Genomic DNA, 55,963 nt, shown 5'->3' with positions numbered 1-55,963 from the left:
GTCCGCCGATCAGCACGCGAGGCGCCCAGCGCCGCAAGGTATCCGGATCGTCGAACAGTTGCCGTTTGCCCGCCGCCATACCGATCAGGAACATGCCGAGACTGGTCGCGCCCTGGGTGAACCAGATCAGGCCGATGAAGATCGGCGCGATCCACATCTGGTTGGCGAAGGTGTCGCCGAACGATCCGGTGTATCCGTCGTGCATCCGCTGCAGGTCGAAGAAGATGTCGAGCGCGGACAGGTCGTCACCCTCGCTGCCCGGGATGAACATCCACCCGCACCACACGATGTAGAGCACCGCGCCGGTGATCACCGCCGTGCGTGGCTTCAGCTTCTTCAACGTGATGAGGATCAGGCACAGGAACGCGTACAGGGTGAGGATGTCGCCGATCCACAGCAAGAACACGTGCGCTAGCCCGACGATCAGCAGTGCCGCACAGCGCCGCAGCAGTCGCGCGTTGGCCGACACCCCGGCGCGCTGTGCCGCCGCGATCTGCAAGGTGAACGAGTAGCCGAACAGGAACGCGAACAGCAGATAGAACCGGCCGGTGAAGAAGGCGTCGACCAGACCGCTCACGACGTGGTCGATCGGCCCGTCCCAGCCCGCTCGCGGGTCGTCGGCGGGCCCGGTGAACGACCACAGCGTGGTCGCGACGATCACATTGGTGATGAGGATGCCGAACAGCGCGAAGCCGCGCAGGATATCGACCTCGGCGATCCGTCGATTCGAGGTCCCGGCGGGGGCAACCGATTCGGACATACTGTGAAAGTAGACGTCCGTACCGGTCCGCGCGTCCACCGCCGGATCGACCGGGGTGCTGAACCGGACATAACGCATCCGCGACTTCTGGCGTATTGACATCCGCCATTGGTCGGTCACACCAGGTCGCCGACCTCCAGATAGATCTGGCGACGGACCGCGATCTCGGCCAGGAAGCCTTGTGCGCCACCGGGAAACGCCGCGACGGCCAGTTCGCCCGCCCGCAGCCGCGCGCCGGTGAATTCGCGCCGGCCGAGCAGGATCGGCTGAGCGTGTTCGAAGCCGCGGCGCGCGACGTCGTCGGCGAGCGGGACGCCGAGCATGTCCGTCACGGTGCCGGGCACCAGTTCGGCCGCGACGATCTGATCGAAGCTGGGACGCCGGATGATCCGGTGCGCCAGATACATCCGGTCCGGCCGACCGAAGCACAGGTGCGTCAAGGTACCGCAGTCGCCGCCCCGTTCGAGCGCCGCGAAATGCAGGACCCGGCCGACGGCGACCCGCACGTCGTCGGCGATCGCGATGCCGCCGCGTTCACCGCGTCCCCGGATCAGCGTGCCGCGGAAGGACCTGCGCGGGTCGCCGCGGTCCGGATCGAGCTCGGCGATCGGAAAGTCCTGCGGGTCGAAGGTGTGGATGTCGGTGTACCCGACCCGTCGGTCCGCGCCGAGCGCGCGGCGGCCGCGCTCGTCGAATTCGATCGCGAGCAGCACCTGGAAGTTGTAGGGGGCATCGAACGTGGGCCGGTAGGAGAGGTAGCAGTCGAGTCCGGTACCGAAAACCACCATGCCGTGCATGCCTGCGCCGCCTGCCAATTCGGGCCGATGGTGTGGTCCCGGCGCACGCAGGTGTGCGATCTTCACGACGCCACCTCGCGCGTGCGCGGTCCGGTCTCGGCCGTGTCGTAGGTTCGCTCGAACATCTCGGGCTCCTTTCTCGCCACTGCCTACAGTGACCAGAACAGAGCTCGATGCCACGAGTGCCCGGCTACTCGAATCCCGCCGGACCGGCTACTCGATCTTTCTCGGTGCGGCTCAGGGGTCGAGGCGTACCGCGCGCGGCCGCGCCAGCCCGGACAGATCGAGCACGCCCTGCCGGACGGCGGCGACGCTGAGCACCTCCATCGTCGCGATCACGATCAACAGCAGGCCGACGACCAGCCCCAGCACGTCCAGCGAGTCGAACGGCAGCACGCCGACCACGAGGCCGAGCAGCAGGGTGACCAGGCCGAACACCTCCTGCCTGCCGCTGCCGCGCAACGCGGGTGTCCACACCGCGACGGTCGCGTGACAGATGCCGCGCACCGACCAGGCCAGGCCGACCCAGAACGACAGCAGCAGTGCCGAATTGCCGCCGCTGAAACACAGCACTGCGAGCAATGTCGAGATCAGACCGCTGACGAAGACGAGCACCCGCAGGGCGGGCGCCATCCGCGCGCTGAGCGCGATGATCACCTGCAACCCGGCATTGACCAGCAAATACGCGCCGAGCAGCAGTTCCGCGGTCGGCAGCGTCTTGTGTGGCCATACCGCTATGACCACACCCAAGATCATCGAGCAGGCACCGGACACCAGGATCGCCTGCCGGGCTGTCCCGGCCAGTGGGTCCGCACGCCCTTCGAGCTCGTCTTCGGGCATAGCTCCATGATATGAGCGCACACCGCAGTTAGCCGCGTGTTTGCTTTCACTCGGTGCGGCGAGCAGGCATGGCCGAACGGCAGTTGCCGTCTACACCGCCGACAGCACCACGCTACGAACCGACGTCCCGTCCGCGGCTTGCCACGGCGCGCTGACCTGTCCGGCGCTCGGCGTGCCCGCCGGCGCCAGCACGCGATGCACCCGCAGCACTCCCCCGATCTCGGTGTGCGCGCTCGCGTCCACCGCCGTCGCCGCCGCGGGCAGTGCGAGTTCGGCGGGCGTGACCTGGATCGACGGATCGGGTGTACCGCTTTCGTGCTGCGCCTGGGGCTCGGCGGTACCGGCGAGCAACGCCACGAGTTGCGCCACGACCACCGGGTCGCGGGTGCCGTCGTAGAGCCAGCGCTCACCGAGGACGCCGTGCATCGATGTACCGACGAGCGCCTCTTCGGCGCCGTCGAGCGGTGCCCCGCGGTAGGCGAACGGCACCAGATACGCGACGGGCTCGGCGGAACTGTCCACGAGCATCATGAACTCGATCCCGACCGCACCGGCGGGGTCGTCCAGGCGGAACCCGCCCGCGCGCCGCAGCACCGGCCGCCCCGTGCCCTGATACCACGCGCGGGTGGGCAACCAGGCGGTCAGCAACTCCAGTTTCGTCGGCACCATCGTCGTCTCGTGGATGACAGCCATCCGTGCGCCCTCCTTCGCCGCCCCGCTCGAACCGCCGGACGCTCCGCTCGAGCATAAGCGAGCACACTCGATGAACTATCGTGCGCCCATTGCCTTTCCACTTCTCCCGTAAGGTCGTGACGTGCTGGGTTCGGGGAGTGGAGTGTTGTCACGGCCGGTGGTCGCCGGGATGACCGCGCAGCGAGGTGTCGACGACGGACCGCGCGACACCGCGCGCGGCTGGTGGGTGACGATCTTTCTCACGCTGGTGGCCGCGGTGCTGCGGTTCGCGGGTCTCGGCACGGTGACCGAGGGCGGCACACCGGTCTTCGACGAGAAGTACTACGCCGTGCAGGCGTGGGAACTGTTGAACAACGGGATGGGCATCGAGGACAATCCCGGCTTCCCCGTCATCGTGCATCCCCCGTTCGGCAAGATGCTGATCGCGATGGGCGAGGCGCTGTTCGGCTTCACTCCGCTGGGGTGGCGCTTCGCCGCGGCGCTGGCGGGCACGGTACTGGTGCTGCTGGTCGTGCGGATCGTGCGCAGGCTGGCCCGCTCGACGCTGATCGGCGCGATCGCCGGGGTCCTGCTGATCGCCGACGGCGTCAGCTTCGTCTCGTCCCGGATCGGCATGCTCGACATCTTCCTGACCGTGCTGGTCACCGGCGCGTTCGGCTGTTTGATCGTCGACCGTGACGAGGTACGGGCGCGGCTGGCGCGGGCCGCGGCGACCGGTACACCGTGGGGCCCGCGACTGGGCGTGCGGTGGTGGCGGTTCGGGGCGGGCGTCCTGCTCGGACTGGCCTGCGCGACGAAGTGGTCCGGGTTGTATTTCGTGGTGGCTTTCGCGATTCTGTCGCTCGGTTTCGATGTCACCGCGCGCCGCGCGTACGGCGTGCCCCGACCATTCGTCGGCACGCTGGTCCGGGACGCGGTACCGGCCGCGTTCGCGCTGCCGTTCGTGGCGCTCGGGGTCTATCTGGCGTCGTACGCGGGCTGGTTCGCCAGCGAGTCCGGGGTGAACCGGCACGCGGTCGGCATCCAGGTGGGACCGGGCGGCTACTTCTCGTTCGTGCCGGACGCGTTGCGGGCGTTGTGGTTCAACCATTCCCGAGTCCTGGACTTCCACACCCACCTCACCAACTCGGCGGGCAACCACCACGCCTGGGAATCCAAGCCGTGGACATGGCCGATGGGCCTGCGCCCGATGCTGTACTACTACCCCGAAAACGCCCACGGCTGCGGGCAATCCGAGTGCGTGCGGGCGATCATGCTGATCGGCACCCCGGCCCTCTGGTGGTTGGCGTTCCCGGTGCTGGGCTGGGCGCTGTGGCAGACGGCGACGCGGCGCGACTGGCGCTACCTCGCCGTGCTCACCGCGTACGGCGCCGCGTGGCTGCCGTGGTTCGGGGCGCTGGACCGCCAGATGTACTTCTTCTACGCGACCGTCATGGCGCCGTTCCTGGTCATGCTGCTGGCGCTGGCCCTCGGCCAGATCCTCGGGCGCGCAGCGGAATCCAGGGAACGCCGCGGCACCGGACTGCTCGCGGTATGCCTGTATCTGGGCTTGGTGGTGGCCAACTTCATCTGGCTCTATCCGATTCTGACCGGCCTGCCGATCACACCGGCGAGCTGGCAGCACCATCTCTGGTTGCCGAGTTGGCGGTGAGCGAGTAGTTCAGTCAGCGAGTAGTTCAGTCGAGGCAGAATTCGTTGCCCTCGATGTCCTGCATCACCAGGCAGGATTCGTTCTCGTCGTCGGCGGGCAGCAGTTCCAGCCGGGTCGCGCCGAGCGGGAGCAGCCGGGCGCATTCGGCTTCCAGCGCGGCCACCCGTTCCTCGCCCGCCAGTCCCGTGCCGACCCGCACATCGAGGTGCACGCGGTTCTTCACGACCTTGCCCTCGGGTACGCGCTGGAAGTACAGGCGCGGACCCACCCCCGCGGGATCCATGGCAGCGGCTCCCGCGTTCCGGCGTTCCGGCGGCAACGTGCTGTTGTATTCGTCCCAGTCGGCGAAGCCCTCCGGCGCCGGTGGCAAGACGTACCCCAGCACCTCGCACCAGAACCGGGCGACGCGCTCGGGATCCGCGCAGTCGAAGGTGACTTGAACCGTTCTCACCGATGCCATCGGCTCACCATAGAGGCGCGGCCGGTCGTCGCGCACATAGTTTTCGGTGCGAGCCGGACGTATGTCGATGGCTGCGTGGGCATTCGAGGCCTGCTCGCAGGATCGGTATACCCGCGACGTCGGTAGGGTCGCGGGCATGGAGCGGAGCTTTCATTCGGCGGAACAACTTCTGGCCGCCCTGCGTGCGGGTGCGGTGACCTCGGTCGAGCTGACCGAGGAGGCGATCGCCCGGATCGAGCGGGACGACAAAGCGATCAACGCCATCTGTGTGCCGGACTTCGACCGGGCGCGGGCGGCCGCGATCCGAGCCGACGAGGCGCGGGCACGCGGCGAGGACCGTCCGCTGCTCGGTGTCCCGGTGACGGTGAAGGAGTCCTACGACATCGCTGGCCTGCCCACGACCTGGGGTGTGCCGGCGTACCGCGACTACGTGCCCGCCGAGAACGCGGTGCAGGTATCGCGGATCGAAGCGGCCGGTGCGGTGATCCTCGGAAAGACCAACGTGCCGTTCATGTTGCAGGACATCCAGAGCTACAACGACATCTACGGCACCACCAGCAATCCGTGGGATCACGGTCGCACCCCGGGCGGGTCTTCCGGCGGGTCGGCCGCCGCCTTGGCCGCCGGGTTCGGTGCGCTCTCGCTCGGTTCCGATATCGCCGGATCGCTGCGCACGCCCGCGCATTTCTGCGGCGTCTACGCACACAAGCCGACTCTGGGGCTGGTGGCCAGTCGCGGCATGGTCGCGCCACCAGGGCCCGCGCTGCCCGCCGAGCGTGATCTCCCGGTGGTCGGCCCGATGGCCCGCACCGCCCGCGACCTGGCCCTGCTGCTGGATGTGATGGCGGGTCCCGATCCGCTCACGCACGGCATCGCCTATCGGCTGGCGCTGCCGCCCGCTCGGCACGAGCGGCTCGCCGACTTCCGAGTGCTGGTCCTCGACGAGCATCCGAATATCCCGACCGGCTCGGCGGTGCGCGCCGGACTGCACCGGGTCGCCGAAGCGTTGGTCGCTGCCGGTGCGCACGTGGCGCGGCAGAGTCCATTGCTGCCCGACCTCGCCGAGGCCGCGACGCTCTACACCCAGCTGCTGGTGTCCGATCTCGCCGCGCGTTTTCCCGCGGACAGGTACGAATTGCTGCGCGCCGCCGCGGCCGGACTGGATCCGCAGGACGACAGCTATCAAGCCGTGTGGCAGCGCAGTGCGGTGTTCAGCCACCGCGAGTGGATCGAAGCGAACAACCGCCGCGAACTACATCGTCACGGGTGGCGGCAACTGTTCGCCGAGTTCGACGCGGTCGTGTGCCCGATCACGCCGACACCCGCGTTCCCGCACGACCATACGAGTCTCGGTGCGCGGCGCATCGCCATCGACGGCGTCGACTACCCCTTCAACGACCAGTTCGTCTGGGCGGGTCTGGCCACTATGCCGGGTCTGCCCGCCACCGCTATCCCCGCGGACCGCACCGCCGACGGACTGCCGGTCGGCGTGCAGCTCATCGGCCCGATGTTCGAAGACCGCACCCCGCTGCGCATGGCCGAGCTGCTCGAGCAGGAGATCGGCGGCTTCCACGCACCGTAACGAGCGAGCGCGGGCTTCGCCGCCGGGCAGCCGTTCGGTCGCATCAAGATCATCCGTTGCGCCGGTGAATGGCATGATCGCGGGGTGAGTTTACGATTCGGTATTCAGTGGGCGCCGACGGCGACCGAACTGCCGCGGCTGCGCGCGCTGGCGCAGGTGGCAGATCGGGAAGGTCTTGATCTGCTCGGCATCCAGGACCACCCGTACGCCGGCGGGCTGGCCGACACCTTCGCGGTGATCGCCACCGTGTTGGCGGAAACCGAACGGCTGCGGGTGTTTCCGGACGTGGCGAGTCTGCCGCTGCGCGGGCCCGCCATGCTCGGCAAGCAGGCGGCGACCCTGGACCTGCTCAGCGGCGGACGCTTCGAACTCGCGTTGGGCGCCGGCGCATTCTGGCCCGCCATCCGCGCCATGGGCGGCCCGACGCGATCGAATCCCGAAGCGTTGCAAGCGCTCGAAGAAGCGACCGCCGTCATCCGTGCCATGTGGCAGCCCGGGACGAAAGCGAAAGTCGACGGCACGCACTACACCGTGCACGGTGTGCAGTCCGGCCCCGCGCCCGCCCATCCGGTCGGGATCTGGTTCGGCAGTGTCGGCCCGAAGGCGAACGCGCTCACCGGGCGCATTGCCGACGGCTGGGCCGCACCCATTCCGCACTACCTGCCCTACGAGAAATGGCAAGCGACGCAAGACATCATCTCGGCCGCAGCGGTCGACGCGGGCCGCGCGCCGACCGACATCACCCGGATGGCGCAACTGGTCGGCACCATCACCGACGCGCCCGGCCCGGTAACCCTGCGCGGTGAGGAAAAGATCCGCACCGACGCCGCCGGCTGGGCCCGCATTCTGGCCGACCTCGCCACCGAAACCGGCTTCGACACGTTCGTGTACTGGCCGGAGTCCGAGGACGAAACCCAACTCCGCCGCTGGATCGGCGACGTCGTCCCGGCTGTCCGGGCCTTGTGCGGCGAGTAGGTGGCGCGACGAGCGCTCTTTCGAAATCATGCTGACGCGGTGCCGGTGACCCCTGTGCGTAGTCACCGGCGCCCCGGCTAGGAAGCCCCGCACGGGTGGTCACCGACATCGCGGCTACTAAGTGCCCACAAAGGTGGTCACCGGCACCGCGGCTACGAGGCACCCGCTCGTGCTGGGCGGTCGGTAACCGGGCGACGGGCTTCGGCGAGTAGTTCGTCCAGTTGCGCCTCGGCGCGTTCGGCGCGAGCAAGTGTTTGCGCGCGAGCCTCGTCGAGCGCGTCGATTCGCTGGGCAGCTTCGGTGCGGACCTTCTCTACTGCGGCACTGGATTCTGCGCGGGCGGCCGCGATGTCGGCGGCAGCGGTGCGTCGGGTGTCGGCGAGTTCGGTGCGGGTGCTGTCGAGTTCGACGCGGACCCGGCGCCATTCTTCGCGCGCCTCGTTGGCGGCTTCGATCCGTTCCATCGCCGCCTGCTCCGCGCGTTCGGTCGCCCGTTCGGCGTCGGCGGCGCGCTGCACGGCGAGGTCGCGCTCGGAGTGCGCGGCGCCGACCTTGGCCGCCGCTTCGCGTTCCGCGTGCGCGATGTCGGTGGCGGCCCGCCGTTCGGCGCGCTCGACCTGTTCGGCCGCTTCCTGTCGGATCCGTGCGATCTCCTCCGCGGCTTCGCGGCGCGCGGTGCGGACCTCGGCCTCGGCCTCGCTACGCGCGGCGAACACATCGTCGGCGGCCTGACGGGTGGTGCGTTCGACCTCGCGTAGCGCGTCGTCGCGGGTGCTGTGCGCGTCGGCGATCGCGGCTTCCGCCCGTTCGGCCGCGCCGGCGGCGTCATCGGCCGCGGCTTCGGCCAGCGCTCGCGCTTCCTCGGCTTCGCGGCGCGCCTGTTCGGCCGCGACAGTAGCCATTTCGGCCTCCGCGATCCGGCGCGCCGCATCGGCTTGCACCGCCTGGACCTGCGCCTCGGCCACCGAGGGATCGCCGAGCGTGGACAGTTCGGCGACGGCGGCGTTCAGCGTATTGCCCAGTTGATCTGCGAGACCACGGAATTGAGTGAGCAGCTCATCCGCACGTAACCGGGCCACGGTCACCGGCCCCTGCTGCGTCACAGTGACGGAAGCGTCGACTACCTCCGACTCCTGTTGTAGCCGTTGCCGTTCCCGCCACGCGCGCCATCTCGTGTGATCCGGGTGATCACAGTATTCCGACGGACGGCCGGGGCCCCCGCCGCGCGTGATGGGTCGAGCACAGCCCGGGTAGTTGCAGACGTTGGACACTCGAAAATCGTAGCGTTGGTTTCGTCAATAGTGACGTATTCACACGAAACGAAATCTGTCGTGTCGCAGGAGGACTCATTGCTCAACCCTCAGTTCTGACCGCCGATAAGTGAACATTATCGGCGGTCAGGACTCGGAGCGGTCGCCCAACTCCCCTGTCGTTATTACGTTTACGTTTGGTTGGCGCATACGAAACGAAACTGCGACTGAACCTGTCGAAAACTGTGCACCCCTGTACGCCGGTACCAATTCGGTGTTCCCGTTCGAACCGTCCGAGTGACGAGCCCGGCCCCAGTGGGAAGCGGGCGGTAGCCCTCTCCCGGCTCATGATGGAATCGGTGTATGGACGAGATCATCTTTCGGTCCGCGACGATCGAGGACCTTCCGGCGCTGGTGCGGATGCTCGCCGATGACACGTTGGGTAGCGCCCGCGAGTCGGTGGACGATCTGGGCCCGTATCGCGCGGCCTTCGCCGTGATCGATGCCGACCCGCGCCAGGAACTGCTGGTAGCCGAACACCACGGTGCCGTGGTCGGCACCGCGCAACTCAGCTTCCTGCCGGGTCTTGCCCACAAGGGTGCGGTGCGGGCGCAGATCGAGGCGGTGCGCGTGGATCGACCGCTGCGTGGCAACGGTCTGGGCGGACAGCTCATCGAAGAGTGCGTGCGGCGGGCAAGGGCGCACGGGTGTGCGCTGGTGCAATTGACCTCGCACGGTAGCCGCACGGACGCACACCGCTTCTACGGCAAACTCGGTTTCGAAGCCAGCCACGTGGGTTTCAAACTGTCACTGGCCGAACATCATCCGCTGCCGACCGCGCTCCCGAAACCGGGGTATTGAGCGCCGCGATCGCCCGTGAAAGGTTCACGACATTCCGGCAGCGGCGGTATCCGTTTGTCGTCGGCCGCCCGTCACAGTGACACCATGAATCGAGTGATACCGTCAGCCGCTGCACATCGCCGACCCAGACCCGCAGCGTGACCCAGCAGCGAGTGGTGGATCGTCACCAGGATCTGTTGAGGGCCTTCGCCCGACCGTTCGCGGTGTGGGTTTCGAGCTTCATGTGCGGTAGAGCTCGGTGAGCAGCTCGAGCACGGTGCGGGTGGCGGGGTGGGGGTCGTCGCGCCACCAGACCAGTTGTACGGCTACGGGTTCGGCGTCGCGTACCGGCAGGTAGGCGACGCCGGGGCGAGGATATTGGTCGACGACGGATTCCGCGGTGACTCCCACGCAGCGGCCGGTGGCGATGACGGTGAGCCAGTCGTCGATGTCGCGGCTCTCCTGTTCTGCGGGGCGCGCGTGCGCGGGCCACAGATCCGTGGTGGTCGTTCCGGTGCGCCGGTCGACGAGCAGGACGCGGTTGCTGAGATCGGCCAGACGTACGGAGCGGCGTCGCGCCAGGGGGTCGGCGGCGGCGAGCGCGCACCAGCGTGCTTCCAGACCGACGATGGCGCTCTCGAAGCGGCGGTCCGTCAACGGCTTGCGAATGACTCCGAGGTCGGCGGTACCCTCGGCCAGCCCGGCGCTCGGGGAGTTGATGCGGAGCAGGTGCAGTTGCGTTTCCGGGTGTGCTGCCTGCCAGCGGTGCTGAAAGGCGAGTGTGCGTCGGCCGAGTGCCGACCAGGAGTGACCGATACGCAGTTCGACGTGGCCCGATGTAGCTTCCTGGACCAGGTTTTCGACTTCGCTCAGCACGCGCCGGGCGTGCGCCACAACGCGTAGTCCGATCGTGGTCGGCGCGGTTTCGCGCGACGTGCGCCGCAGTAGCCGGACGCCGAGGCGCTGCTCGAGCGCCGAGAGGGTGCGCGAGACGGCTGCCTGTGAGACGCCGAGAGCGATTGCGGCATCGGTGAACGTGCCTTCGTCGACGATCGCGACGAGGCAACGCAACTGACGCAGCTCGATATCCATAACCAGATCGTATAGTTGGTGTGCGCCATGCATTTTGCGAATGTGCGGCGGCGGCACAGGATCGGTGGGTGCAAGCAGACCCCACCCGCCCGGCAGAGCTTGCCGTCCTGCCCGCGAAACCCGGTGCCGTGCCGATTGCCGGAGTCTGCACGATGCTCGCCAGCGGCCTTTCGAACCAGCTCGGCGCCGCGATCGGGTCGTTGGCCTTCCCGGTGCTCGGCCCGGTCGGCGTCGTCGCGGTCCGTCAGTGCGTCGCGGCGGCGGTGCTGCTCGCGGTCGGCCGGCCGCGCTTTCGGTCCTTCACGCGACGCCAGTGGGGGCCGGTGCTGCTGCTCGCGATCGTCTTCGGTGTGGTGAACCTGTCGCTCTATACCGCGATCGACCGGATCGGTCTCGGCTTGGCGGTGACCCTGGAGTTCCTCGGTCCCCTCACGATCGCGCTGGCCGGCTCGCGCCGACGCGTGGACCTGGGCTGTGCCGTGCTCGCCGTCGCGGGGGTCGTCGTGCTGATGCGCCCGCGCCCCACCGCCGACTATCTCGGCATGGGGCTTGCGCTGCTCGCCGCTGCCTGCTGGGCAGGCTACATCCTGCTCAACCGTTCCCTCGGACAGCGCTTTTCCGGGGCGCAAGGCACAGCGGCCGCCGCAGGGCTGTCTGCCCTGATATACCTGCCGCTCGGTGTGGGTGTCGTGGTGCATCACCCACCTTCGATCGGTGCGGTCGGTGCGGCTGTCGCGTGCGGCATCCTCGCCTCCGCTGTGCCGTTCCTGGCGGATCTGTTCACGCTGCGTCGCGTTCCCGCTGCGGCGTTCGGGTTGTTCATGAGCGTCAACCCGGTGCTCGCCGCGGTCGTCGGTGCGCTCGTGCTGGGTCAGCGGCTCGACGTGGCCGCTTGGTCGAGCATCGCGGCGATCATCGCGGCCAATGCCATCAGCATCGGCACGAAGCCGAGTTCGACGCGGCGACAATGCTCGACGTAAGCCGAAACAACGCCCGTACCAAGATAACTCGTTGCCGCAAAGGAGCTTTCCATGCACGGTGTAACGCTGACCGACCACCACTTTTCCGTCCCCCTCGACCATGATCAGCCCGATGGCGAGCACCTCGACATCTACGCTCGCGAGGTCGTGGCCACCGGACGCGAACGCGAGCAGCTGCCCTGGCTGCTGTTTCTGCAAGGTGGCCCCGGCATGGTGCCGCCGCGTCCGATCGGCCGGGATTCCTGGCTGGACCGTGCACTCGACGACTACCGCGTCCTACTGCTCGACCAGCGCGGCACGGGCCGCTCCAGCCCGATCACCCGGCAAACGCTCCCCGCCCGTGGCGCGTCGGCCGCCCAAGCCGACTATCTCACCCATTTCCGTGCCGACGCGATTGTCCGCGACGCCGAACTGATCCGGCGAACACTGATCGGCGAACCATGGTCGGTGCTCGGCCAGAGCTTCGGCGGCATGTGCACCGTCACCTACCTCTCGTTCGCGCCCGAGGGTCTGCGCGAAGCAATAATCACCGGCGGTCTTCCCGGTTTGCGCGCCACCGCCGACGAGGTCTACCGCGCCACCTATCCGCGCGTGCACCACAAGAACACCGCGTACTACCGCCGGTACCCGCAGGACGCCGCCGCGGTCCGGCGCATCGCCGCGCACCTGATCGAGCGCCCGGCGCCGCTGCCCGACGGATCCTTGCTCACCGTCGAGGCATTCCAGTCGCTCGGACTGATGCTCGGCACCCGCGACGGCGCGGAAGTGCTGCACTACCTTCTCGAAACCCCTTGGGCTGGAACAGAATTGTCCGACAGCCTGCTCGCCCGCATCGCGGGTTTCCTCAGCTACGCCCAACTGCCGCTGAACCCGCTCATGCATGAACTCACCTACGCCCAGCGCGGCACCGGCGCCACCAACTGGGCGGCGCAGCGCATACGCGGCGAGTTCCCCCAGTTCGACGCGCGCACTGCGCTGGCCGGGGACGATCCGGTGTTGTTCACCGGTGAGATGACCTACCCGTGCCACTTCGACCAACCCTGTCTCGTGCCCCTGCGCGCGACCGCCGAGCTGCTGTTCGCCCGCGCGGACTGGCCCGACCTCTACGACCCGCAACGCCTGGCCGCGAACGAGGTCCCCGTGGCCGCCGCCGTCTACCTCGACGACATGTACGTCGATGCCACATACTCGCTGCAGACCGCCGAGACCATCAAAGGTCTACGGCTGTGGGCGACCAACGAACACGAGCACGACGGACTGCGGGTCAGTAGCGGACGCGTCCTCGACCACCTGCTGCGCATGCTGCGCGGCCAGATCTGAACCGGAGCGCCCTCGTGTCCCGCCTATGAATTCTGTTGCCTGCGTCGATATTCGGCTGCGCGGGCATGGTAGTTCGCCGACGCCGGGCTGCCCGAAGGCGATCCCGCCGCGCAGGCGCTGGCCCACTTCGCCCTCGAAGCCGTCAGTCTCGTCCACGGACGAGACGACCCGGACGCGGCGCTCGACCGGATCTTCGCCCTCCTCGACGCCGGATGGACAGCCACGGCGGAAGAGTCCACACGACGTGGCAGCGACTGACCGCACGGCCGAGTTGCGCTACAGATCGCGGCAATCACGAAAGTGACTGTGCGAAAACGGTGATGGCAGTGCAGAGCAAGGGGGCACACACAGTACCTGTATCGCCAGGGTCTCCCGGACATCCGAAATGCCTGTCAGCCTTGTCGAGTCGGTTACAGCTCCCTCGACAAGCCGCCGACGACATTCCATGGACACGCACTGCAGCTGCCCCCGAATGCGCGATCGTGTCCGCGCATTCTGCCCCGGCAGCAAGGACGGAGACCAATGACAGGCAACCAATTCGCCACGCACGCAGAACTTTTCGATCTGAGCGGGAAGTACGCTCTGGTCACCGGCGGCACCGGTGGCATCGGGCTGATGATAGCGCGCGGTCTGCTCCAGGCGGGCGCACGCGTCGTAGTCAGCTCGCGTAAGCCGGACACGTGCGAGCGGGCACAGCGTCTACTGTCCGAATTCGGCGACGTTCGAGCGATCCCCGCCGATCTGTCCAGGCACGACGAATGCCGTCGCCTCGCCGATCTGGTCGAGGCCGACTCGCCACGCCTGGACATCCTCGTCAACAACGCGGGCGCGATGTGGCGCGAGCCGCTGGCGACGTTCCCGGACGAGGCCTGGGACACAGTGCTCGACCTCAATCTCAAGACGCCGTTCTGGCTGGTGCAGGCGCTGCTTCCCGCACTCCGCAAGGCGGGCGTCGCCGACGATCCCGCCCGCGTCATCAACATCGGCAGCATCGCCGCCATCCACGTCGCCGAATCACCCAACTACTCCTACGCCAGCAGCAAAGCGGCACTGCATCAACTCACCAGGGTGCTCGCCAGAGAGCTGGGCCCCGAGCACGTCACGGTGAACGCGGTCGCGCCTGGCCCGTTTCCGTCGCAGATGATGGCGTCCACGCTCGATGCCGTCGGAGACACGATCGCGGCAAAGGCCCCGCTGCGCCGGCTCGGCCGCGACGACGATATGGCCGGTGTCGCCGTGTTCCTCGCCAGCCGGGCCGGGGCCTACCTCACGGGTGCCGTCATCCCGGTCGACGGCGGTATCGCGACGACTGCGACGGGTACGTAGGTACCTGCGCGAAGCCTTCCGTCCAACGAGCACCACCGGATGCTGCCGAGCGCCATATCCCTGGTGAGATGGTGCGTTCAGCGAGGAGGTCGATTGCGGCAGTCTCGCGGATGGCGCCCAGCACCGGAAAGGTCTGGGCGCGGCGCCGACGACGCGCCCCCGAATCCCGGTCGCAACGCGGTCGTCGGGGGTACCCGCAGTGCCTCCCTCGAACTGCGGGACGGGCCTACGGTGAAAGGATGGCCACGATGGATCTACGCACCGACATCCGGGAGTTCCTCAGCTCGCGTCGCGCCCGCATCACACCCGAGCAGGCGGGCCTGCCCGCTTACGGCGGCAATCGTCGGGTCAAGGGTCTGCGTCGCGAGGAGGTAGCGCTGCTGGCGGGGGTTTCGGTCGATTACTACGTGCGTATGGAACGCGGGAGTCTCGCCGGGGCCTCCGATGGCGTGCTCGGTGCGGTGGCCGCTGCTTTGCAACTCGACGAGGCCGAGCGCGACCACCTGTTCCACCTCGCGCGCCGATCCGGGACGCCCAGCGGTCCCCGCCGGCGCAAACCTGCTGTGCCGGTGCGCTCGACGCTGCAGCAGGTGCTCGACGCCGTCTCCGCGGCCCCGGCCTGGATCTGTAACGGCCGCTATGACGTGCTCGCCACGAATGAGCTTGCCCGCGCGCTGTTTTCACCGGTGCTGGCCGACCCGCGACGGCCCGCGAACACCGCACGGTTCGTCTATCTGGCTCCCGAGGCAGCCAGAGATTTCTTCGTCGACTACGACCGAATCGCCGGCGACGTCGCCGCGAAGCTACGCATGGAAGCCGGCCGCGACCCGCACGACGAGGACCTGATCGCCCTGGTCGGTGAATTGTCGACGTGCAGCGAACTGTTCCGGCAACGGTGGGCATCCCGAGACGTGCGCCTGCGCCGATCCGGGCGCAAGCGGCTACACCATCCGATCGTCGGCCGCCTCGACTTGGACGTCGAATCCCTCGAACTCCCCGCCGAACCCGGCCTCCACCTCACCATCTACACCGCACCCCCGGACACGCCCACCGCCGACAATCTAGCGCTCCTGGCGTCGTGGGCCGCCACCCAGCAGACCACCGAACTCGAAGAACACAACGGCTAGCCCACCCCTTATCCGGTCTCGCGCCCCGGCTATCCCAGCCCTATCGAAGGCGGCCCCGCATCAACGATTCCGAGAGAACTGCGGGGTCGGTGAAGGGCGGTAAGTACACGCCGGTGCGAACGTGGTTGTGGTTCAACGAATTCCCCTGACTGGTCGATCGTCGCGACAGCGATCTTAGGGCCCGTATAGGAACTACCTATGGCTTCTGCTGTTTATTCGTCTTTGCCGGTGGCTGTTTCGGCGACATACGGTGAAACAGCTCGACGCGGTGCGCTCCGAAAGCCTTCGTGAATGCGCTTCGATTCTTGTTCGCCGAGTGAATACCCCTGTGGCCGAAAGGGCAAGTGGCGGGATGACTCCTGCCCCGGAGCCGAAGTTTCGACGGCCGGTCCGATGACGATATGAAGGAGAACCGACGTGTACGAAGGTAAGACCGCGGTGATCACCGGTGGCAGCACCGGTATGGGGTTCGCGATGGCGAAGCTGCTGGTGGACGGCGGTGCGCGGGTGGTGATCACGGGACGTTCGCAAGCGACCCTCGATACCGCGCGGCAACAGCTCGGCGAGAATGCGATCGCCGTGCGCGGCGATGTCGCCGCACTGACAGATCTGGACGCGCTCGCCGATCGCGTGCGGAGTGAATTCGGCACGCTCGACGCGCTTTTCGTCAACGCGGGCATCGCGAAGGCCATGCCGTTCGAGTCGACGACCGAGGAGTTCTACGACGAGTTGTTCGCGATCAACGTCAAGGGTGTCTTCTTCACCGTGCAGAAGTTGTCCCCGCTGCTGAGCCCGACGGCGGGCGTCGTGCTCACCACCTCGAACGCGAACGTCATGGGCATGCCCACGGCCGGCGTCTACTCGGCGGGCAAAGCGGCAGTACGTTCCATGGCCCGCAGCCTGGCCGGTGAGCTGCTTCCCCGCGGCATTCGGGTGAACGCGGTGAGTCCTGGCCCGATCGATACCGGAATCCTGGGCAGCGCGATGACCGCGGAGGCCGCCGCGGAATTCAAGGCAGCGCGGATCGCCGAGAATCCGATGCGCCGTTTCGGCACTCCGGACGAGATCGCGAGGGCCGCAGTCTTTCTCGCCTTCGACGCCACCTACACCACGGGTGCCGAGCTGGTCGTGGACGGCGGCGCTACCCAGCTCTGAGTTCGTCCGTTCGCACCGGCGCGAACGACGCGGACTTGTGCCACGTTTCTCGACGCAGCAGCTCGAGCAGCGCCGTTTCGGCCGGGCCGGCGTTGTGCCGGACAGCGGCGAGAATAGGTTGCGACACGACAGGGAACACCGGCCGGGCCAGGTGCTCGTAACCCTGCGGTACCGCGGAGGCCGGGACCAGCGTCACCCCGAGTCCGTGTGAGGCCCAGCGCACCGCCGTCGCCGCCTGGGTTACCCGGGCGGCCGTGCTGGGCGTGAGTCCGTTGTCCCGCAACACCTCTCGCAGCACTGCATCCAGGGCGCTGTCCCGGTCGAATCGCACCCACGGCTCGTCCGCCAGGTCGGGCAACTCGACCCGGTCCGCCGCGAGCAGCCGGTGTCCGGCGGCCAGCACCACGACGAATTCCTCGTCGCCGAGGTGATGGGCGTCGGCCGAGGTCTCCTCGCACGGTGCGGTCACCAGGACGAGATCCAGCACGCCGCGCCGGCCCATCCGTTCCAGCTCGGCCGGATTCGGCTCCTCGAAGACGGTGACTTCGAGCCGCGGGTAGCGGCGGCGCAGTGCGGCCAGAGCACTCGGCAATTGCCTTGTGCCCAGACCCAGCTGCGCCGCCACCAGCAGTTCACCTTCGAGTTCGTCGGCACCGGCCCGGGCGGTCGCCCGTGCCCGGCGCGCCGCGTTCACCGCGACCTGGGCCTCGCGCAGGAACGCGCGACCGACGACGGTGGGCACCAGCCCGGTCGGTGTGCGGGCGAACAGCGTCACGCCGAGTTCGCGTTCCAGGGCGCGAATCTGCTGGGACATCGAGGGCTGTGCCACGTGCAGCAGTTCGGCCGCCGCCGTCACCGAGCCCACCTCGGCGACGGCCAGGGCGTACTCGTATTGCCGTAACGTCATCGACGCCCGTCCTTCCTGCCGTGGACCGCGGTCCACATCGCGGCACTCGTGTCGATCCTAGGCGTGTCCGCCGCGGGCCGGTTCGCGCGCCTGGTCGATCTGTTCACGCAGGATGTCGCCGTGACCTGCGTGCCTGGCGAATTCCTCGATCATCGCGAGCAGGGTCCAGCGCATGCTGACCTTGCCTTCGCGGGGATTGTCCTTGGTGTCGTCGAGGTCGAAACGGGCGGCGATCTCGCGGGAGCGCCCGCTGGCCCGCTCGAATTCGGCGATGACGTCGGCCAGCGACTCGTCCTCGGCGACGGCGAAGGTGCCTTCGTCGCGACGCGAGTAGCCGTCGCAGTCGGCTTCGTCGAGTCCCGCCCAGAACCGTTGGAACCAGATCCGTTCCGCGCCGGCGGCGTGCTTGATCAACGAGATCGGCGTCGTCAACGAGGAGACCAGCCTGCGGCGCGCGTCCGCCTCGGACAGACCGCGCACGGTCTCGATCAGTGCCGCGCGGTTGCGATCGAGCATGTTCTCGATGATCGCGCGCTCGCCACCATCGGTTATCCGGTTGATACTCATAGGTTTTCACTCCTTTGCTGGGCGTGCTCGAGGCACGTGGGCGCGGCACACGGCCGCGAGTCGAGGGGTACGCGAAACGTCCGGTGTCAGGAGACAAACCGGGGAAAGAGAGGCTCTCGCCGCGAAGAAGGCGGACCGAGCGTGGTGCGGGCCTACCGCACCGCAGAGCCATCGAAGACCTGCTGCCGATAACAGTACTCGATGCCGAGCGGTCCGTCTCGACGATGCGCGGTTCCGGCGAGGTCCTCGACGTCGCGGTGTATTTCGCCGCGCGCATCCCCGTCCGACCCGTTCGGCTGATCGCGCAGGGTTGCGGACTGCCACGACCCGAGGTCGAGCGGCTGCTCAGCGAAGGACGGCTGGTCTCGGCAATTCGGTTGAGCGACAAAGTCTCCGGCGATTTCACCTTCACCTTGCAACGCTGAACCCTGGCCGGTGGTGCGGTCCTGTCCGGCGGGCAGGACCACATACGACACCTGACTTCCGGTCGCAGCGGTTTCAATGTCGCTGCGGGCCAACATTTCTAGAGGTGCTGACCGAGGCGAGTGCACGTCTGGTACGTATGTACAGCGCGAACTAGCAGAGGATGGGCAGCCGTTCCCCTCGCGGTTCCGTACCAACACGGCCGTCGCTGGTGTCCTGACAGCTGTTCGATTCGTCGTCCGCCCCTGGTCTGACCACCTTGTCCTGCTCGGTGACGACGACGCCGTCTCGATCGACCAGCGCCACCCGGACCTGCACAGCCTGATCCGCCGACAATCGCGTCCCCGCCAGCTCGACCAGCGCGTGCCGGGCCTGTCCATCACAGATGAGTTCCTTCTGCGTGCCGCTGCCCGACGGGTTGTTCGCGTTGGGCTCGCCCACCGTCACCTTGATCCCGGCAACTTGGCCCTAGCCTTCGCAGCTGTACTGAACGCGCACATGATCCGAATCGACGTCCTCGACCGTGATCGCGGTCGACGCAAGGGCCGGGCCGGCGATCACCGTAGCGGCCACCACGCCTCCGACCACAGCCATCACACGGCCGACCCGTCGATAGTGCCAAGTCACCATAGCGGTCAGTCCTCCCTGAACACGCGCAAAGTATGGCTGCGGCCTCAACCGGCAATCATCGAACTTCTGTCGGCATCGCCCAACGGCCGCGACACCCAGCGGCACCGGTCGCCGCGGCAACCGAGTTCACCGCACATCTTGGCAACCCATCGGGCGAGCAACGCCGCGGCACACCGCCTGTTACCAAGATGATGCCGACTGCAGCGGACACGTCGACAGCACTACCTCTGTGGGGGTAGAAGGTTCAGCTGGTGCGCAGTTCTTCGAGCGTGGAAGGGACTGCGCCGGACCACCATTGCGGGTCGGCGGTGCTGTCGGTGGTGCGGCCGTCGCGGTGGACGTAATGGCGTACGTCGCGGCCGGTTTCGGCGAATTCGCCGGCGAGGGCGCGTTCGAGCCATTCGGCGCCGAAACGGAACACCTCGGCCGCGACGCCGCCGAGGGGGTGGAATTCGCCCTCGTAGACGCGAATCTCTTTGGGCGCCTGGACCAGTTCGTAGTTGGCCAGCGCCTGCTCCAGCGGGGTCAGCTCGTCGAATTCGCCGATGCCGAACAGCACGGGGCAGGTGATGTCGCCGACCAACCCGCCGAGCGGCATACGGGAGACCAGTTCACGGTCGAACGCCTCCTCGTCCTGGTAGCCGGCCATGTACATGAAGTTGTTCTTGAAGGTCGGCTGGGCGCGCTCGAAGATGGTGCGGAAATCGCCGGTGGGCGCCTCGAATGCGGCGAGTGCGGCCAGCCGCCGGTCCACGGCGGCCGCGCGCGAACCCCAGTAACCGCTCATGCTGATCCCGAACATGCCGATCCGCTGCGGATCCACTTGCGGCAGCTCGGTCAGGTAGTCGAGGTAACGGCCAACGGCGCGTTCGTAATTGGTGAGGTCGACGGTCAGCCCGTCGGCCCGGGACTCCCCTTGCCCCGGCCCCTCGATGGACAGCGCGACGATCCCGCGTGCGGTGTAGTAGCGCTCGGCCGCGTAGATGTAGTCCTCTTTGATCAAGTCCATACCGGGGCCGAGGATCACTGCGGGCGCCTGGCGCACGTCCCCTTCGGGCAAGTGCAGCAGCGCGTAGATCTGCTTGCCCTCGAAGTCGAGGACCACCCGCCGGACCAGCCCGCCGCGTAGGGACCCGAGCCGCTCGACGCAGTGATCGGCACGCGTGCGGAAGGCGCGTTTGCGCGGGTCGGCGGCCTCGAAGGTCGAGTACTGCGCCCGGCCCCACATCACCGCCGCTCGGTTGTAGAGGTCGGCGGCGGTGCGTGCGAAACCGTGCCGCTCGTGGTGGGCGGCGCGCTCCTCGGCCTGCGCGGCGACGGTCGCCCACGCTTTCGGCAACATCGCCGCGCTCTGCACCTGGTCGAAGACCTTGTCGAAGTCGGTGTGGTCGTGGCCGAGCTGTTCCATGGTGCCCTTGGCTGCCGGATGCAGCGCATCGAAGCCGCCCTGGGCCAGGGCGATGTCGAGGGCCCAGCTCTGCCCGATCGAACGTGCGGTCATGTCCTGCCGTCCCTGACAAGCTCGCTCGCGCCGCCTATCGCCTCAGCGCGGCGGACTCCCGGCTCCGCGGCCGCGCCACCCGCAGCCCGGACGCCCTCTCCCTCACCCATGCTCGCGCGCTGCGCGTACTCGCCGATCAAGGCCCGCTCACCATCGGCCAGCTGGCGGCCGGCGCCGAAACCACCGGCGCCGCAACGACCCAGCTCGTCGACGGCCTGGTCGCCGCGGGCTACGTCACCAAACAGCGCTCACCCCAGGACAAACGCTCGGTGCTGGTCACCCTTGCCGAAGCGGGCCGGACCCGCTGCGGCGAACGCATGGCCGCCATGCACGCGGCACTGCAGGAGGAACTGGCCGATCAAGACACCGCCGCACTACATTCCGCGACCGAGATACTGCACCGCCTGGTCGCGATCTACGACCGACTCTGACCCGACTTGCGGCACTTGATCATCGCCCCGAAGCGGCCGACAACACCGAAGCAACCCACGGGATTCCCAGTCGCACATGCCAGGATGGGCTGATGACTTCGGTTCCGCACGATCGCTCAACTCCCGCTCGCGCGAGCGCATACGACAGTTTCGCCGAGGGATACACGGCAGAGAGCGAAACCGGCCTGCTGACTGCGTATTACAATCGGCCCGCGCTGCTGGAGCTGGCCGGGGAGGTGCGTGGGCGCCGGATTCTCGATGCCGGGTGCGGCTCGGGCCCGCTCTTCGATGAACTGCGGGCGCGGGGTGCCACGGTAACCGGGATCGACGCGAGCGCAGGCGTGCTGGAGCTGGCCCGCGAGCGACTCGGTGCCGACGCCGACCTGCGAGTGGCTGACCTCGCGGATCCACTGCCCTTCCCCGACAACACTTTCGATGATGTCGTCGCGTCACTGGTGCTGCATTACCTCCGCGACTGGGGCCCGACACTGGCCGAATTGCACCGGGTGCTGGTCCCTGGCGGGCGGCTCATCGCTTCGGTCGAGCATCCGTTCGCGAATTTCCTGGCTCAGCGCATGGCCGGAGACGAGACGAACTACTTCCAGACCCGCAACCGGACCGAGGCATGGACCATGGGCGGCCAGACCGCCCACCTGAGCTTCTGGGACCGCCCGCTGCACGCGATGACCGAGGCCTTTACCACGGCAGGGTTCCGCCTCACCGTCATCAGCGAACCGCCTGCCGTGCCTGCCGCCCGCGACCTGGCCCCTGATGTCTTCGACGAGAGCACCGGCACCAGGTTCCTCTGCTTCCTGTTCTTCGTCCTGCACGCCGACGGAACCGCAGCGAATGACTGGGGGTGAGCGGGTAGAGGTTCGCACGGCTTCGGGGGTGGTGCGGGGCGAGTGGGTGCGCGGCGTTGCGGTGTTCCGGGGTATTCCCTATGCACGACCGCCGGTCGGTCCGCGACGTTTCGCCGCGCCGGTGCCGGTGCTGCCGTGGGACGGGGTGCGGGACGCGTCGGAGTTCGGTCCGTCGGTACCGCAAAAGGGTTGGGCGGGTGCGGATTCCGGTGACTGCCTGACGTTGAACGTGTGGTCACCGGAACTCGGTGCCGTGCGGCTGCCGGTGCTGGTGTGGATTCACGGGGGCGCGTATCTGGAGGGCGAATCCAGCAACCCGCACCACGACGGTGCACTGCTCGCCGCGGCGGGCGCGGTGGTGGTGAGCATGAACTACCGCACGGGAGTGGAGGGTTTCGCGCACATCACCGGCGCACCGGACAACCGCGGGCTGCTCGACCAGGCAGCCGCGTTGCGGTGGGTGCAGGACAGTGTGGCCGCGTTCGGCGGGGACCCGGGCAGGGTGACGGTGTCCGGGCAGTCCGCGGGCGCGGGTTCGGTTGCGGCGCTTCTGGTTATGCCGAGCGCGGCCGGGTTGTTTCAGCGGGCGATCGCCCAGAGTGTTCCCGGCACCTATTTCGCCCCGCGACTGGCCGCCGCGATCTCCGCGTCCATCGCGGCGGAAGTCGGAGCAGCAGCCACCACCGACGAACTGTCCGCAATCACCCCGCGCGCGTTGATCGATGCGACGGGCGCGGTGATCGCGAAAATGCCGGACGCAGTGGAATCGTGGGGCCCGGTGGCGCTCACCCCGACCCCGTTCTCTCCGGTCGTCGACGGTGACGTGCTGCCTTGTGCGCCGTGGCAGGCCCTCGCCGACGGCGCGGCCGGCGGTGTCGACGTGCTGGTCGGACATACCCGAGACGAGTTCCGGCTGTTCAATCCGCACCGTGGCACGGTGACCGATGCGGAACTGACGGCGACGCTGCACCGCCTGGCCCCCGGAATCGACTACCGCACCGCTTATCCCGACGCCACGAACGCCGAGCTGTACGAAACAGTCAACGCGGACTGGCTGTTCCGCATGCCGAGCCTGCATCTCGCCGCCGCCCAGCACGCCGGTCGCGGCCGCGCCTGGCTCTACGAACTGTGCTGGAGCTTCAACCGGGACGAGGGCGCCTCGCACAGTCTCGACGCCCTGCTCGTCTTCGGCACCCTCGGCGCCGACGAGGTCCGCGAGCATCCCACCGCGCACCCGAACGCCGCCGCAGAAGTGTCCGGCGTCGGTCACGCCATGCGCACCGACTGGCTGCGCTTCGCCACCACCGGCGACCCCGGTTGGCCCCCTTACGATCCGCGCGCCCGGCCGACCCGCGTCTACGCGGCGACGCCCGGCACGCAGTGCTATCCCGAGGAGACTTCCCGGCGCCTCTGGTCTACGCACCGATTCGTGCCGCTGGACCTGTTGGGCGAGTAGCTGATCCGCTAGCGAGGTGGGGGCGGTGGTTCCGGGGTGCGGCCCGGTGGCGCCGGGACCGGCTCCTTCTCCTCCGGCGGGGGCGGTGGCGAATAGGGTTCCACCACTACAACTTTCGGCGGGTTGTCGACCGGGCCGGCGACCGTCGGATAGTACGGTGGCAGATGTTTCGGGCTGCTGTCGGTCGGCTGGGCCGGATACGACGACATCGGGGTGGGTTCGACGGTTCCGACCTTGACGGTCGGCGCGGGCAGATCCGTGGCCGCCGCCCATTCGTCGGTGGACGCGCGCCGGTCGACCAGCTGGGTCGTCGACCCGTCGGACCGGTACTGATACGCCTCGGTGCTCGGGTACTGGGTGACCTGTCCCCCGGCGACGACATCGCCGCCGCGATGGGTGATCGTCACGTCACCGTTCACTGTCGCAACGGGTTTGGCGATTTCCGGGGCAAAGGGGTCCACCGCGGAATAGTGCACCTTCAGTGAGCCGTCGGAGCCCTGCGCCACCCGGACGTCGGGAACGCCCGCACCGGCTTGCCTGCCGTCGACCGAGACCGTCGGATTCTGCCGGGCGATCAGGATGCCGTTCTCCATGTCGACATAGAGCGAAACTCGTGACGATTCCGCCGAGGCGTCGGCGGAAGGACCGCGATTGTCTCCGCGCATCGGATAGACGAGCCGGCCCTCGAGCCAGTCGTTGATGTTGAGCGCGATATTGTTGACCTGGTCCACCGGAATGTACATGTTCTGCCGGTACAGTCCCGCTCCGGTGACCGGGTCGAACCGCACCGCCACGATATTGGCGTCGACGCCTTGATATTTCGGGTCGTAGGTGTGCGGGTCGAGCGCTTCGGCCATCCGCCAGTCGTTCTCGGACACCGGATCACGGTGATACACGGCGCGAAACGCGGCGATCTGGTTGGCGCGCTTCTGATCGGCGGTGCTCTGAATCGGCGCGACGCCGGCGAACTCGGTATTGAGCGCGGCACGAATGCGCGAGAGTTCTTGCTGGATACGGGTATCCGCGGCGGCGACGGCATCGGCGGCTTCGACGATCCGCCGCTCCCACACGCCGCGGGCGCCCTCGCGCTCGAGCGTGGGAACGGTGCCCGGCGGATGGGTCACGGACACGGGCTTGGCGACGAACATACCGGTGAAACCGCCCGGCACCACGAAACCGTCGCGTTCGGCGGAAGCGATGAGACTGCGCGCGGAGCTCAACGGCGCATGAATGTCCCAGTAGCCCTGCTCGAGTCGCCCCGCCGCTCCTTCCAAGGCATCCACCAGAGCGAAGGCCTTCTTACGGTCGCTCACGGCGCGATCGTGTGCCGCCTCGGCAGCCTTGCCCCGCCACTCGTCATCGGTGACGACGGTGACGTAGCGTTCGAACAGGCCCTCTATCTTCGTGCCGCAGTCCCGCAGCCCGCCCGCGATGGTGAGCAGGGGCTGCGGGTCGTAGTCGTCGAGCTGGCGTCTGGACGGTGTGCCGGTCACCTCGGCGCCCCCCATTCGCCGGAGTCCTTGGTATAGGTCGCCGCCAAGATCTCCGCCGCGTTGTCCGCCTCGGCTTCCCGGAACTTGATCGTGGCCTGATGCATGAGGCCGCCGATCTCGCGTAACCGGCCCGTCACCGCGGTGATCAAACGGTCTTCGACGTCGCCGGCCAGCCCCTTCGCCTCATCGACCGCGCGCAGTTTCTCGCCCCAGGAAAGCAGCGGAAGCATTCCGTCTGCTACTTCCAGTCGTGCCGCCTCGTCCCCCAACCCGTACATCTGATTGGATTTGACGCCCAGCTTTTCCAGATCGGCCTGCAATGTCATCGACAACCCCGCTTCGCCCTCGGGGACGTGACGCTCAGCTGCCCCCAGCTGAATAGTGAACAAGCCGAACAGTATTCATGACGGCGTTCAGCTTGGCCGCAATGCTAACCATCCGCGGGACACTCTGCCGAAATATTGTGCGGATATGTCAAATTCGGCGCTCAGGCCCCCGAATTCTACGGTCTTGTTTCCGCGCCCCCGCCGCTACGGCAAGTGAGCAGATCATGTCCTCGGCGGGATAGCTTGCGGCGCAGCCGGTCCCACGTACCGCGCGGACGGACGGATGATCTTCCCGGATTCGGCTTGTTCGAGCATGTTCGCCGTCCAGCCGACCACTCGGCTCGTCGCGAAAGTGGGCGTGAACATGGTGCGCGGAATACCGCACAGTTCCATCACGACTCCGGCATAGAACTCGACATTGGCGTACAGGTGGCGTCCCGGTTTGAGTTCGGCGAGCAGTTCGGTCACCCGCCGCTCCACGGCTGTCGCGAATTCGACCAGCTCCCCGCCCATTTCGGTGGCGATCGACCGAAGGAGCACCGAGCGTGGATCTTCGGTGCGATAGACGGCGTGCCCGAAGCCCATGATGCGATCACCCGCGCCGATCTTGCCGCGCACCCAGCTGTCGATGCGCTCGACACTGCCGATCTCGTCCAACCCGTCGAGCGCTCGATCGGGTGCCCCGCCGTGCAACGGTCCGCAGAACGCCCCGATGGCGGCGAGGACGGCCGAGACGAGGTCGGCCCCGGTCGCGGCGACGACCCGTCCCGCGAAGGTCGAGGCGTTGAATCCGTGGTCGATGGTGGCGATCAAGTACTGTTCGATCGCCCGCGCCGCTGGTGCCTGCGGCACCTCGCCGGTCAGCAGATACAGCCAGTTCGCGGCCGTGGACAGGTCCGCGCGCGGGGTGAGCGGCGCGAGCCCGCGATGCAGCCGGTGCAGTGCCGCCAGAATGGTCGGCGTGACCGCGCAGATCAGCAGCGCGTCCGTCTTGCGCCGGGCGGGCGTGCTGTCCCACATCGGCGGCAGATCGCGAAGTCCCGCCAGCAAGGACAACGCCGTACGCAACCCGGCCATGGGCCGCAACGGTGTTCCGGCCGCGGCGATCGGCGACAACAACGGCAACAGTTCCGCGGGCAGGGTGCGCAGTCGCGCGGTCTCGGCGGTGAACGCCGCCAGTTCCGTCGCATCGGGCAGCCGGCCCTGGAACAGCAGGAACCACACCTCTTCGAAGGTGCACGTGGTCGCCAGGTCGATCGCGGAGTACTGGCGGTAGTGGTAGAAGCCCTCGCGTCCGCGCACGTCGCCGAGCCGGGTCTCGGCCGCGACCACGTGCCGTAAACCGGCAGGTACCTCGATCAACTCGTCGGTGTCGTTCAGTTCAGCAGCGTTGCTCGTCATCTGCAGACCTCCTCTTGACTGAACTGTGCGAGCACGCTCAACTAGAGTCAATATTGATCAAGTCAACATGAGCACGGAGGGGCAGGTCGTGGCCGAGAAAAGTGACGCACGTTACCTGAGCACCGCCGAGGTGGCGGACCGTCTCGAGATCAAGCCCACGACGGTGTACGCCTATGTGAGCCGCGGGTTGCTGACCAAGGTCGCGGCGGCGGACCGGCGCGGCAGCCTGTTCCGCGAGGACGAGGTGTCGCGTCTGGCCCGCGGCCGCCGCCGCGGCACCGGTCACCGCAGCACCATCGACGACGTCACCACCGCGATCTCGACCATCGACGAGGACCGGCTCTACTATCGGGGCCGCGATGTCGCTGAGCTGGTGGCCACACATCCGGTCGAATCCGTCGCCGGGCTGCTGTGGACCGGGGAGGCGGTAGCGCAGGAGTTCCACGCGCCCGCAACGCTTCTCGCGACCACGCGCGCTGCGGTGGACGCGCTCGACCCCTCGGTGCGGCTGACCGATCGCCTGCGGGTCGCGGTGACGGTGGCCGGCGCGAGCGACCCGCTGCGCTTCGATCTGTCCACGCCCGGCGTACTGCGCACCGCGCGCATACTTCTCGCCGTCGAGGCGGCGGGGCTCGGTGCGGCTCAGCATGATTCGGCAACGCTCGTCGAACGGATCACGCCGAGCCTGACCGAGGCCGCCGTGCCGCCCGAGTTGCTCGACACGACGCTGACCTTGCTGGCCGATCACGGGCTCGCGGTCTCCACGGTGGCGGCGCGGGTCGCGGCGAGCGCGCGCGTGCATCCGTACGCCGTGGTCTCGGCGGGGCTCGGCGCTCTCGACAGCCAATATCATGGCACCGCAAGCACTCTCGCCTACCGGTTCCTGGCCGAAGCGATCGCCGACCCGCTGGGCGCGGCGTCCGAACGGCTCCGCCTGGGTGCCGGGCTGCCCGGTTTCGGGCACCTCGTCTACCGCGCCACCGATCCGCGCGCCGAAATCCTGCTGGACCGGCTCCGCGCGATACCGGCGGCGGCCCCGGCCCTGGCCGCCGTCGACACCATCACCGAGCAGCTCGGCGCACCGCACACCACCGTCGCGAACATCGACCTGGCGCTGGCCGTCCTGATGCACGCCTACCGGATGCGTCCCGACGCGGGCGAGGTCTTGTTCGCCCTCGCCCGCACCATCGGCTGGATCGCGCACACGCTGGAGGAATACACCGAACCCCCGCTGCGCTTCCGCCCCACCCGAACTCCCCCGCCGCAGCCGGCCCGGAACTACGACGAGACCGGCAGCATCGCCACCACGTAGGCGACGGGGCGACCGTCCTGGATGCAGGAATGTTCGGCACACTCGGCGAACCCCAACTGACGGACCAGCTGTCGACTGCGGGCATTCCACGCCTGGATGACCGCGCGGACGGGCGTCGACGGGTGGTCGCGGCGCAGTTCGGTCAGCACCGCGCTGCCGAACTGCTTGCCGTGCCCCTTGCCGACCCAGCGCGGGTCCATGCCGACACCGAGGTCGAGGATGCCCGGATCCGCGGCGATGCCGGGCACCCGTGCTTCGGGACCGGTGCAGAAGAAACCGACGAGACGACCGCTGCCCGCGTCGGCCACCGCCATGTATCCGTCGGCGGCGCTGGGTAGCTCCTCGTCTGCGGTCAGGTTGTAGATCTGCCACGGTCCGCCGTACTGCCAGCCGACCACCTGGCGGGCATCGTCGACGGTCAAGGGACGCACCACCAGGTGATCGGACCATCCATCACTCATTCGATGATCGTCTCGCAAACTTGCGGCGTGTTCGATGCGTTTTCCGTTTCCGGCAGACTCGACCCATGCCCGTTCCACCGCTCGTCGCGCAAACCATCGACTCGTACCTGGCCTCGGCGGACGCCGAAGCGCCGGGGCTGATCGAGGGCCTGTACTTGGAAGGCTCTGTCGCACTGGACGATTACCGTCCCGGCGCGAGCGATATCGATTTCGTCGCCGTCACCGCCGCGCCGCCCGACCGCGCCGCGGTGGCCGCGCTCGAACGGGTCCACGCCCGGCTCCGGCACCAGCGACCTCGTCCGTTCTTCGACGGCAGCTATCTCACCTGGGCGGACCTCGCCGCAGGTCCGGACGCCGCGGCCGGGCGACCGAGCACCCTCCAAGGAAAATTCCAGCCACGCGGCACACACCAGACCCCGGTCACCTGGCACACGCTCGCCGGGCACGGCGTCACCCTGCGCGGGCCGGACCGCACCGAACTCGACCTCTGGACCGACGCCGCGGCGCTGGCCGCCTGGCAGAACACCAACCTCGACGACTACTGGGCACGCGGATTGGCCGCGGGTGCCCGGCTGGCGAGCAAACCCGGCCTCGGCCTGCTGACCGACTACGGCACCGTCTGGACCGTCACCGGTATCGCACGCCTGCACTACACCATCGCCACCGGCGACATCACCTCCAAGGACGGCGCGGGCCGACACGCCCGCCAGTACTTCCCGGACCGCTGGCACCGCGTCATCGACGAAGCACTACGCCTGCGCCGCAACGACTCTGGACCGTCGCTCTACCGGAGCCCGTTCGCCCGCCGCCGCGACATCCTCGACTTCGGGCACACGATGATCGCCGAGGCACACGCCGTGTATGGAGAGCGGTGGAGCCTGGGTGAATGATCAAGGGGACCGGGCTGCTCTCACTCGTAGACGACGCATTGCACCTGCGCCGCAACAACTCTCATGTGTCGCCCCAATCGGAATTCGTTCACCCGCCGCCGTGGCGTCGTCGACTTCGGGCGCACGATGATCGTCGGCGCGCACGCCACGTATGGGCGCACGATGATCGCTGACGCGCACGCCACGTATGGGCGGCGGTGGGCCTGAGCGGATACTCACGAGCAAGGGCCACTCCTCCACCTAGACGGCCGCTGTACTTGCGCCGCAACGGCTCTCGCGCGTCGCTCTGCCGGAGTCCGCCCGGCCGCCGCTGCGACGCCCTCGCCCTCGGCGCACGCCGATCGCCGGCGCGCCCACCGCCGGTGACCCCCGCATCGCACGACGTGGGGTCCGCGGTGGGAACTGGCCATTTGATCACCAGGTAATGGTGGCGGCATCGCCCGAGAGCCCACCGCCACCATTACCTGGTGATCAATCGACCAGCAGCGCTCAGGCCGTCGGAGGCGGGCTGGTTGGTCGGGAACTGCTGGTGGAGGTGGCCCAGGGCGCACCCTGCGCAGGGTTTTCGGGGTGCAGGTCGCCTCTGCGGCTGGCGACTTGCGCGGGCGGACGCTCGTGCCAGGAACGAGCGGATCTCAGGGGGCGATCGGCGCGTCCTCCGGGTCCGGGCGGGCGGCCTGGGTGCCGAATTGTGTTGCCAGCCGAGCCTGTTCGGGCTCCAGAGCATGCCAGTTGTGCAGGTAGCCGGGGTGGTCGGTCACCTCGAGCAGGACCGCGTTACCGAAGGCCGGGTGGGTTTGCGCGGCGCGGACCGTGGTGTGGCCGCCGCGCAGGTTGGCCTGTCCGCGCAGGACGAACAGGTGGGAGTCGACGTGCAGTTCGGTGCCGGGAGCCGGTGCGGGCGCCGGAACCCAGCCCTCGGACAGCTGGCGGGCGGCCCGTCCGCCGTCGTCGCGCACGCGGAAGCGGACCTCCAGACCGCGCCCGCCCTCGGGCACCGACCAGCAAACGTTCAAGCCCGCACCGGACGGGTCCTCGTGCAGGTCCGCCACCCCGACGGCGATCAGCACGTGTCCTTGCCCGGTCAGTTCCGCGCACGCCTGCGCGACATCCTCGACGTAGGTGTCGCCGGGAAAGGTGAATTCGTAGTGGTGCATGTCGTTGATGGTGGACAGCACCGCCTCGACCGGAACACCTTTCGCGACCTCCCGCTCGACCAGCCGCTGCATATCGCCGACGCCGATGAGGGAGTCCGGTGCGTCGGCGGGCTCCTCGAAAAGCCGGTCGGTGTCACCGCGCGCGATCATCACCGACTTCGCCAGGAACCGGGCCGCGCGGGAGCTGACCTGATACACCGCCTGCGCCGGGTCGGGATCGTCACCGCGGCCGAAGGTTTCGGCGATCGCCTGGCACAGTTCGTCCTCGATCGGTACGCAGCGTGCGGCGATCTCATGGGTCTGGTCCTGCAGTGCCCGCGCGTCACCGCTGTCGGGTACCTGTGTCTCGGCGAGAAACAATTCCAGCACGCGGTCGAGAATCATCAGCCCCTCGGCACCCTGAATCGGGATGTCGAGCACATACGCCAACCGATACGCCCGAGCCGCCGCGTCCTGCTCACCCAGCACCGCCGCACTCGAATAGCCCAACACCGCCGCGACCACACCCGCGTTGTCCATACCCACCTCTGCTCCTCGCGATCCCGATCGCCGCGAACCCCGACACCGTATCCGGCCGATACACCCACCGCGGTCCCGCAGGCAAAAGCCCTTGTCCGCACGGCGATCGCGGTGCCCAGGCAGTCCGGTGGCGATGCACACCGCGCGTGAAGGCCCTGGGTCGCCGCGAATTCAACCGCCGCCCGCTCGCGCGCCATCGAATCTGCGGACTACACCCGGGTATTACCGCCGCGCGGTACAGCCCGACGCGCGGGGCCTGCCCTACCGTGAATTCATCTGGGGCGGCGGCAGAATGGGGGCGGTCGACGAACAGGGAGTTGATCGATGGAAGAGCGGTCTGCCGTGGTCGCCGTGCCGGAGTCGGTGCGTCACGAATTGCGTCGTGGTGTGCGCAGCGTTCTGGTGGACACGGCGGCGTTGCGGTTGGTGCGGGAACGGTTCGATGAGGTGCAGGCGGGGTCGCTGCGCCGCTACCTCGAGGCCTCGCAGTCGGCGAATACGTTGCGCGCCTATCGAACCGACTGGATCGCGTGGTCGGCGTGGTGCCTGGCCGAGAGCAGGCAGGCGATGCCCGCCGATCCGCTGGACGTCGCGGTGTATCTCGCCGCCGCGGCCGACGCCCGCCGCGACACGGGCGGCTGGGCGTTCAGCGCGGCCACCCTCGAACGGAAGTCGGCCGCGATCGCCGCCGTGCACGCGGCCAACGGACTGCCCTCGCCGACGCGTTCCGATGTCGTCCGCCTGACCCTGCGCGGTATCCGGCGCACCCGGCGCACCCAGCCCACCCGCAAACGCCCGGTCCTGCTGCACACCCTCGACCAGTTGCTGGCCGGGTTGCCCGAACCCGGCTGGCCGAACGAACCTGCCCGCCGCCGTGACGCACTCATGCTGCTGGTCGGGTTCGCGGGGGCGCTGCGGCGGAGCGAGTTGGCGGGTCTGCGGATCGCCGATGTGGAGGTGCGCGTCGATCACACCACGGGCGAGCCGGTGCTGCTGGTGCGGTTGCCGACGACGAAGACCGACCCCACCGGCGTCGCCGAACAGCGCGTCGCGCTGCCGCGGGGCCAACGCCCGCATACCTGCCCGGTGTGCGCGTTCACCGATTGGGTGCGACTGCTCGAAATACTCGCCGCGGAGGGCACTTCGGGCTTGCGGGCGTGGCTCGCCGACGGCGACGACACCGATCCGGCCATCCACCGCTGCCACGGTTTCACGGGTACCGCGCTCGCCGCCGATCCGGATCTTCCGTTGTGCCCCACCATCAATCGGCACGGCACGGTCGGCGCCGACCCGATGTCCGGCCGGGCCGTCGCCGAACTGGTCAAACGGTACGCGGCCCGCGCGGGACTGGACCCCGACCTCTTCTCCGGGCACTCCTTGCGCGCCGGCTTCGCCACCCAGGCAGCCCTCGGCGGCGCTAGCGACCGCGAGATCATGCGGCAGGGCCGTTGGTCCAATCCGCGCACCGTGCACGGCTACATCCGCACCGCGAACCCGTTGGAGGACAACGCGGTAACCAAACTCGGTCTCTGAACGGCGCGCGCCACTGTGACGGTGCGGTGCCTGTGGTCGACGCTCGGTGTCGGTACCTGCCCTCGATGTCCGAGCAGCCTCGGCGCGTGCCTTCGTGATGATGCAGTGCCTATGGTCGGGGCGCGACATCCGCCGGGGTGGCGCGGAATCCTCCGTCGGCGCGGCGGATCGGCCGGGTAGCGCCGATCCGCCGCGGCATGACGGTTATGTTCTGTACCGGAACAGGATTCGACCGCGGGTGAGGTCATAGGGGCTGATCTCCACCAGCACTCGGTCCTGCGGGAGGATCTTGATGTAGTTCTTTCGGATCTTCCCGCTGATGTGCGCGAGGACGGTGTGCCCGTTCGGGAGTTCCACCTTGAAGGTGGCGTTGCGCAGGCACTCCACTACCGTGCCTTCGATCTCGATGCCCTTGCCGAGCTTTCGGGTGTTCGTCATCGTCGCACCAACTCCAGGTTGCTGCCCGTGCGACGTGCCCCGCCGAGGATGTCGAACAGTGCGATTGCCGCGGTGGCGGTTTCGTCGACGAACGCGGAGACCGAGTCGCTTCCGGACCGGTGCAGCGCGTCGAGTACCTGGGCGAGCAGTGCACGGGCGATGCCGTGCCTGCGGTGCTCGGCGCGCACGGCGAGCAGTTCGATCCGTGCGTGTCTGCGGCGTGTGGCCACTCGCAGCAAACCGACATATTCCTGATCGGAGACGGCGACGGCGAAGTGCCCGCAGTCGAGCGGGCGGTCGATGATCTCGGCGGGCATGGTGTCCCACCCCACCGTGGCCTCGATCTCCCCGCGCATCGCGGTATACGCCGTGAGCAGCGGAACCTGTTGTGCCGCGCCGAACGGCAGCAACGCCACCCCTTCGGGAACCGGTGCCGAACCGGTGTCTTGCGGATTCGCGGGTATCAGATACTCCCACTCGCGGCGGCGGGTGGTGAAACCGGCGTGTTCCCACTGCGACCGCAGGTCCGTCTCGAGCTCGTCGACCACCGTGTGCAGTGGCGCCGGCAGATCGTTCAGCATGGCGGCGGCGAGCCGGTCGAAGACGGTGCCGTCCCAGGAGTCGATGCTCACGAAGGTCCGGCCGTCGGGGCGCTGTGCGGCGTCGGCGTGGCCGAGCACTCGACCGTCCGCGACCGCCTGCCATCGGGTGGGGGAAAGCCGCGTGATCTCGGGGTCACCCGGGTGCGCGGCGGGATGTATTGCAGTCATTGTACGTCGCCTTTCGGAATTGCCTTGTGACACAGGCACTCCCGGCGACGGCTACAGTGTTCGCCCAACCATGACGGCGAGCGGGAGGCCCCACGTCGATACAGTGTTCACGGGTCTCACCTCCTCGGCTTGTGTCACGGTCTGCGCGAGACTAACAGTTCGAACCCGCTCGCGCCCAACCCTTTTTCCTCGCATCGCCGCAGCCTCCCGCGCCCGGGTTCAGGCCACGCAGAATTCGTTGCCTTCGGGGTCGGCCATGGTCACCCACTCGAAGGGCCCCTGCCGGCCCTCGTGCAGGACCTTCGCGCCCATTCCGGTGAGCCGTTCTACCTCGGCAGCGCGTTGCGCGGAATCGACGCGGATATCGAGGTGCATCCGGTTCTTCACCGTTTTGGCCTCGGGCACCAACTGGAACAGCACGCGCGGGCGGTCGGCGTGGCGGATGGCGGTGCCGATCTTCCATTTCAGTTTGCCGTGATGGGTCGTGGTCTCCTCGTCGGTGGCGTGGCCCTGGGCGACCATGCTGCGGATGAAGTCCTCGTCCTGCGGCTCGACCTCCCACTGCAACGCCTCGGCCCACCAGTCCGCGAGCGTATGCGGGTCGGCACTGTCGACGACGATCTGAAATTCGTATCCCATGCCCAGGACCCTAGCCACGAGGTACGACAAGCCGCCGGACATTCGAACCACTATCGATAACTGGTAGATCACCAAACCGCCGCGTCTCGGCGGAATCTTGCAATCTATGCACGTCGGATCGGTTTCGATGCCGATGCTGCGGATATGCTGATCGTGTGCAGTCAGCGCCGGCGCCGATGCTGGCCGTCTCCGGACGGCCACCGGTGGATATCGGCCGCTGGGCGATCGAAATGAAATGGGACGGGATCCGCGCGGTCACCGTCGCGCGGGATCGGCAATGCCGTTTCTACAGCCGCAACAATCGCGATATCAGCGCGTCTTTCCCGGAGCTCACCGCCGCGTGCACCGAATTGCTCGGCGACCGCGAACTCGTCCTCGACGGTGAGATCGTCGCGCCGGAACCGAGTACCGGGGCACCCTCGTTCCGTCGGTTACAGCGACGCATGCACGTGCTGAACCCGGGCGCCGAATTGCTGCGCGAGGTTCCCGTGCAGTACCTGATATTCGATCTGCTCGACGACGGGACCGCGATCACGTCGCTGCCGTATGTCGAGCGTCGCGCGCGCCTCGACGAATTGGCACTCGACGCGAAATTGATCCGTACGCCGCCCTATTACACCGATGTCGACGCCGACACCATGCTCGGTATCGCGCGCGAACACGGCCTCGAAGGCATTGTCGCGAAACGCCTCGACTCCAGCTATCAGCCCGGACGACGAGCGCCGGTGTGGATCAAGACCCCGCTGCGGCGCACCACGGAGATCGTCGTGGCGGGGTGGCTGCCCGGCAGCGGGCGTTTCACCGGGATCTTCGGTTCGATCGTGATGGGGGCCTACGACGACGCGGACCGCCTCGTCCACGTCGGGAACGTCGGCACCGGCTGGACCCTGCGCGACCGCCGGGCCCTGCAAGCCCGGCTGACCGAAATCGCGCGCCCGGACCCGCCTTTCGACGTCCCGCCACCGCGGCAGGTGGCGAACGCGGCGCACTGGGTCGAACCCGAACTGGTCGCCGACATCGAGTTCCGGGAGGTCAGCTCCGATGGGCTGCGCCATCCCAGCTGGCGTGGGTTGCGGCCCGACCGGAACCCACGCGAAGCCAAGGTGCCTGCGCCGGACTGACCGGTACCGGCTGAGGGTGGGCACTCGGCAGAAGAGTGCCGTCCCGGCTGAATGGTCCGCAGCGAGGTGCGCGTTCGCGGGTGCCGCCGGTTTTGGTGGCTTTCGCCCGTTCTGCATAAGGTGTGCGCTCAGGGGTCGCGACCAGCGTGGTCGCGGATCTACCTGCTGACACCGTGAGGGAACGTTGTACAAGATCTTTTCTGCCGCTCTGCTGACTGCCGCGACCGTCGGCTCGCTGGTTCTCGTGCCCGCCGCTACGGCGCACGCGAAGTCGCCGGTCTGCGACACCGCCATCGCCTGGATCAACGCGGCCATCGACATGTCCCCGGACGGCAATCTCGACGCGGCCACCCTGCAGTCGCTGTCCGCGCGACTGTCGGGGCTCCCGGCCGTGGGCGCGGAGAAGGCGGCGATCGACGCGTACGCGGCCGCCCTGCTCGACGACAGCGCCGACATGGACGCTGCCACCGACGCATTCAACGCCGTCTGCGCGAGCTGACCGGTCGCCGCAGAGCGGGACACAGTTCCGCTCTGCGGCCCGTCGCCCGCTTCGTGAACGCCTGCCGCACCGGCGAATTCCGGCCACCGGCGGTCGACAGGTCAGTAGCGGAATTCACCGGTGTAGTCGTCGGGCCGGACGACGTGCGGCCCTTCCTCGGCCGCCATGTCGCGCCGCGCGATCACCGCCTGCTCCAATAGGTTGCGTTCTCCGAGAAGCTTTTCGGTTTCCGCGACGACCATGGCCCACTGGCTCGGCCGGACGATGCCGAACACATTCATCGTCTCGTACCCGATATCGTTGCCGTCGATCACGCCGATATCCGCACGCGCCAACGCTGTTTCGAGTGCGACTTCCAATTCCTGCAAGACGTCGATGTCGTCCACGGCCCCTGTTCTGGGGAGCTGCACGATCAGCTGCCAGCTCTGTGCTTCTTCGAACTCGTCCACGCCACGGATTGTGCACGTCCGGTCTGCTGCGGCCAAGGGCCACCGGGACCCAACTGGCCGCCTTATCGGGGTGCATAGAACTCGTTGAGCCGCAACAGTTCTGGGCCGTGCGCAGGACTCCGCCAGACCAATGACGGTTTGATGTGACGCCAAGGAAGCTCTCCGGGGCGCACATCCGAGTAGACCGTTGACGACGGCGGCGCGGGCTTCCCCTCCAGATCGAGAGCCCCGGGCGACTTCAATTGCGCGGCTAGCGGGTTCAGCGCCCACCGACGTCGAGGTACAGCACCGGGCGATACGGTGCAGTCCCCCGCAGATCCGGCAGCAAGTGACCGAAGAGCGACCAGCTCTCGGTCACAACCATTCTGCGGAGCGGTCAAGCCTCACGTCCGACGACATCGACGTAACGCTGCAGGTACAGCGGCCAGCCCGCGTCGTTGCCGACGCCCGCGCGGACCGCGTCACCGGTGTCGCCGTGCCGGTCGAGGTGCCGGTGTTCGAGATCGACGCGGGTGCGGTCGGGGGTTTCGGCGGTGAAGCGGACTTCGACCTCGGAGGTCTTGTCCGGGTCGGTCTCGATTTCCCAGCGGCCGTTGATATCCCAGCTGAACACCACCCGATTCGGCGGCTCGTACGCGAGTACCCGCGCCCACCGGCATTCGCTGCCGTCTTCGCCGCGGTCATAGATGTGCCCGCCGACCCGCGGTTCGAAGACGGTCTCGGCGATCGGCACCGCCAGCAGGTTGTGTTCGCGCGGTTTGATCGCATCGAATCGGGTGGTGAACAGCGTGAACGCGCGCTCGAGCGGCGCGTCGACCACGATCTGCAATCGCACGGGTTCGGTTCGGGTGTGGGTCATGACTTCTCCTGAATCTTGTTCGACCAGCTCCTGATACGTGGCGAGGGCGCGTCCCCAGAACCGGTCGAGCTGGGCGCGCAACGCACCCATCCCGTCCGGATTCAACTGGTAGATCCGGCGTGTCCCGACCGCGCGGTCCAGCACCAGCCCCGCCTCCTTGAGCACCTTCAGGTGTTGCGACACCGCCGGTCGGCTGATCGGCAACGCTTGCGCGAGTTCACCGACCGCCTGCGGTTTCTCCGCCAGGCGCTCCAGAATCGTGCGCCGCATCCGATCGGCGAGCGCACCCCATTCGTCTCCTGCTCGGTAAGTATCTACGAACCGTAAGTCTCCACTTACCAATAGGTCATGTCAATGCCGTACTTCGCCGAAATCGAGACCGTGCCCTGCACCCGCAGACCAGAACCTGCGCTCAACGGCTGGCATCGCGTCACCTGGTCGGACGGCTCGACTGAGTGTGCCGGCGGGGCAGGCGGCTGGGCCTCGGTCCGACAACCATGAAGCGCGCTGCCGCCGTACTCGTCGCCGCCTTCGTGCCGATCGTGACCGCGATCGTCGGCCTCGGTGCGGCCACCTCCCTGATCATGCTCGGCACCTCGGCGATGGAGATCCCGAACTTCACCACCTTCCTCCCACTCCGTGTAGGGGCGGGCGCGCGAGCCAGTTCATGTTGCCCTGGCGCTTTGTTCAACCACGCCCATGCGATGGGGTGCGGCGGCGTCGAGACCACGGCGCGTGGCACTTCGGCTCGGCAACCGCGGCGCTGGACTCTTTCGCGACTGCCGGCCGGAGGGATTCGTGTTGCGTGGACTCGATGGGGTCGGTGCACACATACTGCTCGGGTGAGTGAGCTTGTGGTGCGGGCGAGCGGGGCTGGGCCGGTTGTGGCGTTGGTGCATGGTGGCGCCGGGCCGAAATCGACTTGGGCGGGGTTGGATTCGCTCGCCGAGCGGTGGACGGTGCTGCACGTGTATCGGCGGGGATACGATCCGAGTCCTGCGCCCCTCGACGGACGGCAAGATTTCCTGGTGGACGCGATCGACCTCGGCGAGATCTTCCGAGCCCACCGCCCCCACGTGGTCGCCCACTCCTATGGAACGCTGGGATCGATTCTGGCCGCGGCAGCCGATCCGCACACCGTCCGTTCCCTCACCCTGATCGAACCGCCGCTGTACGTCGTCGCCCCCGACGATCCCGAAGTACGCCACTTGAAACGCCTCGGCGACGCGGTCCTCACCAACGGTCTCGACGCGGACCCCGAAGTACTGCGCGAATTCCTGGTTCTCTCCGGCGCACCCGGCGTCGACGCGGGCCAACTCCCCCAAGCGGCCGTCGCCTCTGTCCGCCGCGCACTCGGCGGCCGTCTCCCCGGCGAAGCCCACCCCGATTGGGAAGCCTTGCGCACCGCCAAGATCCCGGCCTTGGTCGCCTCCGGCGGCCACACCCTCGCCCTCGAACGAATCTGCGACGCCCTAGCCGACCTACTGCACGCCCAACGCGTCATCGCCCCCGGCGCAGGCCATTTCGTCGCCGCCGCCCCAGGTTTCGCCCACCAACTCACCCAATTCCTGGCCACCCACGACACGAGGTGAACGGCGGGGGAACCCCGATCACAGACCGCAAGCCGGAGCACCAGGTTCACCGATTCGTCGTTCGCGGCCCACAGCACCTGCTGCAAGCCGGGAGTTCGAGATCGCCGCGCTCCGAGACTGCTCAACCCGGAAGGCGCGGAGCGCCGCGCCACGATGCAGGCCCGCAGCCAGGTCGGACAAACCGCGCATGCCGTCGTCGAATTCACCGTCGATAGTGCGACGCGGGCCGCGGCCAACCGACACCTCCGGGCACGAACGACGCCCGCCCATGCTGGTCACTCGATCAGGAGGACATGGTGGCGGCATCGGCCGAGAAGCCCCCGCCACCATGTCCTCCTGATCAGGTGACCAGTGCCCCGAGCGAGTGTCGCACGGCGTGTCGGAGACTTCGCGCCACACCGAACACGCTCACCAGTGACGTCGCTCCCAGGCGTAGGGCGGGCCATTCGCGCCGGCGCGACCGGCGTGGATCGGATGTCCGCACCCACAGTTGTGTCGAGCCGCCCGCCCTGCAGCACCGATTGCCGAGATCAACATCGGCGGCACCGAACGAGTGCTGGAGATCAGTCAGCCGAGTGCACCGGTACCACCTGGTGACGGGGTAGCTTCGGCGGTAACGCGTCAACTGCTCCTGAGCCGACTGGCACCAATCTTCCGTCCCCGCGCACTTTTTGTCGTCCCGCGCGCGTGTCGGTCGACCGACACGCGCGCGGGAGAACAAAAAGTGCGCGGCATACCACCTGCCGACTCGCTTGCGCACATAGGGCGGATCGATGAAAGCCGCGGTGCTAGGTGAGCAGACTCTCGACGACCGAAACCCGCAACGGGGCGAAAGATCATCATGACCGTCAACGTCGCCTCGGCCCGCACCACCATGATCGCCCAATTCAGGTCGACGGCGGCTACGTCTCGGCCATCGTGGCCGACCTGCGGGACGAGACGCCGGAGTTGCGGCCCGCCGGTCATGGACATCGGGAAATCGGTGTGCGAACGCCCACACGGCCACGCATGAAACCGCGAGGCTCTACGCGGCCTTGAGCAGCCCCCGGCAAATCCCCCAGCACTCACCCCGCCCGAATCCCCTTGCGTACCAACACTTCACGCACGTACAACACACCAGCACTGCAACGAGAAGAGGGATTCTGAGTCCACCAAGGACCGGAAGCGAAAGAGATTCTTCTCTTTCCGCTATCTATTTTATATCGCACCCCCGGTCTTGCGGCAAGGCCGGGGGGATGCCGCACAATCGTCGGCCTGAGCTGTTGTCCATCGAATCGGGGGTAGGAATTTGCGGGTGTTGTTGTCGAGTTTCGGGTCGCGTGGCGATGTCGAGCCGATGGTGGGTCTGGCTGTGCAGTTGCGGGCGCAGGGTGCGCAGGTGCGGGTGTGCGCGCCGCCGGATTTCGCGGGGTTGCTGGATGAGGTGGGTGTGTCGTTCGTGCCTGCCGGTCCGTCGGTGCGCCGGATCACGGCGGGGCCCGATCGGTGGCAATCCGCCGATATCAGGCAGCGCGCGAAGGATTTGCTCGCGATGCAATACGACACGGTGTGCACCGCGGCCGCGGACTGCGACGTGGTGGTGGCGACCGGTCTGTTCCCGGCGACGGCGGCGGCGCGGGCAGTGTCCGAGAAACTGGGCCTCGGCTATGTCTTCGTGAGTTTCTTCGCGACCTTGTTGCCGTCGCCGCATCATCGGCCGCACCCGTGGCCGGGACGTCCCGTGCCGCCGGAGGTGACCGACAACGACACGCTGTGGGAAATGAACGCGCAGCACATGACCGAGTTGTTCGGCGAGGTGGTCAACGAGCACCGCGCGACGGTAGGTCTGCCCGTGGTCGGCAACGTGCGCGATCACGTGTACACCGACCGCCCCTGGCTGGCGGCGGATCCGGTCCTGGGGCCGTGGCCGCACAGCGCGGATCGGACGGTGGTGCAGACCGGTGCGTGGCTCCGCCCCGATGACCGCCCACTGCCTGCCGAGTTGCTGGCGTTCCTGGCGGCAGGGCCGCCGCCGGTGTATGTGGGTTTCGGCAGTATGCCGATGCTCGCGTCGGCCGATGTCGCCGCGGTGGCGATCGAGGCGGTGCGCGCACGAGGACGCCGTGTCGTCCTGTCACGTGGCTGGGCCGATCTGTCGCTGGTCGATGACCGCGACGATTGTTTCGCGGTCGGTGAGGTCAATCAGCAGGCACTGTTCGCCCGGGTGGCCGCGGTGGTGCATCACGGGGGCGCGGGCACGACGACGACCGCCGCCCGCGCGGGTGCACCGCAGGTGCTGGTACCGCAACTCGTGGACCAGCCGTATTGGGCCGAACGGGTGGCGGATCTCGGCATCGGCGCGGCCTTGGCCGGCCCGGTACCGACGGTGGCTTCGCTCTCGGCCGCACTGGCGACAGCGTTGGCGCCCGAGACCCGGGACCGGGCCGCGGCGGTGGCGCACACGATCCGCGCGGACGGTGCCGCCGTCGCCGCACACCGGCTCATCACCATCTACAGCCGGGACATGCCGCCGGTATCGGCATGACGCACGCCATTCGAAACAGTAAGGGGCACATGTCAACTCAGGATTACGACGCGGAACTGGCAGCCGAGCGCGGCTATGTGGCCGAACTCTACGCGCGGCTCGACGCCGAGCGCGCCCGGGTCAAGGGCCAGTACGGTGCGGCGCTGCGGGGCCGGGAGGTGACCGCGATGGAGCGCGAGGATCAGGTGCGTGCGCTGGCGAAATCGGTGCAGCGCTACGACGTGGCCGACAACGGCTTGTGCTTCGGCCGGCTCGACACCTTGACCGGTGATCGCTCCTATATCGGTCGTATCGGGCTGTTCGACGAGGCGAACGAGTTCGAGCCGCTGCTGCTGGATTGGCGGGCACCCGCCGCGCGCGCGTTCTATGTGGCCACGGCCGCGAATCCGGAGAACATGCGCCGGCGCCGCCAGTTCCACACGCGCGGTAGACAAGTCGTCGATTTCACTGACGAGGTGCTGGGCCGCCCGGAGGGCGCCGAACGTGGCGACGCGGCGTTGCTGGCGGCGGTGAACGCACCGCGCGGGCCGGGGATGCGCGACATCGTGGCGACGATTCAGGCCGAACAGGACGAGATCATCCGCCACGAGCACCAGGGCGTGCTGGTGATCGAGGGCGGTCCGGGCACCGGTAAGACCGTGGTGGCCCTGCACCGGGTCGCCTACCTGCTCTACACCCAGCGGGAACGGATGGAACGTCAGGGTGTGCTCGTGGTCGGGCCGAATCCGGCGTTCCTCGACCACATCGCGCATGTGCTGCCCTCGCTGGGCGAGACCAACGTGGTGTTCACGACCACCGGCGATCTCGTGCCCGGGCTGCGCGTCACCGCCGAGGACGGCCCGGAAGCCGCGCGGCTCAAGGGATCACTGAAGATCCTGGATGTGCTCGCCGCCGCGGTGGCCGATTGCCAGCGGCTCCCCCGGGATCCGGTGCCGATCGAGCTGGCCGACGCGACGGTCCGCATCGACGCCGAGACCGCGGAGTGGGCCAGGGAGGAGGCGCGCGCGAGCGGGCTGCCGCACAACGAGGCGCGGAAGGTGTTCCAGGAGATCGTTTCGTGGGTCCTCACCGAACGAGCGATCGCTCGGATCGGCAAGGGCTGGCTGACCCGTTCGGACAAGCAAGCCTGGGAGCAGTTGCGCGAGGACCTGCTCGAGGAACTCGCCACGCATGACACGTTCACCGCGACGCTGGACGAACTCTGGCCGATCATGACACCGGAATCGTTACTGGCGCAGTTGTATTCGTCGCACGACCGGCTCCGCGCGGCGGGTGCCGACGCGGCGCTGTGGCGGGCCGACGGTGCGGCGTGGACGGTGTCGGATGTGCCGTTGCTCGACGAGTTGTTCGATCTGCTGGGCCCCGACCAGCCCGCCGACGACAGCGCCGAGCGGGAACGGCGGCAAGAGGCCGAATATGCCGCGGGCGTCCTGGATGTCATGGTCAGCCGCGAGGACATGATGGACGACGAGGATCATCTGTTCGCCCAGGACCTGCTCTACGCCGAGGATCTCGCGGACCGGTTCCTCGAACGCGATACCCGCGATCTGGCCGAACGCGCTGCGGCGGACCGGGATTGGACCTACCGCCATGTCGTGGTCGACGAGGCCCAGGAGTTGTCCGAGATGGATTGGCGGGTGCTGATGCGGCGCTGTCCGGGCAAATCCTTCACGGTGGTCGGCGATCTCGCGCAACGGCGTTCGGCGGCGGGGGCGAGTTCGTGGGCGAGCATGCTGGAGCCGTATGTGCCCGGACGCTGGGTCTACCGGTCGCTGACCGTCAATTACCGCACCCCGGCCGAGATCATGGCGGTCGCGGCCGCGCTGCTCGCCGAGTTCGCCCCTGAGGTCCAGGCCCCGGAGTCGGTGCGGGCGTGCGGCGTGCCACCGTGGTCCAGGCTCGTCACCGACGACGAATTGCCTGCTGCCATCGAGGCATTCGTGCGTGAGGAAGCCGACCGGGAAGGAACCAGCGTGGTGATCGGGCCGCCGGGCGTACCGGGCGCGGTGCCCGCCTCGGAGACGAAAGGTCTGGAGTACGACGCGGTGCTCGTCGTGGCGCCGGAGCAGATCCTCGCCGACGGTCCGCGCGGGGCCGCCGAACTCTACGTCGCGCTCACCCGCGCGACGCAGCGCTTGGGCGTCCTGCATCAGGGCCCGCTACCGCAGGCTCTGTCCGGACTCGTCGAGACCGGTACGCCGGTGGGGAATCGCCTGCCCGCCTAGCGGTCCCGTTCGACGCGGTGCACGAGGCCCGCGATGTGCTCGGCCAGGGTGGGCCACAGTTCGCGAGACATGCTGTGGCCCATCCCTTCCACGACGACCAGTTCGGCGCCGGGGATGGCCTCGGCGGTGGCCCGGCCGCCGCTGAGGTCGAAGGCGCGATCCTCGGTGCCGTGGATCACCACGGTGGGCACGTGGACCGATTTCAGTTGCGCGGTGCGGTCTCCGGAGGCCAGGACCGCGACGAACTGGCGCATCATCGCCTCGGCGGAGAACCCGCGGTCGAAGCCGCGTCCGGCGCGCTCGATCGCGGCGTCCTCGTCGAAGGCGAAAGCGGATGCGCCCACCGCCCGATTGGCGGCGACCCGCCAGGCGATGTAGTCGGCCCGTTCGGTGGGCGGCGCACCGGCCCGGCCGAAGGCGGCGGGATCACTGTGGCCGACCTCGGGATTGCCGGTGGTCGACATCATCGACGTCAACGACCTTGCCCGGCTGGGGAATTCGATCGCGATGGTCTGGGCGATCATCGCGCCCTGGGAGGCGCCGACGAGGTGGGCGCTGTCGAGGCCGAGCACGTCGAGCAGGCCGACGGTGTCGGCGGCCATATCGGAGAGGGTGTAGGCGGCCGAGGACACGTCACCGGACATGGCGGCCGCGATATCGGGGGCGGGGCCGCCGGCGATGTAGGAGGAACGGCCGGTGTCGCGGCTGTCGAACCGGATGACGTGCAGCCCGCGCTCGACCAGTTCCGCGCACAGACCGTCCGGCCAGTCGATCAGCTGGCCCGCGGCACCCATCATCAACAGCACCGGCGGCCGCCTCGGGTCGCCGAGCCGCTCGAAGGCTACGTCGATCTGCGACGGGCCCACCTTCGACGCCAGTTCCTCTGCCATTGCCCACTCCGTTCCGCTCGTCCGGCACAGCCCGTCCCCGGGCTTGCCCGAGCGGCCCAGGAAACCGCTCAGACCAGCGATTATGCGGCATAGTCGGGCCCTTGCCACAAGCCCACCCGCGCGGTGTATGTTCCAATGGGGAGGAATTCAACCGGCTCGCCGCACCCACTCCTCGGCGGCGGAGTTCGCGTTCTGGCGGGCGAACGGCCGACGGTTCACCCACTGCGGCCATCAGATCTCTATCGCGACGGCGGCTCGGGAGCCGACGGCACACTGCTCTGCATCCACGGTTTCCGACCGCGACCCAGGACCTGCATCACCACCCGGAGGTCAGCGGCTCTTCGCGACCTCGGCCAGCGGTACGGCCCCGGTGGCGACGGCGGTCGCGGTGTCCAGATCGAGGTGCAGTGCGCGGCCGGGTTCGGTGGCCGGACCGTCGTGGTGCGAGACGCGTCCCGCGTCATCGACGGTGACGTGAAAAACCGTGTCGCCGATGAAAACAGTGACCGTCTCGTCCGGGAAGTGTTGCGCGACAGCACGTCCCAAGGGCAGCGCGAACCAGTGCGCGCGGACCGCGTCGGTGGCGCGGCGTTCGCCGAGCAACGGTGTCCCCCACACCGACAGCGCGTCCAGGACCGGGCGTAGTGCGCTGCCGGTGGCGGTGAGTTCGTAGACCGCGGTGCTCGCACGCGGGCCCACCCGCTGCCGGGTGAGGATGCCGTCGCGTTCGAGGTCTTTGAGCCGGGCCGCGAGGATATCGGTGCTGATGCCGGGCAGGTCGGCGAACAGATCGCTGTAACGGCGTGGGCCCGAGGACAATTCGCGCACCAGCAGCAGGCTCCAGCGGTCGCCGACGACGTCGAGGGCGCGGCCGACGCCGCAGTAGTGGTCGTAGCTTCGGTGTGGCACGCCACCCACTGTAGCTTGCTACTTGGAAAATCCAAGTGCAGACTTGGAATTTCCAAGTACAGTGGGTCGGAGTCGCCGCGAGAAGGGAAGTTCATGCAGGTCAAGCAGTCCAGCAAACTGTCAGGGGTGTCCTACGAGATCCGCGGACCGGTGGCCGAGCAGGCGGCGCGACTGGAGGCCGAGGGGCACCACGTGGTGAAACTCAACACCGGCAATCCGCTGCTGTTCGGGTTCGAGGCGCCCCCGGAGATCTTGCAGGACATCGTGCGCACGCTGCCCGCCTCCAGCGGCTACTCCAGCTCCAAGGGCCTGCTGCCCGCCCGGCGTGCGGTGGTGCAGTACTACCAGACCCTCGGGCTCACCGAGGTCGACGTCGAGGAGGTGTTCCTCGGCAACGGCGTCTCCGAACTGGTGATGATGGCGATGACCGCGCTGATCGAGAACGGTGACGAAGTCCTCGTTCCCGCACCGGATTTCCCACTGTGGACCGCCGCGACGACGCTCAACGGCGGCCGCGCCGTGCACTACCTCTGCGACGAGGGCGCCGACTGGTATCCCGACCTGGCCGATATCGAAGCCAAGATCACCGACCGCACCCGCGCCCTGGTGATCATCAACCCGAACAACCCGACCGGGGCGGTGTATCCGCCGGAAGTGTTGCGCGAGCTGCTCGAGATCGCGCGCAGGCATCAGCTGATCGTCTTCGCCGACGAGGTCTACGACAAGATCCGCTACGACGGTTCCACCCACACCGCGGCCGCCGCACTCGCTCCCGACCTGTTGTGCCTGACCTTCTCCGGACTCTCGAAGTCCTACCGCTGCGCGGGATTTCGTTCCGGGTGGCTCGTCGTCTCCGGGCCCACCCAGCACGCGGGCAGCTACCTGGAGGGACTGACCATGCTGGCCGGAATGCGACTGTGCGCGAATGTCCCTGCGCAGCAAGCGATTCAGGCCGCGCTCGGTGGACACCAGAGCATTTTCGATCTCACCATGCCCACCGGGCGGCTGCGCGAACAGCGCGACCGGGCCTGGGAGGCGCTCAACGCGATCCCCGGCATCAGCTGCGTCAAGCCCCAGGGTGCGATCTACGCGTTCCCGCGCATCGACCTGGACATGTATCGGATCAAGGACGACGAGCAGTTCGTGCTGGATCTGCTGCTACAGGAGAAGATTCACATCGTGCAGGGCACCGGCTTCAACTGGCCGCACCCTGACCACTTCCGCATCCTCACCCTCCCGCACGCCGACGACCTGGAGGCGATCATCGAACGTATCGGACGCTTCCTGGCCGGTTATCGGCAGTACTGAAAGGCCCGATCGCTCAGAGCTCCTTGCGCATGCCGCCGTCGATGACGAGGTCGGCGCCGTTGATGTTGGGTGCCGATCCGCCTGCCAGAAACACCACCAGGGCGGCGATTTCGGCCGGTTCGGTGATACGGCCGGTCGACATGCCGAGGGTCGCGGGCAGGACGTCGAGGAATTCTTCGCGGGACAGGCCGGCGCGGGCGGCCAGTGCGTCGCCGGTACTGCCGGGCTCGGTCCACACCGAGGTCCGCACCGGCCCCGGTGAGATCGTGTTGACCCGCACCCCGCGCGGACCGAATTCCTCGGCGAGCGCTTTGCCGAGCGCGGCCAGCGCGGCTTTGGCGGCGGCGATATCCACCAGGTGCGGCGCCGGGCGGCGCGCGTTGATCGAGCCGATGTTGATGATCTGACCGCCGCGCTCGAGCAGGCTGGGCAGCGCGGCCCGGCTCGCGCGTACGGTGCTGAGCAGGGTCAGGTCCAGGGCGTGACGCCAGTCGTCGTCGGTGACGGACAGGAATCCGCCCGGATGCGGGCCCGTGGTACCCGCGACGTTGTTGACCAGCAGGTCGATGCCGCCGAGTTCGGCGAGTGCCGCATCGATGAACCGGCCGGGACCGTCGGGGGTGCCCAGGTCGGCCGCGACGGCGAGCGAGGCGATGCCGGCGAGTTCGGCGTTGACCGACCGCGCGCAGGCCACCACCTGATAGCCCTGGTCGCGCAGCGCGGTGGTCACGGCCAGTCCGATGCCCTTGCTCGCGCCGGTGACGACCGCGTTCTTACCCTCAGGCATTGCTGCCCCTTCCCGGGAGATGCCGATTCCCCGTGCCGATAGATACATCAGCCGTCACTGATGTGTTCGGAAATGTATCATTGGCCACTGATGGATGACAATGACCCGGACGATCGACTGTTCGCGCTCGGTCGCGCGCTGAGTTGCCGTGTGCGCCTTGCGGTTCTGCAAAACCTGGCACGCGGCGACGCCTCCGTGAGCGAGCTGGTCGAGCACACCGGGGCCACGCAGTCCAACATGTCGAATCACCTGGCCGTGCTGCGCACCGCCGGGCTGGTCACCGCCGAACGCGAAGGGCGGGTGGTGCGCTACCGGCTCGCCTCGGCCGCGGCCGCGGAACTGGTGCGCAGCTTGACCGTGCTCGCCGACCGCTGAACCCTACGTTCCAGCGAAAACCCTTACGCCACCGAGGGTTTGCGCGAGCGCGGGCAGCGCTTCGGACAACCCGGCATCGAGGGTGCAGGTCGCCAGTTCGTCACCGCGGGTGGCGCCGCGGTTGATGATCACGACGGGTTTGCCGTGCCTGGCCGCGTGCCGCACGAACCGCAGTCCCGACATGACGGTCAGCGACGAGCCCGCGACCAGCAGCGCGTCCGCGGCGTCGACGAAATCGAACGCGGCAGCCACGCGATCCTTCGGGACGTTCTCACCGAAGTACACGATGTCGGGCTTCAGCATGCCGCCGCAGCGCGCGCAATCGACCATCCGGAAACCCGCGGTATCGGCGACCACCGCGTCCGCGTCCGGCGCGACCTCTACCCCGTCGGTCGTGACACCGTCGGCGAACCCGGGATTGGCCGCCTCCAGCTGCTCGGCCAACGCCATCCGCGAGATCCTGGCCGCACAACCGAGGCACCGGACCTGCGCGTAGGTGCCGTGCAGGTCGATGACCCGGCGCTGCCCCGCCTTGGTGTGCAGCAGGTCGACGTTCTGGGTGATCAATCCGGTCACCACACCCATGCGCTCCAACTCGGCCAGCGCGCGGTGCCCGGGGTTGGGCCGTGACGCGTCCATCCGCCGCCAGCCGACGTGGTTACGCGCCCAATACCGCTGCCGGAACACCGGATCGCCGACGAACTGCTGGTAGGTCATCGGGTTGCGCGGCGGCGAGGCCGGACCGCGATAGTCGGGGATACCGCTGTCGGTGGACAACCCGGCCCCGGTGAGCACGGCGATCCGGCGGCCGGCCAACACCTCGGCCGACCGTCCGACATCCGCGCGAAGTGACGTGCTGTCGGGCATGCAGTTCAGGGTACGTCGGGTGCTCAGACCCGCCGCATCACCGAGACCACCTTGCCCAGCACAACCGCCTCGTCACCATCGATGACCTGGTAGGCAGGGTTGCGCGGTTCGAGGTAGACGTGCCCGTTGCGCCGCCGGTACACCTTCACCGTGGCTTCGCCCTCGATCATCGCGGCGACGATCTCCCCCGAATGCGCCTCGTTCTGTTTGCGCACCACGACGATATCGCCGTCGCAGATCGCCGCATCGATCATCGAATCGCCGCGCACCCGCAGCCCGAACACGGTGCCGCGGCCGACGAGCTGACGCGACATGGTCACCATGTCGTCGGAATGTTCTTCGGCCAGGATCGGCGTGCCCGCCGCGATATCGCCGACCACCGGCACCGCCACCGAGTCCTCGTTCGTTTCCCGCGGCGCGCTCGCCTGCAGGAACATCCGCACATCGATCGGGCGCGACATCGTCTCGCTGCGCCGCAGGAACCCTTGCTCCTCGAGGCTGTTCAGATGTTTCGACACCGACGACGAAGACCGCAGCCCCACCGCGTCCCCGATCTGCCGGGAGTTCGGCGCGTACCCGTGGCGCACCACCCAATCCCGGATCGTGGCGAGGATCCGCTGCTGCCGCTCCGGCAGCCTGGACGTGTCGAGATGCTCGAGGTCGTCGTAGGTCACGCGGGAATCCTAGAGGTCACCGCCGATCCGTCCGCCGCACAGGCCGATTCAGGGAGTGTCGCCCCCGCCACGGTCAGGCCGTGCCGCCACGTTCGGATGTGCTTCGCTCGACACAGAATTCGTTGCCCTCGGGGTCGAGCAGAGTAACCCAGCCCAGACCGTCCGCGGTGCGGTGATCCTCGTAGAGCGTCGCGCCGAGGGCGAGCAGCCGGTCCACTTCCTCGTCGCGGGTGCGCTCGTCCGGCAGCCAATCGAAGTGGACGCGGTTCTTCACCGTCTTGCCCTCCGGCACCCGAATGAACAGCAATCCCGGTACCGGAGCAGGCGCTTCGATCAGGACTTCGTCGTCACCCGCCTGGTCCGCGTCGGACACCGGCCACCCGGTGGCACCCGCCCAGAACGTCGCAAGCTGGTACGGGTCGGCGCAGTCGATGCTCACATGCCGCAGGATCATGCGCGCGAGCCTAACGGTGCACCGAGTGCCATTGCAGCCCAATAATCTTCACCCGGTAGGCGTGCAACTGCGGCACCACAACCTCAACGGTCATATCACCGAACGCAACACGGCACCTGCTGCAAGCTATGGGTTCGAGATCGCCGCGCTCGGAGTCTGCTCAACCCGGCTCTTCGAACCCAGCAGCGGGCGAATCCTGCACGGCGAAGCGTCGTTCGGATTGCTCCCCACTCGACGCTCTCCAGTCAAGTCCACTGTCGCGGAACACCATCTTCCTGGTCCCATTGGACTTGACCGACGTAGGCAAAAACGGGAGGGGCCATGGTCTTTGCTTGCAGAACGAACGTCAGAAAACGGCGCGATCAGCACCGCTACACTCGAATTGCGGCCATCCTGACGACGATCACAGCACTCGTTGCCGGTATGGCAGCTGTCGGCGCGAGTCCTGCGTTCGCCGACCCCCGGTGCCCGAACGACGACCCCTGGTACGGCCATTGCGTCGGAGGGGCCATACTCGCCGAGTTTCGCGCTGCCGGAGATTTTCCGTTCTTCGGTAACGCGACCAATCCCGAGTCCGACGCCGCGCGCGGGGGACGGTGGCAAGCGTTCGAAAGAGGCAGTTCGATCTACTGGCACCCGCGCGTCTCAGATGGGCGAGCAAACCAGATCGGTGGCGCCATTCGCGATAAATGGGGCGAACTCGGCTGGGAGAACGGAGCGCTCAGGTATCCGACAACACGCGAACTGCCAACCCGTAAGCCTGGGCGCTTCAACAATTTCGAAGGCGGCTCGATCCACTGGTCCGGCCCGACCGGTGTGCACCCCACGTGGGGCCTGATTCGAGACAAGTGGGCGCAGGCGGATTGGGAGAACGGAGTGATGGGCTTCCCCAAGTCTGACGAGTACGTAACGAAAAATGACGGCCGTGGCCAAGGGTTCGAGGGCGGTCCGATCTATTGGCATCCAACGACCGGTGCTCGCATCGTCCGCACCCCGATCGCCGAGTATTGGGCACGGGCCGACTGGGAAAACGGTGCATACGGCTACCCGATCGAGGACACTCGGCAGCCGGGCTGTGGTCAGTACGCGCAGAGATTCCAGGGCGGCATCCTGGTCACCGGCATCGAGGGATACCAACTGCCTTACAACTCGGTTGACGGACGGGAGATCGCGTATTCCGCCGCGTTCACCGATGAGAGATCGATCGTTGCATGGCGCGGCGCCGTCGCTGAGTGGAACACCATGAGCGCGATCAACGTCAAGCAGTCCGGCGCAGTGGGATATGACCTGACCGTCAACGAGGTGAACCTTCCGGATGAGACCTATTCTGGGCAGTACCAGAACTTCGGAGCGCTACCCGACCAGATCAAACTCAACCGCGCGTACACAGATCGATACAGCGATACCCAGCGTCGGGTGGTACTGATCCACGAGCTGGGACATGCACTGGGACTGGATCATTCGTGTGATTCGCAAATCATGGGGCCATCGGACGGCACCAGGCAGGTCAGCACGCTGCAGGGGCTCGACAAGGCTGTATACCGCTACAAGTGGGGGTGGTGAAGTGATCGGAAAAAGTGGTCGGCGTTCGGCGGGGCGGGTGTCACTCGGAGTGCTCGCGGTCTTGGGAATGGCGGTGGCCTGTTCGCCGGAGGAAGGGCCGCCTCTTGTCCCGGGTGTGTCTCCGCCGTCCACCTCGTACCTCCAATCCAGCAGCGTGATCGACCGTGATGATCCGGCGGCGGTTGCGGGAGCGGCAACCGACATCTTCTTCGGGCGGGTGGTCGAGTCGATCGGGTCGACCGAACGCCGGGGGCAGCTCGAGTCGCAGTTCTCGCTCGAGGTGAGCGAGCGACTCAAAGGTGACGTCGCCGGCCGTGTGACGGTCAATCAGCGTGGTGGTCTGAAGGATCGGACGATCGTGGTGGAAAAAGGAGACGAACTGCTGGTGCTGGGGCAGTCCTATTTGATCGCGGCACGCTACAGCAAAGAAGAAGACTGGTACACGCTCATTCCGGTCGCCGGGGACATCCCCGTCACCGGAGACAGCACGCCACGTTCCGCCCTGCATCGGCCACCTGAGGATCGGGACGCGGTGCGCTCCCGGATGAAGGACGCGATCGCACACCAGATTCCGTTCGGATCGACGAATAGTTCCCGGCCGCCCATGCCGTCGCGCGGGCCGACACCGAGTTCCCCGGAACACTCGAGCACCGTCGCGCCGACGACGTCGCAGACCCCTGGCGGCCGACCGCCGAGTTGACCCCGTGGGCGAACGGGTTCGGTGAAAAGTCAGCGGGTGGCGGCCAGGACTGCGGCGAGGCCTTGCTGTAGGTCCTTGACGAAGAAGTCGGGGACTTCCAGGGAGGGGAAATGGCCGCCGGAGTCGGGGGTTCGCCAGCGGACGATCTGGCGGTATCGCTGCTGGGCCCAGGGGCGGGGGCATTTTTCGATGTCGCGGGGATAGATGGTGATGGCCGCGGGGACGTCGACGCGGAGGTCGGGGTCGAGCGAGTGGTGGCTTTCGTAGTAGATGCGCGCCGCCGACGCACCGGTGCGGGTCAGCCAGTACAGGGTGACGTCGTCGAGAATCCGGTCCCTCGACATCGTCTCGAACGGGCTGTCGTGGGTGTCGGTCCATTCGGCGAATTTGTCGAGGATCCAGGCGAGCAGCCCGACCGGCGAATCGACGAGCGCGTAGCCGATGGTCTGCGGGCGGGTCGCCTGCTGCTTCGCGTATGCCGCGCGATGAACCCAGAAATCGCGGGTCTGTTCGGTCCATGCCAGCTCGGTCGCTGTCAGCCCGTCGATGGTCGCCCCCGGCGGTGCCTGTGCGAGGGTGGTGTGGATGCCGAGGACGCGGTCGGGGAACCGCCCGGCGAGGACGGTGGTGATCACGCCGCCCCAATCGCCGCCGTGCGCAACGAATTCGGGGTAGCCGAGCCGGTTCATCAGCTGCACCCAGGTGGCCGCGATCTTTTCGATGCCCCACCCGGTGTCGGCGGGCTTGTCGCTGTACCCGAAGCCGGGCAGCGACGGGGCCACGACGTGGAAGGCCGGCGTGCCGGGGTCGGCGGGATCCGCGAGTTCGTCTATCACATCGATGAATTCGGCGATGCTGCCCGGCCAGCCGTGGGTCATGATCAAGGGCGTGGCATCCTCGCGTGCCGAACGCCGGTGCAGGAAGTGGATGCCCAGATCATCGATGGTCGTACGGAACTGGCCGATCCGATCGAGGCGCGTTTCGAACGTCCGCCAGTCGTAGTCGGTGCGCCAGTAATCCACTAGCTCGGTGAGGTCGGTGAGCGGTACGCCCTGGTCCCAGCGGCCGGGGCCGGGCGCGGCGCGTTGGACGGTCTCGGGTTCCGGCAGCCGGGCGGCCGCGAGTCGGGCGCGCAGCTCATCGAGGTCGGCCTCGGTGGCGTGCGCTTCGAACGCGTGCACGTCGCTGGTTCGACGGTTCATGCGACCACCTCTGCGACGTGAGCTGCCGGGCCGCCGACGCCGGGTGCAGGGTCGAGCGCGAAACGATATGCGGGCATGAGACCTCCTCCTAGAACCGTCTTAGCTAGTTCGTGAACCATCTACGACGGTTCTAACATGCGTCGAACGGGCTCCGCAACCGTCTATGGTGGTTCCATGAGCGCTCGGTTCCCCGAATTCCGTCTCGGTAGCGTGCTGGCAACCAGCTTCACGGGGACACTGTCGGAACGCCGCGGCGAACCCCTGGAACGCATCCCCACTCCGCGCCGACTCGTCGACTGGCTGGTGGTGAACGACCTCCCCGTGGAGTCCTGCACCCCCGACCAGTTCGAACTCGCCCGCGAACTGCGCGAAGCGATACACGCCGCCGCGACCGCGGCCGCCCTGCACGAGCCCCTCCCCGCGACCGCCCTCCGGGTCATCAACGAGCGCAGCACGCAGGGCCGGGCCACGGCCGTCTTGACCCCCGAGGGCACGCGGCAATGGCGACTCAGCTCCCCCACGTGCGTCACCGACGCCCTGGGCGTGATCGCCGCCGACGCGATCAGCATCATCGCCGGGACACGCGACGGCAGGCTGGCCCTGTGCGCGTCACCGACCTGCCGCGCCGCCTTCTTCGACACCAGCCGCAGCCGCACCCGCAGATGGTGCGAGATGAACACGTGCGGGAACCGCGAGAAGAAGGCGCGTTTCAACGCCAACGAACGCAAATCGCCGCAGCGGCAGAACAGCAGCGAATAGCCACAACACAGACCTGGGCGCTCGGCCGCGCCGCCACACGAAACCTGTTGCGCCGCTTACCGAACGATGGCAGGCGCCTGCGTGACGGTCAGCGGCGGAAGTTCGCCTGCATACCGTTCGACCTCCACCAGAGACAACTGGCCGGTGCAGCCTTGGGACAGCGTCGAGGAGGGCCGGTCCGGCGTCAAAGCATTCGGATTGCCGTGCCGGCAGAAGGTCGGATCGGCGGGGTCGGGGTCGTACCACGCACCGGTCGACAGCTGCGCGACACCGGGACGGACCGCATCGTCGACCACGAGCCCCGCCAGACAGCTGCCACGTCGGCTGACGAGGCGCACCACGTCGCCCGAGCGCAGACCACGCGCGGCCGCGTCCTCCGGATGCAACCGAACCGGTTCGCGCCCACCGACTTTCGTGGACCGACTGAACTCACCGACGTCGAGTTGACTGTGCAGCTTCGACCGCGGCTGATTCGCGACCAACTGCAACGGGAACTCCGCGGCGTCCGGCGCCCCCAACCATTCCTCGGGCTCGAGCCACACCGGATGCCCGGGGCAGTCGGAATAGCCGAAACCGGCGATGGTCTCGGAGTAGATCTCGATCTTGCCGGTGGGCGTGCCCAACGGGAACCGCTCCGGATCGGCCCGGAACTGCGCCCCGAGCACCTGGTCCGGGTCCGGGATCGGCAACTCCAATTGCCCACTCGCCCAAAAAGTGTCGAAATCGGGTAGCGCATGGTCGGTGAACCGCAGCCGCCACTGCTCGTACAGGTGCCGCAACCACTCCTCGACCGTGCGCCCTTCGCCGAACTCCTTGCCGACCCCGAGCCGCTCGGCCAGGTCGACGAAAACGGCGTAGTCGTCGCGCGCCTGACCGTGCGGCCGGGTGAGCGCCTTCATCGCGAAGAACACCCGGTCGTTCTCGCCCGCGCCGTAATCGTCGCGCTCGATCGACATGGTCGAGGGCAGCACGATATCGGCGTGCCGGGCGGTCGCCGACCAGAACGGATCGTGCACCACCACCGTCTCCGGCCGCGTGAACGCCTCGCGCAACCGAGCCAGATCCTGGTGGTGGTGAAAGGGATTCCCGCCGCACCAGTACACCAGCCGGATATCGGGATAGACCAGACGCTGACCGTTGTAATCGAACGGCCGACCGGGCTCGAGCAGCATATCGGCGATCCTGGCCACCGGGATGAATGTCGTCACCGGGTTGAGCCCCTGCGGCAGCCGCGGCGGCGAGAACGCCCGCGCCGGCTCCCCCAGACTCGCCGCCGAACCATACCCGTGCCCGAAACCACCACCGGGTAAGCCGATTTGGCCCAGCATCGCGGCCAGCACCACACCCAACCACAACGGCTGCTCACCGTATTGCGCTCGTTGCAGCGACCAGCTGACCGTCACCAGGGTCCGCGCCGCCGCCATCTCCCGCGCCAGCGACCGGATCCGCTCGGCCGCCAACCCCGTGATCGGCGCGGCCCACTCCGGCGACTTCACGATCCCGTCCGCGTCCCCGCGCACGTAGCCGAGGAAGCGGTCGTAGCCGACGGTGTATTTGTCCAGGAACTCTCGATCCGCCGACCCGTCCGCGTCCAGCACCTGCGCCAGCGCCAACATCAGCGCCGCGTCGCTACCGGGCCGG

55 protein-coding genes and 1 pseudogene (2 of these 56 only partly in view) are annotated in these 55,963 nt (G+C 67.9%); 26 read left to right on the top strand and 30 right to left on the bottom strand.

Annotated elements, in window-relative coordinates; all coding sequences use genetic code 11:
- The 4 genes from NVU01S_RS01795 to NVU01S_RS01780 form a co-directional block, all read right to left on the bottom strand.
- On the bottom strand, positions 1 to 760 hold the 5' portion of the coding sequence (locus NVU01S_RS01795) for a DUF418 domain-containing protein (RefSeq protein WP_052280846.1). Its footprint begins 494 nt before the window's first position; only the first 760 of its 1,254 coding nucleotides appear in the window; the start codon lies at positions 758 to 760; its stop codon lies beyond the left edge, outside the window.
- A gap of 116 nt (positions 761 to 876) precedes the next feature.
- Positions 877 to 1,623, bottom strand: a complete 747-nt coding sequence (locus NVU01S_RS01790) for a hypothetical protein (RefSeq protein WP_052280838.1) — start codon at positions 1,621 to 1,623, stop codon at positions 877 to 879.
- A gap of 171 nt (positions 1,624 to 1,794) precedes the next feature.
- Entirely contained in the window at positions 1,795 to 2,397 is a 603-nt protein-coding gene (locus NVU01S_RS01785; RefSeq protein WP_043674256.1) for a DUF308 domain-containing protein, read from the bottom strand.
- 90 nt (positions 2,398 to 2,487) lie between these two features.
- Positions 2,488 to 3,090, bottom strand: a complete 603-nt coding sequence (locus NVU01S_RS01780; protein ID WP_043674259.1) for a maltokinase N-terminal cap-like domain-containing protein — start codon at positions 3,088 to 3,090, stop codon at positions 2,488 to 2,490.
- A 169-nt stretch (positions 3,091 to 3,259) separates the two neighbouring features.
- Here NVU01S_RS01780 and NVU01S_RS01775 point away from each other — a divergent pair, with 169 nt between their 5' ends.
- Positions 3,260 to 4,741, top strand: a complete 1,482-nt coding sequence (locus tag NVU01S_RS01775) for a dolichyl-phosphate-mannose--protein mannosyltransferase (RefSeq protein ID WP_043674383.1) — start codon at positions 3,260 to 3,262, stop codon at positions 4,739 to 4,741.
- 25 nt (positions 4,742 to 4,766) lie between these two features.
- Here NVU01S_RS01775 and NVU01S_RS01770 read toward each other — a convergent pair whose 3' ends face one another.
- Positions 4,767 to 5,201, bottom strand: a complete 435-nt coding sequence (locus NVU01S_RS01770; RefSeq protein WP_043674391.1) for a VOC family protein — start codon at positions 5,199 to 5,201, stop codon at positions 4,767 to 4,769.
- Between the two features lie 136 nt (positions 5,202 to 5,337).
- On the opposite strand from NVU01S_RS01770, the gene NVU01S_RS01765 reads away from it, so the two are divergent.
- Together NVU01S_RS01765 and NVU01S_RS01760 are read left to right on the top strand one after the other, a co-directional pair.
- On the top strand, positions 5,338 to 6,783 hold the full coding sequence (locus NVU01S_RS01765) for an amidase (protein WP_043674397.1): 1,446 nt from the start codon (positions 5,338 to 5,340) through the stop codon (positions 6,781 to 6,783).
- A gap of 84 nt (positions 6,784 to 6,867) precedes the next feature.
- Complete coding sequence (locus NVU01S_RS01760; RefSeq protein WP_043674262.1) at positions 6,868 to 7,758, top strand: LLM class flavin-dependent oxidoreductase; 891 nt, start codon at positions 6,868 to 6,870, stop codon at positions 7,756 to 7,758.
- Positions 7,759 to 7,910: 152 nt separating this feature from the next.
- Here the strand turns inward: NVU01S_RS01760 and NVU01S_RS01755 are convergent, their stop codons facing one another.
- Positions 7,911 to 8,861 carry a coiled-coil domain-containing protein gene (locus NVU01S_RS01755; RefSeq protein WP_043674265.1) on the bottom strand — a complete coding sequence of 317 codons (951 nt, stop codon included), beginning with the start codon at positions 8,859 to 8,861 and terminating at the stop codon, positions 7,911 to 7,913.
- Positions 8,862 to 9,371: 510 nt separating this feature from the next.
- Between NVU01S_RS01755 and NVU01S_RS01750 the strand changes: the two genes are divergently transcribed.
- Positions 9,372 to 9,869: a GNAT family N-acetyltransferase gene (locus NVU01S_RS01750; RefSeq protein ID WP_043674268.1), complete on the top strand. Its 498-nt coding sequence runs from the start codon at positions 9,372 to 9,374 to the stop codon at positions 9,867 to 9,869.
- 219 nt (positions 9,870 to 10,088) lie between these two features.
- On the opposite strand, the gene NVU01S_RS01745 is transcribed toward NVU01S_RS01750, so the two are convergent.
- Entirely contained in the window at positions 10,089 to 10,973 is an 885-nt protein-coding gene (locus NVU01S_RS01745; RefSeq protein ID WP_244467340.1) for a LysR family transcriptional regulator, read from the bottom strand.
- Positions 10,974 to 11,008: 35 nt separating this feature from the next.
- Here NVU01S_RS01745 and NVU01S_RS01740 point away from each other — a divergent pair, with 35 nt between their 5' ends.
- The 5 genes from NVU01S_RS01740 to NVU01S_RS01720 all read left to right on the top strand — a co-directional run bounded on the left by NVU01S_RS01740 (position 11,009) and on the right by NVU01S_RS01720 (position 16,848).
- Complete coding sequence (locus NVU01S_RS01740) at positions 11,009 to 11,920, top strand: EamA family transporter (RefSeq protein WP_244467341.1); 912 nt, start codon at positions 11,009 to 11,011, stop codon at positions 11,918 to 11,920.
- Between the two features lie 51 nt (positions 11,921 to 11,971).
- Positions 11,972 to 13,240: an alpha/beta fold hydrolase gene (locus NVU01S_RS01735; protein WP_043674274.1), complete on the top strand. Its 1,269-nt coding sequence runs from the start codon at positions 11,972 to 11,974 to the stop codon at positions 13,238 to 13,240.
- Positions 13,241 to 13,762: 522 nt separating this feature from the next.
- A complete protein-coding gene (locus NVU01S_RS01730; RefSeq protein WP_043674276.1) occupies positions 13,763 to 14,566 on the top strand; it encodes an SDR family oxidoreductase in 804 nt (267 codons plus the stop codon).
- A 239-nt stretch (positions 14,567 to 14,805) separates the two neighbouring features.
- Complete coding sequence (locus NVU01S_RS01725; protein ID WP_043674279.1) at positions 14,806 to 15,693, top strand: helix-turn-helix transcriptional regulator; 888 nt, start codon at positions 14,806 to 14,808, stop codon at positions 15,691 to 15,693.
- Between the two features lie 417 nt (positions 15,694 to 16,110).
- Positions 16,111 to 16,848 (top strand): SDR family oxidoreductase, encoded by a 738-nt coding sequence (locus NVU01S_RS01720; RefSeq protein ID WP_043674281.1) that lies wholly within the window; start codon positions 16,111 to 16,113, stop codon positions 16,846 to 16,848.
- Here the strand turns inward: NVU01S_RS01720 and NVU01S_RS01715 are convergent.
- Together NVU01S_RS01715 and NVU01S_RS01710 are read right to left on the bottom strand one after the other, a co-directional pair.
- Complete coding sequence (locus NVU01S_RS01715) at positions 16,835 to 17,755, bottom strand: LysR family transcriptional regulator (protein WP_043674401.1); 921 nt, start codon at positions 17,753 to 17,755, stop codon at positions 16,835 to 16,837. The two genes, NVU01S_RS01720 and NVU01S_RS01715, sit on opposite strands and share 14 nt — an antisense overlap.
- Before the next feature lie 57 nt (positions 17,756 to 17,812).
- Entirely contained in the window at positions 17,813 to 18,322 is a 510-nt protein-coding gene (locus NVU01S_RS01710; protein WP_043674283.1) for a DinB family protein, read from the bottom strand.
- A 224-nt stretch (positions 18,323 to 18,546) separates the two neighbouring features.
- Here NVU01S_RS01710 and NVU01S_RS45385 point away from each other — a divergent pair, with 224 nt between their 5' ends.
- The gene (locus NVU01S_RS45385; RefSeq protein ID WP_043674286.1) at positions 18,547 to 18,747 is read left to right on the top strand and encodes a DUF1062 domain-containing protein; all 201 of its coding nucleotides are present in this window, start codon (positions 18,547 to 18,549) and stop codon (positions 18,745 to 18,747) included.
- Between the two features lie 151 nt (positions 18,748 to 18,898).
- Here the strand turns inward: NVU01S_RS45385 and NVU01S_RS01700 are convergent, their stop codons facing one another.
- Both NVU01S_RS01700 and NVU01S_RS01695 read right to left on the bottom strand, forming a co-directional pair.
- Complete coding sequence (locus NVU01S_RS01700; RefSeq protein WP_156161691.1) at positions 18,899 to 19,186, bottom strand: hypothetical protein; 288 nt, start codon at positions 19,184 to 19,186, stop codon at positions 18,899 to 18,901.
- A 433-nt stretch (positions 19,187 to 19,619) separates the two neighbouring features.
- Positions 19,620 to 20,876 carry an alpha/beta hydrolase gene (locus NVU01S_RS01695; protein WP_043674292.1) on the bottom strand — a complete coding sequence of 419 codons (1,257 nt, stop codon included), beginning with the start codon at positions 20,874 to 20,876 and terminating at the stop codon, positions 19,620 to 19,622.
- Between NVU01S_RS01695 and NVU01S_RS01690 the strand changes: the two genes are divergently transcribed.
- The 3 genes from NVU01S_RS01690 (at position 20,867) to NVU01S_RS01680 (ending at position 23,626) form a co-directional block, all read left to right on the top strand.
- Positions 20,867 to 21,307, top strand: a complete 441-nt coding sequence (locus NVU01S_RS01690; protein WP_043674407.1) for a MarR family winged helix-turn-helix transcriptional regulator — start codon at positions 20,867 to 20,869, stop codon at positions 21,305 to 21,307. The genes NVU01S_RS01695 and NVU01S_RS01690 overlap by 10 nt on opposite strands.
- A gap of 92 nt (positions 21,308 to 21,399) precedes the next feature.
- Positions 21,400 to 22,170 (top strand): class I SAM-dependent methyltransferase, encoded by a 771-nt coding sequence (locus NVU01S_RS01685; protein ID WP_043674294.1) that lies wholly within the window; start codon positions 21,400 to 21,402, stop codon positions 22,168 to 22,170.
- Entirely contained in the window at positions 22,157 to 23,626 is a 1,470-nt protein-coding gene (locus NVU01S_RS01680; RefSeq protein ID WP_043674297.1) for a carboxylesterase/lipase family protein, read from the top strand. Before NVU01S_RS01685 ends, NVU01S_RS01680 begins: the two co-directional genes overlap by 14 nt.
- Before the next feature lie 8 nt (positions 23,627 to 23,634).
- Here NVU01S_RS01680 and NVU01S_RS01675 read toward each other — a convergent pair whose 3' ends face one another.
- The 3 genes from NVU01S_RS01675 to NVU01S_RS01665 all read right to left on the bottom strand — a co-directional run bounded on the left by NVU01S_RS01675 (position 23,635) and on the right by NVU01S_RS01665 (position 26,846).
- Complete coding sequence (locus NVU01S_RS01675) at positions 23,635 to 25,134, bottom strand: hypothetical protein (protein ID WP_052280839.1); 1,500 nt, start codon at positions 25,132 to 25,134, stop codon at positions 23,635 to 23,637.
- The gene (locus NVU01S_RS01670) at positions 25,116 to 25,508 is read right to left on the bottom strand and encodes a hypothetical protein (RefSeq protein WP_156161692.1); all 393 of its coding nucleotides are present in this window, start codon (positions 25,506 to 25,508) and stop codon (positions 25,116 to 25,118) included. The genes NVU01S_RS01675 and NVU01S_RS01670 overlap by 19 nt, the downstream gene beginning before the upstream one ends.
- A gap of 159 nt (positions 25,509 to 25,667) precedes the next feature.
- Positions 25,668 to 26,846 carry a citrate/2-methylcitrate synthase gene (locus tag NVU01S_RS01665; RefSeq protein WP_043674302.1) on the bottom strand — a complete coding sequence of 393 codons (1,179 nt, stop codon included), beginning with the start codon at positions 26,844 to 26,846 and terminating at the stop codon, positions 25,668 to 25,670.
- 88 nt (positions 26,847 to 26,934) lie between these two features.
- Here NVU01S_RS01665 and NVU01S_RS01660 point away from each other — a divergent pair, with 88 nt between their 5' ends.
- A complete protein-coding gene (locus NVU01S_RS01660) occupies positions 26,935 to 28,158 on the top strand; it encodes a citrate synthase (protein ID WP_043674416.1) in 1,224 nt (407 codons plus the stop codon).
- On the opposite strand, the gene NVU01S_RS01655 is transcribed toward NVU01S_RS01660, so the two are convergent.
- Positions 28,125 to 28,619, bottom strand: a complete 495-nt coding sequence (locus NVU01S_RS01655) for a GNAT family N-acetyltransferase (RefSeq protein ID WP_052280841.1) — start codon at positions 28,617 to 28,619, stop codon at positions 28,125 to 28,127. The two genes, NVU01S_RS01660 and NVU01S_RS01655, sit on opposite strands and share 34 nt — an antisense overlap.
- A gap of 65 nt (positions 28,620 to 28,684) precedes the next feature.
- Here NVU01S_RS01655 and NVU01S_RS01650 point away from each other — a divergent pair, with 65 nt between their 5' ends.
- Positions 28,685 to 29,509 (top strand): aminoglycoside adenylyltransferase domain-containing protein, encoded by an 825-nt coding sequence (locus NVU01S_RS01650; protein ID WP_043674305.1) that lies wholly within the window; start codon positions 28,685 to 28,687, stop codon positions 29,507 to 29,509.
- Positions 29,510 to 30,144: 635 nt separating this feature from the next.
- Here the strand turns inward: NVU01S_RS01650 and NVU01S_RS01645 are convergent.
- Positions 30,145 to 31,191: a hypothetical protein gene (locus NVU01S_RS01645; protein WP_156161693.1), complete on the bottom strand. Its 1,047-nt coding sequence runs from the start codon at positions 31,189 to 31,191 to the stop codon at positions 30,145 to 30,147.
- A gap of 318 nt (positions 31,192 to 31,509) precedes the next feature.
- On the opposite strand from NVU01S_RS01645, the gene NVU01S_RS01640 reads away from it, so the two are divergent.
- Positions 31,510 to 32,718, top strand: a complete 1,209-nt coding sequence (locus tag NVU01S_RS01640) for a site-specific integrase (RefSeq protein WP_043674310.1) — start codon at positions 31,510 to 31,512, stop codon at positions 32,716 to 32,718.
- A gap of 204 nt (positions 32,719 to 32,922) precedes the next feature.
- Here the strand turns inward: NVU01S_RS01640 and infA are convergent, their stop codons facing one another.
- The 3 genes from infA to NVU01S_RS01625 form a co-directional block, all read right to left on the bottom strand.
- Positions 32,923 to 33,156 (bottom strand): translation initiation factor IF-1, encoded by a 234-nt coding sequence (infA, locus tag NVU01S_RS01635; protein ID WP_043674313.1) that lies wholly within the window; start codon positions 33,154 to 33,156, stop codon positions 32,923 to 32,925.
- Entirely contained in the window at positions 33,153 to 33,926 is a 774-nt protein-coding gene (locus tag NVU01S_RS01630; RefSeq protein WP_052280842.1) for a GNAT family N-acetyltransferase, read from the bottom strand. Before NVU01S_RS01630 ends, infA begins: the two co-directional genes overlap by 4 nt.
- Positions 33,927 to 34,145: 219 nt before the next feature.
- Positions 34,146 to 34,565, bottom strand: a complete 420-nt coding sequence (locus NVU01S_RS01625) for a VOC family protein (RefSeq protein WP_043674421.1) — start codon at positions 34,563 to 34,565, stop codon at positions 34,146 to 34,148.
- Positions 34,566 to 34,741: 176 nt separating this feature from the next.
- Between NVU01S_RS01625 and ligD the strand changes: the two genes are divergently transcribed.
- The gene (ligD, locus tag NVU01S_RS01620) at positions 34,742 to 35,686 is read left to right on the top strand and encodes a non-homologous end-joining DNA ligase (protein ID WP_043674422.1); all 945 of its coding nucleotides are present in this window, start codon (positions 34,742 to 34,744) and stop codon (positions 35,684 to 35,686) included.
- A 184-nt stretch (positions 35,687 to 35,870) separates the two neighbouring features.
- Positions 35,871 to 36,185, top strand: a complete 315-nt coding sequence (locus NVU01S_RS01615; protein ID WP_043674315.1) for a hypothetical protein — start codon at positions 35,871 to 35,873, stop codon at positions 36,183 to 36,185.
- Positions 36,186 to 36,286: 101 nt separating this feature from the next.
- On the opposite strand, the gene NVU01S_RS01610 is transcribed toward NVU01S_RS01615, so the two are convergent.
- The 3 genes and pseudogenes from NVU01S_RS01610 to NVU01S_RS44715 all read right to left on the bottom strand — a co-directional run.
- Complete coding sequence (locus NVU01S_RS01610; RefSeq protein ID WP_063048036.1) at positions 36,287 to 36,634, bottom strand: hypothetical protein; 348 nt, start codon at positions 36,632 to 36,634, stop codon at positions 36,287 to 36,289.
- A gap of 376 nt (positions 36,635 to 37,010) precedes the next feature.
- Positions 37,011 to 37,493, bottom strand: coding sequence for an SRPBCC family protein (locus NVU01S_RS44720; protein WP_043681335.1), 483 nt, complete (start codon positions 37,491 to 37,493; stop codon positions 37,011 to 37,013).
- Between the two features lie 3 nt (positions 37,494 to 37,496).
- Positions 37,497 to 37,835: pseudogene (locus tag NVU01S_RS44715) on the bottom strand (ArsR/SmtB family transcription factor); the annotation flags it as partial.
- Between the two features lie 500 nt (positions 37,836 to 38,335).
- Between NVU01S_RS44715 and NVU01S_RS01595 the strand changes: the two are divergent.
- The 3 genes from NVU01S_RS01595 to helR all read left to right on the top strand — a co-directional run bounded on the left by NVU01S_RS01595 (position 38,336) and on the right by helR (position 43,834).
- Entirely contained in the window at positions 38,336 to 39,085 is a 750-nt protein-coding gene (locus NVU01S_RS01595) for an alpha/beta fold hydrolase (protein ID WP_043681308.1), read from the top strand.
- Between the two features lie 1,288 nt (positions 39,086 to 40,373).
- The gene (locus tag NVU01S_RS01590) at positions 40,374 to 41,609 is read left to right on the top strand and encodes a glycosyltransferase (RefSeq protein ID WP_043681305.1); all 1,236 of its coding nucleotides are present in this window, start codon (positions 40,374 to 40,376) and stop codon (positions 41,607 to 41,609) included.
- 29 nt (positions 41,610 to 41,638) lie between these two features.
- Positions 41,639 to 43,834, top strand: coding sequence for an RNA polymerase recycling motor ATPase HelR (gene helR / locus NVU01S_RS01585; RefSeq protein WP_175068857.1), 2,196 nt, complete (start codon positions 41,639 to 41,641; stop codon positions 43,832 to 43,834).
- On the opposite strand, the gene NVU01S_RS01580 is transcribed toward helR, so the two are convergent.
- Positions 43,831 to 44,724 carry an alpha/beta fold hydrolase gene (locus NVU01S_RS01580; protein WP_043681302.1) on the bottom strand — a complete coding sequence of 298 codons (894 nt, stop codon included), beginning with the start codon at positions 44,722 to 44,724 and terminating at the stop codon, positions 43,831 to 43,833. The two genes, helR and NVU01S_RS01580, sit on opposite strands and share 4 nt — an antisense overlap.
- 330 nt (positions 44,725 to 45,054) lie before the next feature.
- Entirely contained in the window at positions 45,055 to 45,633 is a 579-nt protein-coding gene (locus tag NVU01S_RS01575) for a winged helix-turn-helix transcriptional regulator (protein ID WP_043681299.1), read from the bottom strand.
- A 93-nt stretch (positions 45,634 to 45,726) separates the two neighbouring features.
- Here NVU01S_RS01575 and NVU01S_RS01570 point away from each other — a divergent pair, with 93 nt between their 5' ends.
- On the top strand, positions 45,727 to 46,941 hold the full coding sequence (locus NVU01S_RS01570; RefSeq protein ID WP_042256473.1) for a pyridoxal phosphate-dependent aminotransferase: 1,215 nt from the start codon (positions 45,727 to 45,729) through the stop codon (positions 46,939 to 46,941).
- A gap of 13 nt (positions 46,942 to 46,954) precedes the next feature.
- Here NVU01S_RS01570 and NVU01S_RS01565 read toward each other — a convergent pair whose 3' ends face one another.
- Complete coding sequence (locus NVU01S_RS01565; protein WP_043681295.1) at positions 46,955 to 47,728, bottom strand: SDR family oxidoreductase; 774 nt, start codon at positions 47,726 to 47,728, stop codon at positions 46,955 to 46,957.
- 90 nt (positions 47,729 to 47,818) lie between these two features.
- Between NVU01S_RS01565 and NVU01S_RS01560 the strand changes: the two genes are divergently transcribed.
- Positions 47,819 to 48,103, top strand: a complete 285-nt coding sequence (locus tag NVU01S_RS01560) for an ArsR/SmtB family transcription factor (protein ID WP_043681292.1) — start codon at positions 47,819 to 47,821, stop codon at positions 48,101 to 48,103.
- Positions 48,104 to 48,106: 3 nt separating this feature from the next.
- Here NVU01S_RS01560 and NVU01S_RS01555 read toward each other — a convergent pair whose 3' ends face one another.
- From NVU01S_RS01555 to NVU01S_RS01545, 3 genes are all read right to left on the bottom strand, one after another.
- The gene (locus NVU01S_RS01555; protein ID WP_052281355.1) at positions 48,107 to 48,970 is read right to left on the bottom strand and encodes an NAD-dependent protein deacetylase; all 864 of its coding nucleotides are present in this window, start codon (positions 48,968 to 48,970) and stop codon (positions 48,107 to 48,109) included.
- A gap of 23 nt (positions 48,971 to 48,993) precedes the next feature.
- On the bottom strand, positions 48,994 to 49,644 hold the full coding sequence (lexA, locus tag NVU01S_RS01550) for a transcriptional repressor LexA (RefSeq protein ID WP_042256482.1): 651 nt from the start codon (positions 49,642 to 49,644) through the stop codon (positions 48,994 to 48,996).
- Between the two features lie 73 nt (positions 49,645 to 49,717).
- Entirely contained in the window at positions 49,718 to 50,098 is a 381-nt protein-coding gene (locus tag NVU01S_RS01545; RefSeq protein ID WP_043681287.1) for a VOC family protein, read from the bottom strand.
- Positions 50,099 to 50,419: 321 nt separating this feature from the next.
- Between NVU01S_RS01545 and NVU01S_RS42055 the strand changes: the two genes are divergently transcribed.
- Together NVU01S_RS42055 and NVU01S_RS01535 are read left to right on the top strand one after the other, a co-directional pair.
- The gene (locus NVU01S_RS42055; RefSeq protein WP_156161972.1) at positions 50,420 to 51,661 is read left to right on the top strand and encodes a matrixin family metalloprotease; all 1,242 of its coding nucleotides are present in this window, start codon (positions 50,420 to 50,422) and stop codon (positions 51,659 to 51,661) included.
- A 154-nt stretch (positions 51,662 to 51,815) separates the two neighbouring features.
- Positions 51,816 to 52,361 (top strand): hypothetical protein, encoded by a 546-nt coding sequence (locus NVU01S_RS01535; RefSeq protein WP_063048035.1) that lies wholly within the window; start codon positions 51,816 to 51,818, stop codon positions 52,359 to 52,361.
- Between the two features lie 29 nt (positions 52,362 to 52,390).
- Here NVU01S_RS01535 and NVU01S_RS01530 read toward each other — a convergent pair whose 3' ends face one another.
- Complete coding sequence (locus tag NVU01S_RS01530) at positions 52,391 to 53,563, bottom strand: epoxide hydrolase family protein (protein WP_043681284.1); 1,173 nt, start codon at positions 53,561 to 53,563, stop codon at positions 52,391 to 52,393.
- A 174-nt stretch (positions 53,564 to 53,737) separates the two neighbouring features.
- Between NVU01S_RS01530 and NVU01S_RS01525 the strand changes: the two genes are divergently transcribed.
- Entirely contained in the window at positions 53,738 to 54,322 is a 585-nt protein-coding gene (locus NVU01S_RS01525; protein WP_043681282.1) for a CGNR zinc finger domain-containing protein, read from the top strand.
- Between the two features lie 56 nt (positions 54,323 to 54,378).
- On the opposite strand, the gene NVU01S_RS01520 is transcribed toward NVU01S_RS01525, so the two are convergent.
- Positions 54,379 to 55,963: the 3' portion of a molybdopterin guanine dinucleotide-containing S/N-oxide reductase gene (locus NVU01S_RS01520; RefSeq protein ID WP_052281357.1), read on the bottom strand. It continues 695 nt past the right edge of the window; 1,585 of the gene's 2,280 nt are visible here — the last part of the coding sequence; its start codon lies beyond the right edge, outside the window; it ends in the stop codon at positions 54,379 to 54,381.

Source organism: Nocardia vulneris (assembly GCF_001613425.1).
In the GTDB taxonomy this organism is placed as follows: domain Bacteria; phylum Actinomycetota; class Actinomycetes; order Mycobacteriales; family Mycobacteriaceae; genus Nocardia; species Nocardia vulneris.
The sequence above is the reverse complement of the archived record's forward strand: the minus strand, read 5'-3'. Positions and strand labels throughout refer to the sequence as shown.

Coding starts and splice junctions, on each gene's coding strand:
- NVU01S_RS01785 (WP_043674256.1), bottom strand. CDS start 2,397: ATGCCCGAAGACGAGCTCGAAGGGCGTGCGGACCCACTGGCCGGGACA.
- NVU01S_RS01780 (WP_043674259.1), bottom strand. CDS start 3,090: ATGGCTGTCATCCACGAGACGACGATGGTGCCGACGAAACTGGAGTTG.
- NVU01S_RS01775 (WP_043674383.1), top strand. CDS start 3,260: ATGACCGCGCAGCGAGGTGTCGACGACGGACCGCGCGACACCGCGCGC.
- NVU01S_RS01770 (WP_043674391.1), bottom strand. CDS start 5,201: ATGGCATCGGTGAGAACGGTTCAAGTCACCTTCGACTGCGCGGATCCC.
- NVU01S_RS01765 (WP_043674397.1), top strand. CDS start 5,338: ATGGAGCGGAGCTTTCATTCGGCGGAACAACTTCTGGCCGCCCTGCGT.
- NVU01S_RS01750 (WP_043674268.1), top strand. CDS start 9,372: ATGGACGAGATCATCTTTCGGTCCGCGACGATCGAGGACCTTCCGGCG.
- NVU01S_RS01745 (WP_244467340.1), bottom strand. CDS start 10,973: ATGCATGGCGCACACCAACTATACGATCTGGTTATGGATATCGAGCTG.
- NVU01S_RS01735 (WP_043674274.1), top strand. CDS start 11,972: ATGCACGGTGTAACGCTGACCGACCACCACTTTTCCGTCCCCCTCGAC.
- NVU01S_RS01730 (WP_043674276.1), top strand. CDS start 13,763: ATGACAGGCAACCAATTCGCCACGCACGCAGAACTTTTCGATCTGAGC.
- NVU01S_RS01725 (WP_043674279.1), top strand. CDS start 14,806: ATGGCCACGATGGATCTACGCACCGACATCCGGGAGTTCCTCAGCTCG.
- NVU01S_RS01715 (WP_043674401.1), bottom strand. CDS start 17,755: ATGACGTTACGGCAATACGAGTACGCCCTGGCCGTCGCCGAGGTGGGC.
- NVU01S_RS01710 (WP_043674283.1), bottom strand. CDS start 18,322: ATGAGTATCAACCGGATAACCGATGGTGGCGAGCGCGCGATCATCGAG.
- NVU01S_RS45385 (WP_043674286.1), top strand. CDS start 18,547: ATGCGCGGTTCCGGCGAGGTCCTCGACGTCGCGGTGTATTTCGCCGCG.
- NVU01S_RS01695 (WP_043674292.1), bottom strand. CDS start 20,876: ATGACCGCACGTTCGATCGGGCAGAGCTGGGCCCTCGACATCGCCCTG.
- NVU01S_RS01685 (WP_043674294.1), top strand. CDS start 21,400: ATGACTTCGGTTCCGCACGATCGCTCAACTCCCGCTCGCGCGAGCGCA.
- NVU01S_RS01680 (WP_043674297.1), top strand. CDS start 22,157: ATGACTGGGGGTGAGCGGGTAGAGGTTCGCACGGCTTCGGGGGTGGTG.
- NVU01S_RS01675 (WP_052280839.1), bottom strand. CDS start 25,134: ATGGGGGGCGCCGAGGTGACCGGCACACCGTCCAGACGCCAGCTCGAC.
- NVU01S_RS01665 (WP_043674302.1), bottom strand. CDS start 26,846: ATGACGAGCAACGCTGCTGAACTGAACGACACCGACGAGTTGATCGAG.
- NVU01S_RS01655 (WP_052280841.1), bottom strand. CDS start 28,619: ATGAGTGATGGATGGTCCGATCACCTGGTGGTGCGTCCCTTGACCGTC.
- NVU01S_RS01650 (WP_043674305.1), top strand. CDS start 28,685: ATGCCCGTTCCACCGCTCGTCGCGCAAACCATCGACTCGTACCTGGCC.
- NVU01S_RS01640 (WP_043674310.1), top strand. CDS start 31,510: ATGGAAGAGCGGTCTGCCGTGGTCGCCGTGCCGGAGTCGGTGCGTCAC.
- infA (WP_043674313.1), bottom strand. CDS start 33,156: ATGACGAACACCCGAAAGCTCGGCAAGGGCATCGAGATCGAAGGCACG.
- NVU01S_RS01630 (WP_052280842.1), bottom strand. CDS start 33,926: ATGACTGCAATACATCCCGCCGCGCACCCGGGTGACCCCGAGATCACG.
- NVU01S_RS01625 (WP_043674421.1), bottom strand. CDS start 34,565: ATGGGATACGAATTTCAGATCGTCGTCGACAGTGCCGACCCGCATACG.
- ligD (WP_043674422.1), top strand. CDS start 34,742: ATGCTGGCCGTCTCCGGACGGCCACCGGTGGATATCGGCCGCTGGGCG.
- NVU01S_RS44720 (WP_043681335.1), bottom strand. CDS start 37,493: ATGACCCACACCCGAACCGAACCCGTGCGATTGCAGATCGTGGTCGAC.
- helR (WP_175068857.1), top strand. CDS start 41,639: ATGTCAACTCAGGATTACGACGCGGAACTGGCAGCCGAGCGCGGCTAT.
- NVU01S_RS01580 (WP_043681302.1), bottom strand. CDS start 44,724: ATGGCAGAGGAACTGGCGTCGAAGGTGGGCCCGTCGCAGATCGACGTA.
- NVU01S_RS01570 (WP_042256473.1), top strand. CDS start 45,727: ATGCAGGTCAAGCAGTCCAGCAAACTGTCAGGGGTGTCCTACGAGATC.
- NVU01S_RS01565 (WP_043681295.1), bottom strand. CDS start 47,728: ATGCCTGAGGGTAAGAACGCGGTCGTCACCGGCGCGAGCAAGGGCATC.
- NVU01S_RS01560 (WP_043681292.1), top strand. CDS start 47,819: ATGGATGACAATGACCCGGACGATCGACTGTTCGCGCTCGGTCGCGCG.
- NVU01S_RS01555 (WP_052281355.1), bottom strand. CDS start 48,970: ATGCCCGACAGCACGTCACTTCGCGCGGATGTCGGACGGTCGGCCGAG.
- NVU01S_RS01545 (WP_043681287.1), bottom strand. CDS start 50,098: ATGATCCTGCGGCATGTGAGCATCGACTGCGCCGACCCGTACCAGCTT.
- NVU01S_RS42055 (WP_156161972.1), top strand. CDS start 50,420: ATGGTCTTTGCTTGCAGAACGAACGTCAGAAAACGGCGCGATCAGCAC.
- NVU01S_RS01530 (WP_043681284.1), bottom strand. CDS start 53,563: ATGAACCGTCGAACCAGCGACGTGCACGCGTTCGAAGCGCACGCCACC.
- NVU01S_RS01525 (WP_043681282.1), top strand. CDS start 53,738: ATGAGCGCTCGGTTCCCCGAATTCCGTCTCGGTAGCGTGCTGGCAACC.